This is a genomic window from Rhodococcus sp. 105337, assembly GCF_012844225.1.
In the GTDB taxonomy this organism is placed as follows: Bacteria; Actinomycetota; Actinomycetes; order Mycobacteriales; family Mycobacteriaceae; genus Rhodococcus.
Genome location: NZ_JABAGQ010000005.1, coordinates 57,672 through 113,753, shown reverse-complemented (window position 1 = coordinate 113,753; position 56,082 = coordinate 57,672). Strand labels below are relative to the sequence as shown.

59 protein-coding genes (2 of these 59 running past the window's edge) are annotated in these 56,082 nt (G+C 67.8%); 33 read left to right on the top strand and 26 right to left on the bottom strand.

Annotated features, from left to right (window positions below; all coding sequences use genetic code 11):
• Positions 1–465 carry the 5' portion of a DUF6474 family protein gene (locus HF886_RS10545; RefSeq protein ID WP_169620824.1) on the bottom strand. The gene continues 219 nt to the left of window position 1, outside the view, so 465 of the gene's 684 nt are visible here — the first part of the coding sequence; it begins with the start codon at positions 463–465; the stop codon falls past the left edge of the window.
• A gap of 110 nt (positions 466–575) precedes the next feature.
• Here HF886_RS10545 and HF886_RS10540 point away from each other — a divergent pair, with 110 nt between their 5' ends.
• Positions 576–2,168, top strand: coding sequence for a TM0106 family RecB-like putative nuclease (locus HF886_RS10540; protein ID WP_169652262.1), 1,593 nt, complete (start codon positions 576–578; stop codon positions 2,166–2,168).
• 86 nt (positions 2,169–2,254) lie between these two features.
• On the opposite strand, the gene HF886_RS10535 is transcribed toward HF886_RS10540, so the two are convergent.
• The 6 genes from HF886_RS10535 to HF886_RS10510 form a co-directional block, all read right to left on the bottom strand.
• The gene (locus HF886_RS10535; protein ID WP_169621067.1) at positions 2,255–3,022 is read right to left on the bottom strand and encodes an SDR family NAD(P)-dependent oxidoreductase; all 768 of its coding nucleotides are present in this window, start codon (positions 3,020–3,022) and stop codon (positions 2,255–2,257) included.
• 56 nt (positions 3,023–3,078) lie between these two features.
• Positions 3,079–4,317, bottom strand: a complete 1,239-nt coding sequence (locus HF886_RS10530) for an MFS transporter (RefSeq protein ID WP_169652261.1) — start codon at positions 4,315–4,317, stop codon at positions 3,079–3,081.
• Positions 4,314–4,772 (bottom strand): MarR family transcriptional regulator, encoded by a 459-nt coding sequence (locus HF886_RS10525; protein ID WP_206036871.1) that lies wholly within the window; start codon positions 4,770–4,772, stop codon positions 4,314–4,316. The genes HF886_RS10530 and HF886_RS10525 overlap by 4 nt, the downstream gene beginning before the upstream one ends.
• 124 nt (positions 4,773–4,896) lie before the next feature.
• Positions 4,897–5,595, bottom strand: a complete 699-nt coding sequence (locus HF886_RS10520; protein ID WP_169621065.1) for a TMEM165/GDT1 family protein — start codon at positions 5,593–5,595, stop codon at positions 4,897–4,899.
• A 261-nt stretch (positions 5,596–5,856) separates the two neighbouring features.
• On the bottom strand, positions 5,857–6,387 hold the full coding sequence (locus HF886_RS10515) for a peptidase (RefSeq protein ID WP_169652260.1): 531 nt from the start codon (positions 6,385–6,387) through the stop codon (positions 5,857–5,859).
• Positions 6,388–6,615: 228 nt separating this feature from the next.
• The gene (locus HF886_RS10510) at positions 6,616–7,239 is read right to left on the bottom strand and encodes a superoxide dismutase (RefSeq protein ID WP_169620820.1); all 624 of its coding nucleotides are present in this window, start codon (positions 7,237–7,239) and stop codon (positions 6,616–6,618) included.
• Between the two features lie 337 nt (positions 7,240–7,576).
• Here HF886_RS10510 and HF886_RS10505 point away from each other — a divergent pair, with 337 nt between their 5' ends.
• From HF886_RS10505 to HF886_RS10495, 3 genes are all read left to right on the top strand, one after another.
• The gene (locus HF886_RS10505) at positions 7,577–8,671 is read left to right on the top strand and encodes an acyltransferase (RefSeq protein WP_169652351.1); all 1,095 of its coding nucleotides are present in this window, start codon (positions 7,577–7,579) and stop codon (positions 8,669–8,671) included.
• A 9-nt stretch (positions 8,672–8,680) separates the two neighbouring features.
• Positions 8,681–9,349 (top strand): peptide-methionine (S)-S-oxide reductase MsrA, encoded by a 669-nt coding sequence (gene msrA, locus HF886_RS10500; protein WP_169652259.1) that lies wholly within the window; start codon positions 8,681–8,683, stop codon positions 9,347–9,349.
• A gap of 125 nt (positions 9,350–9,474) precedes the next feature.
• Complete coding sequence (locus HF886_RS10495) at positions 9,475–10,080, top strand: hypothetical protein (protein WP_346765347.1); 606 nt, start codon at positions 9,475–9,477, stop codon at positions 10,078–10,080.
• Between the two features lie 24 nt (positions 10,081–10,104).
• Here the strand turns inward: HF886_RS10495 and HF886_RS10490 are convergent, their stop codons facing one another.
• A complete protein-coding gene (locus HF886_RS10490) occupies positions 10,105–11,040 on the bottom strand; it encodes an LLM class F420-dependent oxidoreductase (protein WP_169652258.1) in 936 nt (311 codons plus the stop codon).
• Between the two features lie 220 nt (positions 11,041–11,260).
• On the opposite strand from HF886_RS10490, the gene HF886_RS10485 reads away from it, so the two are divergent.
• From HF886_RS10485 to HF886_RS10470, 4 genes are read left to right on the top strand one after another with little or no spacing between them, the layout of a single operon-like run.
• Entirely contained in the window at positions 11,261–11,602 is a 342-nt protein-coding gene (locus tag HF886_RS10485; RefSeq protein ID WP_169652257.1) for a rhodanese-like domain-containing protein, read from the top strand.
• Positions 11,602–12,657, top strand: a complete 1,056-nt coding sequence (locus HF886_RS10480; protein WP_169652256.1) for a DUF4328 domain-containing protein — start codon at positions 11,602–11,604, stop codon at positions 12,655–12,657. The genes HF886_RS10485 and HF886_RS10480 overlap by 1 nt, the downstream gene beginning before the upstream one ends.
• On the top strand, positions 12,654–13,427 hold the full coding sequence (locus HF886_RS10475; protein WP_169620815.1) for a glycerophosphodiester phosphodiesterase family protein: 774 nt from the start codon (positions 12,654–12,656) through the stop codon (positions 13,425–13,427). The genes HF886_RS10480 and HF886_RS10475 overlap by 4 nt, the downstream gene beginning before the upstream one ends.
• A 35-nt stretch (positions 13,428–13,462) precedes the next feature.
• Positions 13,463–14,380 carry a DUF5926 family protein gene (locus tag HF886_RS10470; RefSeq protein ID WP_169620814.1) on the top strand — a complete coding sequence of 306 codons (918 nt, stop codon included), beginning with the start codon at positions 13,463–13,465 and terminating at the stop codon, positions 14,378–14,380.
• A gap of 100 nt (positions 14,381–14,480) precedes the next feature.
• Here the strand turns inward: HF886_RS10470 and HF886_RS10465 are convergent, their stop codons facing one another.
• The 8 genes from HF886_RS10465 to HF886_RS10430 form a co-directional block, all read right to left on the bottom strand.
• Positions 14,481–15,035: a ferritin gene (locus HF886_RS10465; protein WP_169652255.1), complete on the bottom strand. Its 555-nt coding sequence runs from the start codon at positions 15,033–15,035 to the stop codon at positions 14,481–14,483.
• 156 nt (positions 15,036–15,191) lie between these two features.
• Positions 15,192–16,433: an LCP family protein gene (locus tag HF886_RS10460; RefSeq protein WP_346765346.1), complete on the bottom strand. Its 1,242-nt coding sequence runs from the start codon at positions 16,431–16,433 to the stop codon at positions 15,192–15,194.
• Between the two features lie 145 nt (positions 16,434–16,578).
• Positions 16,579–17,394, bottom strand: a complete 816-nt coding sequence (locus HF886_RS10455; RefSeq protein ID WP_169620812.1) for a CPBP family intramembrane glutamic endopeptidase — start codon at positions 17,392–17,394, stop codon at positions 16,579–16,581.
• Positions 17,395–17,476: 82 nt separating this feature from the next.
• Positions 17,477–18,199, bottom strand: a complete 723-nt coding sequence (locus HF886_RS10450; protein WP_169652254.1) for an ABC transporter ATP-binding protein — start codon at positions 18,197–18,199, stop codon at positions 17,477–17,479.
• Positions 18,175–19,065 (bottom strand): ABC transporter permease, encoded by an 891-nt coding sequence (locus HF886_RS10445; RefSeq protein ID WP_169652253.1) that lies wholly within the window; start codon positions 19,063–19,065, stop codon positions 18,175–18,177. Before HF886_RS10445 ends, HF886_RS10450 begins: the two co-directional genes overlap by 25 nt.
• A 27-nt stretch (positions 19,066–19,092) precedes the next feature.
• Positions 19,093–20,445 (bottom strand): LLM class flavin-dependent oxidoreductase, encoded by a 1,353-nt coding sequence (locus HF886_RS10440; protein WP_169620809.1) that lies wholly within the window; start codon positions 20,443–20,445, stop codon positions 19,093–19,095.
• 20 nt (positions 20,446–20,465) lie between these two features.
• Positions 20,466–21,518, bottom strand: a complete 1,053-nt coding sequence (locus HF886_RS10435; RefSeq protein WP_169652252.1) for an ABC transporter substrate-binding protein — start codon at positions 21,516–21,518, stop codon at positions 20,466–20,468.
• A 103-nt stretch (positions 21,519–21,621) separates the two neighbouring features.
• Positions 21,622–22,416, bottom strand: a complete 795-nt coding sequence (locus HF886_RS10430) for a DUF2470 domain-containing protein (protein WP_169620807.1) — start codon at positions 22,414–22,416, stop codon at positions 21,622–21,624.
• Between the two features lie 110 nt (positions 22,417–22,526).
• On the opposite strand from HF886_RS10430, the gene HF886_RS10425 reads away from it, so the two are divergent.
• From HF886_RS10425 to HF886_RS10410, 4 genes are all read left to right on the top strand, one after another.
• A complete protein-coding gene (locus HF886_RS10425; RefSeq protein ID WP_169621061.1) occupies positions 22,527–23,189 on the top strand; it encodes a hypothetical protein in 663 nt (220 codons plus the stop codon).
• 55 nt (positions 23,190–23,244) lie between these two features.
• Positions 23,245–24,159 carry a prephenate dehydratase gene (pheA, locus tag HF886_RS10420; RefSeq protein ID WP_169652251.1) on the top strand — a complete coding sequence of 305 codons (915 nt, stop codon included), beginning with the start codon at positions 23,245–23,247 and terminating at the stop codon, positions 24,157–24,159.
• Positions 24,156–24,818, top strand: a complete 663-nt coding sequence (locus HF886_RS10415) for a histidine phosphatase family protein (RefSeq protein WP_169620805.1) — start codon at positions 24,156–24,158, stop codon at positions 24,816–24,818. Before pheA ends, HF886_RS10415 begins: the two co-directional genes overlap by 4 nt.
• Before the next feature lie 182 nt (positions 24,819–25,000).
• On the top strand, positions 25,001–25,672 hold the full coding sequence (locus HF886_RS10410; protein ID WP_169652250.1) for a TetR/AcrR family transcriptional regulator: 672 nt from the start codon (positions 25,001–25,003) through the stop codon (positions 25,670–25,672).
• A 2-nt stretch (positions 25,673–25,674) separates the two neighbouring features.
• On the opposite strand, the gene HF886_RS10405 is transcribed toward HF886_RS10410, so the two are convergent.
• Positions 25,675–26,460 carry an enoyl-CoA hydratase gene (locus tag HF886_RS10405; RefSeq protein ID WP_169652249.1) on the bottom strand — a complete coding sequence of 262 codons (786 nt, stop codon included), beginning with the start codon at positions 26,458–26,460 and terminating at the stop codon, positions 25,675–25,677.
• A gap of 229 nt (positions 26,461–26,689) precedes the next feature.
• On the opposite strand from HF886_RS10405, the gene HF886_RS10400 reads away from it, so the two are divergent.
• The 4 genes from HF886_RS10400 (at position 26,690) to HF886_RS10385 (ending at position 29,956) form a co-directional block, all read left to right on the top strand.
• Positions 26,690–27,883 (top strand): thiolase family protein, encoded by a 1,194-nt coding sequence (locus HF886_RS10400; RefSeq protein WP_169620802.1) that lies wholly within the window; start codon positions 26,690–26,692, stop codon positions 27,881–27,883.
• Between the two features lie 53 nt (positions 27,884–27,936).
• Positions 27,937–28,698, top strand: coding sequence for a 3-hydroxyacyl-CoA dehydrogenase (locus HF886_RS10395; protein WP_169652248.1), 762 nt, complete (start codon positions 27,937–27,939; stop codon positions 28,696–28,698).
• Between the two features lie 32 nt (positions 28,699–28,730).
• A complete protein-coding gene (locus HF886_RS10390; RefSeq protein WP_169652247.1) occupies positions 28,731–29,489 on the top strand; it encodes an SDR family oxidoreductase in 759 nt (252 codons plus the stop codon).
• Between the two features lie 65 nt (positions 29,490–29,554).
• Positions 29,555–29,956, top strand: a complete 402-nt coding sequence (locus HF886_RS10385; RefSeq protein ID WP_169652246.1) for a TIGR03668 family PPOX class F420-dependent oxidoreductase — start codon at positions 29,555–29,557, stop codon at positions 29,954–29,956.
• Here the strand turns inward: HF886_RS10385 and HF886_RS10380 are convergent.
• Positions 29,942–30,802, bottom strand: coding sequence for an alpha/beta hydrolase (locus tag HF886_RS10380; protein WP_169652245.1), 861 nt, complete (start codon positions 30,800–30,802; stop codon positions 29,942–29,944). The two genes, HF886_RS10385 and HF886_RS10380, sit on opposite strands and share 15 nt — an antisense overlap.
• A gap of 335 nt (positions 30,803–31,137) precedes the next feature.
• Here HF886_RS10380 and HF886_RS10375 point away from each other — a divergent pair, with 335 nt between their 5' ends.
• Together HF886_RS10375 and HF886_RS10370 are read left to right on the top strand one after the other, a co-directional pair.
• Positions 31,138–31,548 (top strand): NUDIX domain-containing protein, encoded by a 411-nt coding sequence (locus tag HF886_RS10375; protein ID WP_296550634.1) that lies wholly within the window; start codon positions 31,138–31,140, stop codon positions 31,546–31,548.
• A 120-nt stretch (positions 31,549–31,668) separates the two neighbouring features.
• Positions 31,669–31,956, top strand: coding sequence for an antibiotic biosynthesis monooxygenase (locus HF886_RS10370; RefSeq protein ID WP_169652244.1), 288 nt, complete (start codon positions 31,669–31,671; stop codon positions 31,954–31,956).
• A gap of 81 nt (positions 31,957–32,037) precedes the next feature.
• Here HF886_RS10370 and HF886_RS10365 read toward each other — a convergent pair whose 3' ends face one another.
• Entirely contained in the window at positions 32,038–33,009 is a 972-nt protein-coding gene (locus HF886_RS10365; protein WP_169620797.1) for a nitronate monooxygenase family protein, read from the bottom strand.
• A gap of 26 nt (positions 33,010–33,035) precedes the next feature.
• Positions 33,036–33,437, bottom strand: coding sequence for a nuclear transport factor 2 family protein (locus HF886_RS10360; protein WP_169620796.1), 402 nt, complete (start codon positions 33,435–33,437; stop codon positions 33,036–33,038).
• A gap of 198 nt (positions 33,438–33,635) precedes the next feature.
• Here HF886_RS10360 and HF886_RS10355 point away from each other — a divergent pair, with 198 nt between their 5' ends.
• Complete coding sequence (locus HF886_RS10355; RefSeq protein WP_169620795.1) at positions 33,636–33,797, top strand: hypothetical protein; 162 nt, start codon at positions 33,636–33,638, stop codon at positions 33,795–33,797.
• Between the two features lie 28 nt (positions 33,798–33,825).
• Here HF886_RS10355 and HF886_RS10350 read toward each other — a convergent pair whose 3' ends face one another.
• Entirely contained in the window at positions 33,826–34,164 is a 339-nt protein-coding gene (locus tag HF886_RS10350) for a metallopeptidase family protein (protein ID WP_169620794.1), read from the bottom strand.
• A gap of 11 nt (positions 34,165–34,175) precedes the next feature.
• Positions 34,176–35,225: a septum formation family protein gene (locus tag HF886_RS10345; RefSeq protein ID WP_169620793.1), complete on the bottom strand. Its 1,050-nt coding sequence runs from the start codon at positions 35,223–35,225 to the stop codon at positions 34,176–34,178.
• A gap of 46 nt (positions 35,226–35,271) precedes the next feature.
• Between HF886_RS10345 and HF886_RS10340 the strand changes: the two genes are divergently transcribed.
• Together HF886_RS10340 and serS are read left to right on the top strand one after the other, a co-directional pair.
• Entirely contained in the window at positions 35,272–35,664 is a 393-nt protein-coding gene (locus HF886_RS10340) for an ankyrin repeat domain-containing protein (protein ID WP_169652243.1), read from the top strand.
• A 10-nt stretch (positions 35,665–35,674) separates the two neighbouring features.
• Positions 35,675–36,934: a serine--tRNA ligase gene (serS, locus tag HF886_RS10335; protein ID WP_169620791.1), complete on the top strand. Its 1,260-nt coding sequence runs from the start codon at positions 35,675–35,677 to the stop codon at positions 36,932–36,934.
• 40 nt (positions 36,935–36,974) lie between these two features.
• Here the strand turns inward: serS and HF886_RS10330 are convergent, their stop codons facing one another.
• Positions 36,975–37,328: a VOC family protein gene (locus HF886_RS10330; protein ID WP_169620790.1), complete on the bottom strand. Its 354-nt coding sequence runs from the start codon at positions 37,326–37,328 to the stop codon at positions 36,975–36,977.
• 112 nt (positions 37,329–37,440) lie between these two features.
• A complete protein-coding gene (locus HF886_RS10325) occupies positions 37,441–37,860 on the bottom strand; it encodes a PaaI family thioesterase (protein ID WP_169652349.1) in 420 nt (139 codons plus the stop codon).
• A 215-nt stretch (positions 37,861–38,075) separates the two neighbouring features.
• Here HF886_RS10325 and HF886_RS10320 point away from each other — a divergent pair, with 215 nt between their 5' ends.
• Both HF886_RS10320 and HF886_RS10315 read left to right on the top strand, forming a co-directional pair.
• A complete protein-coding gene (locus HF886_RS10320) occupies positions 38,076–39,269 on the top strand; it encodes an MFS transporter (RefSeq protein WP_346765345.1) in 1,194 nt (397 codons plus the stop codon).
• A gap of 23 nt (positions 39,270–39,292) precedes the next feature.
• On the top strand, positions 39,293–40,306 hold the full coding sequence (locus HF886_RS10315) for a hypothetical protein (protein ID WP_169620789.1): 1,014 nt from the start codon (positions 39,293–39,295) through the stop codon (positions 40,304–40,306).
• Between the two features lie 19 nt (positions 40,307–40,325).
• Here HF886_RS10315 and HF886_RS10310 read toward each other — a convergent pair whose 3' ends face one another.
• The gene (locus HF886_RS10310; protein ID WP_169652242.1) at positions 40,326–41,909 is read right to left on the bottom strand and encodes a Rieske 2Fe-2S domain-containing protein; all 1,584 of its coding nucleotides are present in this window, start codon (positions 41,907–41,909) and stop codon (positions 40,326–40,328) included.
• Between the two features lie 125 nt (positions 41,910–42,034).
• Between HF886_RS10310 and HF886_RS10305 the strand changes: the two genes are divergently transcribed.
• Positions 42,035–42,829 carry a lysophospholipid acyltransferase family protein gene (locus HF886_RS10305; RefSeq protein ID WP_169652241.1) on the top strand — a complete coding sequence of 265 codons (795 nt, stop codon included), beginning with the start codon at positions 42,035–42,037 and terminating at the stop codon, positions 42,827–42,829.
• A gap of 4 nt (positions 42,830–42,833) precedes the next feature.
• Complete coding sequence (locus tag HF886_RS10300; protein ID WP_169620786.1) at positions 42,834–43,655, top strand: HAD family hydrolase; 822 nt, start codon at positions 42,834–42,836, stop codon at positions 43,653–43,655.
• Between the two features lie 27 nt (positions 43,656–43,682).
• On the opposite strand, the gene HF886_RS10295 is transcribed toward HF886_RS10300, so the two are convergent.
• Positions 43,683–45,716 carry an N-acetylmuramoyl-L-alanine amidase gene (locus HF886_RS10295; protein ID WP_169652240.1) on the bottom strand — a complete coding sequence of 678 codons (2,034 nt, stop codon included), beginning with the start codon at positions 45,714–45,716 and terminating at the stop codon, positions 43,683–43,685.
• 292 nt (positions 45,717–46,008) lie between these two features.
• Here HF886_RS10295 and HF886_RS10290 point away from each other — a divergent pair, with 292 nt between their 5' ends.
• From HF886_RS10290 to HF886_RS10255, 8 genes are all read left to right on the top strand, one after another.
• On the top strand, positions 46,009–47,568 hold the full coding sequence (locus HF886_RS10290; RefSeq protein WP_169652239.1) for a SpoIID/LytB domain-containing protein: 1,560 nt from the start codon (positions 46,009–46,011) through the stop codon (positions 47,566–47,568).
• Positions 47,569–47,721: 153 nt separating this feature from the next.
• Positions 47,722–48,477, top strand: a complete 756-nt coding sequence (locus HF886_RS10285; RefSeq protein WP_169620783.1) for a MerR family transcriptional regulator — start codon at positions 47,722–47,724, stop codon at positions 48,475–48,477.
• Between the two features lie 73 nt (positions 48,478–48,550).
• Positions 48,551–49,774: a UDP-galactopyranose mutase gene (gene glf, locus HF886_RS10280; protein WP_169652238.1), complete on the top strand. Its 1,224-nt coding sequence runs from the start codon at positions 48,551–48,553 to the stop codon at positions 49,772–49,774.
• Entirely contained in the window at positions 49,771–51,660 is a 1,890-nt protein-coding gene (locus tag HF886_RS10275) for a glycosyltransferase (protein WP_169620781.1), read from the top strand. The genes glf and HF886_RS10275 overlap by 4 nt, the downstream gene beginning before the upstream one ends.
• A 58-nt stretch (positions 51,661–51,718) precedes the next feature.
• Entirely contained in the window at positions 51,719–52,216 is a 498-nt protein-coding gene (locus HF886_RS10270; protein WP_169621057.1) for a phosphatase PAP2 family protein, read from the top strand.
• Positions 52,213–53,118 carry a decaprenyl-phosphate phosphoribosyltransferase gene (locus HF886_RS10265; RefSeq protein ID WP_169652237.1) on the top strand — a complete coding sequence of 302 codons (906 nt, stop codon included), beginning with the start codon at positions 52,213–52,215 and terminating at the stop codon, positions 53,116–53,118. Before HF886_RS10270 ends, HF886_RS10265 begins: the two co-directional genes overlap by 4 nt.
• Before the next feature lie 58 nt (positions 53,119–53,176).
• Positions 53,177–55,075 (top strand): flagellar motor control protein ZomB, encoded by a 1,899-nt coding sequence (gene zomB / locus HF886_RS10260; protein WP_277350462.1) that lies wholly within the window; start codon positions 53,177–53,179, stop codon positions 55,073–55,075.
• Positions 55,076–55,330: 255 nt separating this feature from the next.
• Positions 55,331–56,082 carry the 5' portion of an alpha/beta hydrolase family protein gene (locus HF886_RS10255; protein ID WP_169620778.1) on the top strand. Its footprint extends 259 nt past the window's final position, so the window shows 752 of its 1,011 coding nt (coding positions 1–752); the start codon lies at positions 55,331–55,333; its stop codon lies off the right edge, out of view.

Below are 56,082 nucleotides of genomic sequence, written 5' to 3'. Positions count from 1 at the left end.
GCCGGCGATCCGGGCACTGAGTCGTGCACCGCGGCCCGTGTACGAGCCGAGCTCGTCGATGGGGACACCGAGTTGCTGTGCCCGTCGCGCGTCGAGCTGACCGCGCAGCGCCGTGACCACCTGGTAGACGATCGGAACGAGCACCGGCGCGAGCAGACGGGCGACACCGAGGTACCGGCGCACCTTCGCTGCGGTCAGGCCCTGGCTCTCTGCGGCCTTCTTCTGTGCCTTGAGCGTTGCGATCTGTTCCTTCTCGATCTTCGCCTGCGAACTGAGCAGTTCCTGATCGAGCTTGACCTGCGACTTCGCCAGCTTCTTGCTCAGCTTCTGCTGCGCTTTCGCTGCTCGCCGGTCGTTCTTGAGCTGGTTCTTCGCCACCAGCTTCGCTTCGAGCTTCGCCCTGTGCTTGAGAGCTTTGGCTTCCGCCTTGCGAGTGGCGCGACGTTTCCGTGTGAACAACCCCATCGAACAGCACCCTCCATTCGGTACGACACGACGCTCCGGCGCCCCGCGTCAGCCTAACGTGACGGTGCTGGTGCGAGGCGATCCGTGCGCAGCGAATACCCTGGACAGTTGTGGAGCCAACCCGTGATGTGCGGCGAACACCCGTTTCCCTCGAGGCGAGTGCGCTGACGCGGTGCCGCCACCGGGTGTATCTGGACGCTTCGTTCCCCCACGAACTTGCAGGTGCGGCCGAGAACGCGGGTGCGCGGCAGCGCCAGGAGGCGGCCGCCGCCCACCGTGAGGCGATCCGTCAGCACTTGTTCGAGGCGGACCCCGAGGGCTGGGTGCTCATCGGCCCAGACGGCTCGATGTCGCAGCGCGCAGAACAGACTCTCGAGGCGTGTCGCGCCGGAGCCGACCGGATCTGGGGTGCGGTGCTGCCCGTCGAGGTCGACACCGGACGCCGGGGCAGGTCGGAGATTCTGCTGCGCGACACCGTGCGCGGGGGCTACATCCCGGTGATCGTCGTGAACCACAAGGTCACCGATCCCGGTCAGGGCGCCACGACCACCGGGCTGTTCGAGTGGAAGCCGGTGGTGGACCAGACACGCAAAGTGCGCAGCCAGGTCCGCGACCAGATGCGCCTCGCGCACCTGTACCGGATGCTCGAGCGTCACGGTCTCGCAAGTCCCGGGCAGATCGGCGGCGCGATCGGGTACGGCGGCGACTGCATTCTGGTGCACGACCTGAGCGCGGTCCTCGACGAGTACGACGCCCGGTTGACCGATCGCGTCGAGATCGCCCGCGGCCGGACGCCGACGAAACCGTCGCAGATCGGGGAGTGCAGGACGTGCCCGTGGTGGGATCGGTGCCGGGCCGAACTCACCCGCGAACGCGATGTGTCGCTGGTGGCGTCGGGTCAGCGCGCCGAGGTCCTCAGGGAACTCGGAGTTCACACCATCGACGGTCTCGCGGGCTGGGAAGGCGAACCACCCGAGATCTGGCCGCAGGGCCCCTTCGAGGATGCGGTGGTGATCGCGAAGGCGTGGCTCGCGGGCGCCCCCCTCGTCCGCCGGTACCGCCATGTGCACGTCCACCGCGCCGACATCGAGGTCGATGTCGACATGGAGAGCTTTCACGAGCACGGCGCCTATCTGTGGGGGACGCTCCTCAACTCCGGATCGCAGTCGGAGTACCGGCCGTTCGCGACCTGGGTGCCGGTACCCACCGACGACGAGGCGCGGTCGTTCGCCGAGTTCTGGGCGTGGTTGTCGGACCAGCGGCGTACCGCCGAGCGCCGTGGGAAAACGTTTGCGGCCTATTGCTATTCGAGGTCGGCGGAAGACAAGTGGTTGTTGTCGTCGGCGCGGCGGTTCCGCGGTTTTCCGGGTGTGCCGCCCGAAGCGGAGATCAAGGCGTTCATCGGATCATCCGAATGGGTGGACATCTACCAGGCCGTCACCGACCAGTTCGTGTGCCCGAACGGGAGGGGGCTCAAGAAGGTCGCCCCGATCGCCGGTCACCACTGGCGCGACGACGAAGCCGGGGGAGAGGCGTCGATGAGCTGGTACCGCGAGGCCGTCGGGCTGGACGGCGAGCCGGATCCGAGTCAGCGCGCGCGGCTGCTCGAGTACAACGAGGACGACGTGGTCGCGACCAAGATCCTGCGGGAGTGGATGTCCGATCGTGCGGTCCTCGAGATTCCGCACATCGACGATCTCTGACCGCACGCGGCCGCCGCACGCGGCGACGGTGGGCACGCAGTACGTGACTCCACCGCGCCGACGTGGGAAGCGTTGTGCGTCGCGGATCAGCGCGGCGCCATGCGCAGCGCACCGTCCATGCGGATGGTCTCGCCGTTGAGGTAGTCGTGCTCGACGATCATCTGCACGAGCTGTGCGTACTCGGCGGGCTGTGCGAGGCGCGACGGGAACGGCACGCCCGCCTCGAGGCCTTTGCGGTACTCCTCGGTGACGCCGGCGAGCATCGGGGTGTCGACGATGCCCGGCGCGATGGTGTTGACGCGAATCCCGTACTGCGCGAGGTCGCGCGCTGCGGGAACGGTCATGCCGTGCACGCCGCCCTTCGACGCGGAGTAGGCGATCTGCCCGACCTGGCCCTCGAACGCGGCGACGGACGCGGTGTTGACGACGACGCCGCGCTGGCCGGACTCGTCGACCGGCTCGGTCTTGGCGATCGCATCGGCGGCGAGGCGCATGACGTTGAAGGTGCCGAGCAGGTTGACGGTGATGACCGTGCGGAACAGTTCGAGGTCGTGCGGCCCGTTCTTCGACAGGATCCGGCCGGCCCAGCCGACGCCGGCGCAGTTGACGACGGTGCGCAGCGGCAGTCCCGACTCGACGATGCGGTCGATCGCGGACTGGACGCCCTCGGCGCTGGTCACGTCGGTGGGGATGAGCGTGACGCCCTCGGGTGCCGCGTCGCCGACGCGCTCGATCGACTGTTCGAGGTCGAGACCGAAGACGGTGGCCCCCGCGTCGGTGAGGCGACGGGCGGTGGCGGCACCGAGGCCGGATGCGGCGCCGGTCACCAGTGCGGCAGATCCCTGAATTTCCACTGTTCGTAACTCCTCGTCCGGGCCTTGCGGCACGCGTGTGTGGTCCGTCACGAACCCTAGCGTGCAGGTGTCAGTTCGATCGCAGCCCGTCGGCGCATCACCGCGGCACCCATCGCGGCGGCGACGAGGCACGCGCCCGCGCCCAGCAACAGCCCGGCTCGCCCGCCGCCCTGCTCGCAGACCCAGCCGGCGATGGGACCGCCGATCGCGGTGGAGCCGAGGAAGGCGACGGACCAGAGGGCCATCACCCGGCCACGCATGGTCGGCGCGGCGGTGAGCTGGAGCGTGCTGTTGGTGGTGGACGTGAAGGTCACGCTCAGAGCGCCGACGACGACCATCGTCGCCACCAGGATGGGCATGGTCGGGGACGCTGCGGCTACGGCCATTGCGACACCGAATGCGAGCGCCGTCAGGACGAGAGGCTTGGTGCCCGTGTGCCCCCAGGTCGCGACCACGAGACCGCCGACTACCGATCCCGCACCCATCGCCGCGGTGAGCAAGCCGTACGCCTCGGCACCCGCGTCGAACGTCTGGTCGGCAAGCACCGGAAGCACGACCTGGAACTCGAAGGCGAGGCATCCCACCAGCGCCATCATCAGCAGAGGCACCGCGAGATCGGATGTGCGCCGCACGTAGGCGAGTCCCTCGCGTAGCTGGCCGCGCGCGCGGGCTGTGGGCGGTGAGGGCACGAGTTTCGACACGTCGAGTGTCAGCAACGACGTGACGACGGCGACGAAGCTTGCCGCGTTGAGCAGGAAGCACAGTCCGATACCACCTGCGGCGATCACGATGCCCGCGACAGCCGGGCCGATCATGCGGGAACACGAGGCGAGCACCGATTGGAGACTCACCGCGTTGCGGAGATCGTCGGGCCCGACCATTTCGAGCATGAAGGACTGCCGTGCGGGGTTCTCGAAGCACTGATTGAGGCCGAGCAGTACGGCGAGCACGTAGACGTGCCACAACTCGACGGTGCCGGTCACGACGAGCAGACCCAGCACGAGTGCCTGCACACCCATGAGGCTCTGCAGCCCGATCATGAGCCGGCGCTTGTCGGTGCGGTCCGCGATCACCCCGCCGTACGGCCCGAGGAGCAGCATCGGCACGGTCTGCAGGGCGAGGACGATGCCGATGGCGGTGGCCGAGCCGGTCAGCTGGAGGACGAGCCACGACTGGGCGATGGTCTGCATCCATGTGCCGACGAGTGAAATCGCCTGACCGCCGATGTAGCGGCGGAAGTTGGGCCCGCGGAGGGCCGCGAACGTCTGTCCGCGGATGTCGTCGATGACGGTCACTCACGCACCTCCCGTCCCCGGCACATGCGCTCACCGAGTGCTTCGAGGGCGGGCAGGGCGTCGTGGAGTGCGTCGAGTCGGTCGTCGTCCAGTTCCGCCAGGTGCCGGGCGAACATCGCCGTCCGGCGAGCGCGTAGCTCATCCGACTGCCGCGCCCCCGCCGGGGTGATGTGGATCCGCACGACGCGCTTGTCGCCGGCGTCGGAGGAACGCGTGACGAGTTGGGCTTCTTCGAGCTTGCCGACCATCCGCGAGCACATTGTGGGGTTGAGTCCCTCGTGCTCCGCGAGTTCGCGCACCCCGATCGTCCCGTGCTTCGCCACGGTCGTCAGCAGCAACGACTGGGACCGGGTGAGCCCCTCGTCGGTTGCGGACCGGCCGACGCTCCGGGCGATCCGGCCGAGGGCGATGCGCAGGCGGTGGATGTCGTCGTCGTCGAAGTGTGTGCTTCCCATCGGTGGTGTCATTCAACTCCCAAAGTATTTGCCTATCGGCAAGCATACTCTTCTGGAGCGAGAGGAGCCCGGATGTTCGGCGCTCACGCGGTGGCGTTGGTCACGCCGGGAAGCCGGGTGGACATCAGGGCTCGACGGGAGCCGGAACCTCCGCAGTCGTCCGGCGTGCCGCCCGCCTCCCGACGACGACCGCCCCCGCAGCGGCGAGGACGAGGGTGATCCCTCCGGCGACCGGACCGACCACGGCCGAGTCCGGCGCGAGTCCGTCGCCGAGCATCCACGCGCCGAACCCGAAGAACAAGGCGGACGCGCCGAGCCGGATGGCGTTCTCCGGCATGTGACGGCCGAGCACCGCACCGGCGATGATCGCGAGTGCGTCGGCGGCAACCATGCCGACGGTTGATCCGATCCACACGCCCACCCAGTCGTTGTCGGCGGCGAGGGTGATGGTCGCGAGCATCGTCTTGTCGCCGAGTTCCGCGAGGAAGAAGGCCGAGACCACGGCCAGGAACGCGGAACGCGCCACGCGTCCGGCCTTCGATTGTTCGGCGTCGTCGAGCGAATCTCCTCGCAACGTCCACAGACCGAAGAACAGGAACGCGAGGCCGCCGACGATGGACATCGCGACGGGGGGAATGGCGACGCCGAGATAGTGCCCGACGGCCACCGATACGAGATGCACGGCCGTCGTGGCGAACAGGATGCCGGTCAGGACGACCCACCAGCGGTACCGCAACGCGAACGTCATGGCCATCAACTGGGATTTGTCGCCCAGTTCGGCCACGAAGATGACTGCGAAGCTCAGTACGACGGCGGACCACATCGGCATTCCTCCTCACCCGCTGGAGGAAAATTGGGCTTCCTCCGGACGTCGGGCACGGTGCGCCGACGGCCGAAGGTCTCGCCCACCGGACTACCGTCCGGTTCGCCGTGCCGGGCGGTCCGCCTGCGCGGCGCCGCCAGTATGTCGACTCGGCGATTGGGGGCTACTCCCCTTCGCGAAGCAAACGATACCGGCCCGACAGCGCATCGGTAAAGGGCATGCTCAGTTTCGGAGAACCGAACTCTCTTGTGCGGGTGCGGGTCACGCGGCCAGCAGCATCGCCAGAATTGCGGTGTCGGGATCACTGCTCGGATTCACTCCGACCCTGCTCACCAGGGACGTCACGGTACCGTCCGGCTCCCCTTCCACCCAGGCTGCCCGGTGGTCGAGGCCCAGGTGGGGGAGGCCCGGCAACAACACACACCCCGACGCGGCACCCGCATTCTCGGGCAGCGTCGGAGTCGTCTCCGACGGAGGATGCAACATGAGCGCCGACGGCCGGCAGTCCGCGAATCGCTCCGGCGTCACGGCTTCGGCGCCGATGACGGGCCCCTCGGCGATCAGCAATCCGACCGTTCCGGGCTCCGGATCGTCGGGCAACTCCTCCTTGACCCCGAACACGGTCGAGGTGGGCAGCAGTCCGGGCAACGATGCCACGCGCACCGTCAGCGCGAGCAGTTGCGTCCACTCCCGGGTCGTGTCGGGCCACCTGCCCGACACGACGAAACCGCGCAGCGCTCCTGCCGCGTGAAATGCGGCGAGTTCGATCCGTCCGTGTGCGTAGTCCGTCATCGAACCCACCCCGATCCACTCGAGCCGGTCCGGTCGCGCCGTTGCAAGCCGGTTCCCGGCCCTATGGCCGGTAGACGAAGAATGCCCACTTCTCGTGCTTGCACACAAGAGGTGCCGAGTGCCAGTCCGGGTGGGGGCCGGATACGGCAAGAGGGACGCCGCGCTGCGGCGTCCCTCCGTTCGTATCCGGCGCAGCCGATTCGGCTCAGCCGATCGGAGCCTCGGGCTCTAGACGATCAGACCTGCCGTCTGGGTGCGTGCCCGGTCGAAGCGAGCCTGCACGTCCGCCCAGTTCACGATGTTCCAGAACGCCTTGACGTAATCGGCCTTCACGTTCTGGTACTGCAGGTAGAAGGCGTGCTCCCACATGTCGAGCATGAGCAGCGGGGTCAGGCCGATCGGGATGTTGCCCTGCTGGTCGTACAGCTGCACGATGAGCAGACGCTGCCCGATGGAATCCCAGGCCAGGATCGACCAGCCGGAGCCCTGGATGGAGTTCGCGTTCGCGGAGAAGTGATCGCGGAACTTGTCGAACGAACCGAACGCGTCGTCGATCGCCGCGGCCAGCTCGCCTTCGGGCTTGTCGCCACCCTCGGGGGAGAGGTTCTGCCAGAACACCGTGTGGTTGGTGTGGCCACCGAGGTGGAAGGCGAGATCCTTCTCGAGCTTGGTTGCCTGAGCGGCCAGCGTGCCGTTCTCGCGCGCCTCGGCCAGCTTCTCGAGAGCGGTGTTCGCACCTGCGACGTAGGTCGCGTGATGCTTGTCGTGGTGCAGCTCCATGATCTTCGCCGAGATATGCGGCTCGAGCGCTGCATAGTCGTAGGGCAGTTCCGGAAGTGTGTACTCAGCCACGAGGGTCCCTTCTTTGCGAGCCCGGTAGGGCCCGTGCGGTTGTTTCCGTGCCTTGCGGGTTTCACCACAACACTTGTGTGGATTACCCACACCGTGTGGTTTCCACCCCAACTCATAAGTACACCCCGCGCAACCACAGCTGTCACTCGGACGTACGCCCACGAGGCTCGGGGCGGCAGCGACGAGAATCGCCGTTTCCCGCGAGGACATCTCCCGCGACCAGCAGAAACCCCGGTCGAGCTGGACCAATTGGTGACGCTCGAGAGCGGAACCTTAACATTGGGCGGTGTATCGGCCCTTCCTGAACGAACCCGCGAACGGGGTCGACGCACCTCGCGTGGATCTTCCGGGCGTCAATCTGCTGCGGTTCGCAGCAGTGCTCGCGGTCGTCTATTCCCACATCTCGTTCTATCTGATCGACGACCTCGGGACCGGATGGTGGGGCATCGACCTCGTGTACCGCGTCTTCGTCGACGGGGCCGGGCTGAACCAGCATCTGTCGTTCGTCGGGGTCGCGGCGTTCATGATGCTCACCGGGCTCCTCATCACCCGGTCCGCCATGCGGCAATCACCCCGGCGTTTCCTCATCGCCCGCGCCGCGCGCCTGGTTCCCGCGTTCTGGGTCTGCATCCTCGCCGCGATCGTGCTGGTCCGGCTCGGTATCAACGGCATGTTCAGTGGTCACACGGGTGTCTCGAACTCCGAGGCCGCGTTGAGTTTCATCCTCGGCGCCTTCTTCCTGAAGCCGCAGGTGGCCGTGCTCGGAGTCGCGTGGACGCTCGCCGTGCAGATCGTCTTCTACCTGTACTGCGTCGCCGGCCGCTCGCTCCTGCGCGCCAACCCGCTCATCATTCCCGTCCTCGGGGCCGTGTTGTGCATGCTGGTGCTCATCTACAACCTGTACATCCCGGAGCCGTACAGCGTGCCCTTCCTCTCCCGGATCGCGGCGACGCTGCCCACGGTGTTCCTCGGGCAGATCGCCTACCTCGGATGGGCCGGACTGATCTCCGGCCGCGGGCTCGTCCTGGCGTTGCTGGCGCAGGTCCACGTGATCGTGCTCGCCACCGACACCCAGGTGTACTGGGCGGGGACGCGCTACCTGTGGACCATCACCGTGGTGTTCGCATGCGTCGTGCTGGTCTCCCGCTACAACGGCCGCTTCGCGCATCTCCGGGTCGTCGACTGGGTCGCGACCCGCAGCTACGCCATCTACCTCACGCACACCCTGGTGATGTACCGGATCTACGAGAACACGGTCGGGGTGGTGGGGCAGACCGGTGCGATCGTGTGCGTGCTGCTCGGCTGCGCCCTCGTGTCGGAAGTGGTCTACCGCGGTGTCGAGGTACCCGCCGCGCGCTGGATCAGCACCCGGTGGCTCACCCCGGCCCGCACGGTGGCCGCGGAACCGGCCACCACCGGGCCCCGCGCGTAGCATCGGGACATGTCCTGGTTCGACGAGATTCTGGCCCGTGCAGGTTCCAAGTCGCAGATGGTGGCCCGCGAGGACGCACTACCCGGGCGTTCCGAGCTCGTAGTCGTTCCCGAGACCCACTACGTCAACGGCAATCGCATCGTTCCCCCCTTCCCCGAGGGGCTGCAGACCGCCGTGGTCGGGATGGGGTGCTTCTGGGGTGCGGAGAAGGAGTTCTGGCAACTCGACGGCGTGTACTCGACCGCCGCCGGGTACGCCGGTGGTTACACCCCCAATCCCACGTACGAAGAGGTGTGCTCGGGCCGGACCGGTCACACCGAGGTCGTGCTCGTCGTCTTCGATCCCAAGGTGATCGGTTACGCGCGCATCCTGCAGGAGTTCTGGGAGAACCACGATCCGACGCAGGGGATGCGGCAGGGTAACGATCAGGGAACCCAGTACCGCTCGGCGATCTACACGCACGACGAGACGCAGATCGAGATGGCCGAGGCGACGGCCGAAGCGTACGGCGAGCGGCTCGCGGCAGCCGGCTACGGCGCTGTCACCACCGAGATCGCACCTCTGACGCACTTCTACTACGCCGAGGACTACCACCAGCAGTACCTCGCGAAGAATCCCCACGGTTACTGCCCGGTGCACGCAACCGGCGTGAGCTGCCCGGTGGGGCTCGGCGCCTGATCCCGTTCCCGGCACCTCCCGGAGCGTGAGTCCGGGGTGCGCGAATCGGTCGTCGCGTCTTGAAATCCGCCGACGACCGTCGCATCCTCGGAGAACACGACTGCCGACGGGGAGGACCGGTCACCGTGAAAACCTCGACGTGCGCGGGCGACTACCTCGACCGCATGCGCCGCAGCCGGCGCGGCGGGAATCCGCTCGTACGCCGGGCCGACCGCATCGAAGCGTGGTTGTTCTTCGTGCTGTTCACCACGCTCGCGCTGACGATTCCGGTCGCCGGGGTCGTCGGCGCCGGATCGTGGCAGTCCTGGGTAGCGCTCGCCGAGAAGCAGAGCACCGAACGCACCCCGGTCTCCGCGACCCTCGAGTCCGCGCCCGACCCTGCCGCGCCGGGAGGGGGAGAGGTCGCGTCGTCGGTTACCGCCCCCGCGTCGGCCACCTGGCAGTGGGGGGACGAGCAGCGCCGGGCCGTGGTTCCGGTGGACAGCTGGTCCGTTACCGGGGGCGACGTGACGGTGTGGGTCGACGCCCGTTCGGGTGAACTCGCCGACCCTCCGCTCACGGTGGCCGCCGCCAAGGTCTCTGCCGTCTGCGCCGGTGTGTTCCTGTGGGCGCTGTCGGTCGCGCTGGCGATCACGATGTTCGAGTCGGCGCGGTGGGGACTCGAGCGCACCCGTCGCCGCCGGTGGAACCGGGAGATCGAGGCGTTCCTCGGCTCCACCAGCAGCTACTGAGCCACCGTTTTCCAGCTGTGAGGGCTACAGGTCGCGCACGGCCGGCATGACCTCCGCCGCGACCAGCTCGAGGTGTTCGAGGTCGCTGAGATCGAGCATCTGCAGGTAGATGCGCTGCGAGCCGACCGCCGCGTAGCTCTTGATCTTCTCGACGACCTCCGCGGGGGTGCCCGCGAGACCGTTCTCGCGCAGCTCGCCGACCTCCCGGCCGATCCGTTCGGCGCGGCGGGCGATCTCGGCTTCGTCGCGCCCGCAGCACAGCACGAGGGCATTGGAGTACGTGAGCGTGGCCGGGTCGCGGTCGGCGTCGCGGCATGCCCCTGCCACACGGTCGAACAACACCTCGGTGTCCTCGGCCGACATGAACGGCACGTTGAACTCGTCGGCGTACCGTGCGGCGAGGGCGGGTGTGCGCTTCTTGCCGGCGCCGCCCATCACGATGGGCGGATGGGGCTGCTGCTGCGGCTTCGGAAGCGCCGGTGAGTTCTGGATCCGCACGTGCGTGCCCTCGTACGAGAACGTCTCGCCGACGGGTGTGTCCCACAGTCCGGTGATGACGGCCAGCGACTCCTCGAGCCGGTCGAAACGGTCCTTCAGGGACGGGAACGGGATGCCGTAGGCGAGATGCTCCTCCTCGAACCATCCTGCGCCGAAACCGAAGTCGACACGGCCGCCGCTCATCGCATCGACCTGTGCGACGGAGATGGCGAGCGGACCGGGATAGCGGAACGTGGCCGACGTGACGAGGGTGCCGAGCCGGATCGTCGAGGTGTCGCGCGCGAGTCCGGCCAGCGTGATCCACGCGTCCGTGGGGCCGGGCAGGCCGTCGGCGTTCATGGCGAGATAGTGGTCGGAACGGAAGAATGCGCCGTAACCGAGCCGCTCGGCTGTCTGTGCGACGGCGAGAAGATCGTCGTACGTGGCGCCCTGCTGGGGTTCGGTGAAGATTCGTAGTTCCATGAATGCATCATTTCAGGTGCCCCCCTCTCCCGGGTTTCGTACCGAACGACCGACGATGTGACGTGTCTCGAGCCGGGCATCCCCACCTCCGGTAGAGCCTGGGGATGAACCTGTGGAAACTGTGGATAACTCCAGGACCTGCGGTGTGTGGAGGTGACACGAGCGCGTAGTGAAGCGTCCTCGGCTGCATCGCCCCGCAGCACGTGCCACTATTGGAATCGTGAGTTTTTCCGACGTCCCCACCGTGTCTGTGGACGAGGTGCCAGAGACGAGCGCCGCCGCTGTACTCCTCGACGTACGCGAAGACGACGAATGGGCGCTCGGACACGCACCCGGCGCGGTCCACATTCCGCTGGCCGACGTCCCAGCACGACTCGAGGAAATCGACATCGATGCCGAGGTCTACGTGGTCTGCCGCCAGGGCGGACGCTCGCTCGGCGCAGTCCAGTACCTCAACCGCATCGGGTACGACGCCATCCAGGTGAACGGTGGCATGGTGGCGTGGCAGAAGAGCGGTCTTCCCCTGGTTTCCGACGGTGATGAACCCGCGAAGATCTATTGATGGCCGCCTACCAGATCTGTGTTCGGTGCGAGAACCGCTGGCCGGTGACCTATCAGCCCCGGCAGTGGTGCCCATCCTGCCGTGGCGTCCTGCTCTCGCCCGTCTCCACCGACGTTCCGGTTCCCCCGTCGCGCCGCAACTTTCGCTGGGTCGCGCGCCCGGCGGTACCGATCGGTCCCGTTGAGCCCACGCGCACGCGCGGGACGGCTCCGACGCCGCGATACCGGGAGATACCGCGCTGGGGACTGACAGATCCGCGGCCGGTCGACACCGAGTACGAACCGAGCCGTAGCGAGACGATCTCCGATCTCGCGCCGACACTCCTCGTGGGCGCCGCCGTCGTGTTCGGCCTCGCGGCTCTCGCCGAGGCGTTCCGGTACGGACTGCTGGTGTTCAACCGGACCAGACTCGTCGACCCGCTGGCTCTCGCGGTCTCCGACGCCGCCGTGTGGGCGACGCAGGTGGGTGCACCGTTCGTCGCGCTCGCCGCGGCCGTCGCGTGCGCGGTGCGCCTGCTCGAACTACGCCGGCGCGTCTTCGCCGAACGCGGCGAGGTCGATCCCCGGCCGTCGCCGACGGTGCTGCTCGGTGTCGTCGTGCCCGGAGTCAACCTCGCGATGCCGGGAGTGCTCCTCACCGAGATCGCCGGTCGCGACCCCAGGCTTCTCCGGGCGATCCGGATCTGGTGGGTGCTGTGGGTACTCGACGCGGTGATGTTCGTCGTGGTCGTGCTGTGGCGTCAGCGCGACACGATCCAGGCCCGTGCGGACGGCGTGCTGCTCGCGGCGTTCGCTGCGGCGCTGGCCACGGCGGTCGCGCTCACGACGCTGCACGTGGTGCGGTTGTTCGAGGGAACGGACATCTGGGGCAGGCCGATGCGCCACCGGAGATTCACCTACGCCACCGGACCCGCATACGCGCCCATTGCCCCGATCGTGCCGCGCGCCGCGACCGCCGGCAGCCCGGCCGACACGGCGTCCCTGTCGCAGGACGACACTCCGGCCGGTGCCCAGGACGAGCGCGACGACGTACCCCAACCGGTGGCAAGCACGTGAGCGCCGTGGATCGCCCTCGGGTGGTCGCACATCGGGGATCGTCGGCGGCCAAGGCCGAGCACACTCTCGCCGCGTACGAACTGGCCCTCGCGGAAGGCGCCGACGGACTCGAGTGCGATGTGCGGCTCACCAGTGACGGGCACCTCGTGTGCATCCACGACCGCACGATCGACCGCACGTCCGACGGAACGGGTGTCGTCAGCGAAATGACTCTCGCGGAACTGTCCGAGCACGACTACGGCAAGCCCGGTGAACCGGCGGAACTGCTCACCCTGCACCGTTTGCTCGAGCTCGTCATGGACTGGACGAGTGTGCCGGTCAAACTGTTCGTCGAGACCAAGCATCCCGTCCGGTACGGCGCGCTGGTCGAGGCGAAGCTGCTCGACGCGCTGGCGAGCTTCGGGCTCGCGACGCCTGCGTCGGCCGACTTCTCCCGCGTGGTGGTGATGTCGTTCGCGGGCAGCGCGGTATGGCGGATCCGCCGGGCAGCTCCGTTGCTGCCCACCGTGTTGCTCGGCGAAACCTCCCGGTATCTGCGGGGAAGTGCTGCCACTACCGTGGGCGCCACCGCGATCGGCCCGTCGATCATGACGCTCCGGGAGCACCGGGATCTCGTCGACCGTGCCGCTGCGTCGGGCCGTGCGACGTATTGCTGGACCGTCGACGACCCCGCAGACGTCGAGCTGTGCCGCGAACTCGGCGTCGGATGGGTGGCCACCAACCATCCGGGCCGTACCAAGCTGCAACTCGACGCTGCTCACGGCGTATAGATCGGGCGGGCAGGCCGGGCGTGTAGTTTGGCGCCGTGGCCAAGAAGAGCAAGAGAAACAGTGGACCCAAGCCCGGTGCCAACCGCGCCGCCAAGCTCGAGCAGCGGAGACTGGAGCGGGAAGCCGCGGTCGCCGCGTCCACGCGACCGTTCGAGGGCCTCGCATTCGAATGCGACCTCGTCGCGCTGCGCGAGTTCGTTCCGTCCGCACTGGTCGACCTGCCGCTGACCGATGAGGGACGCAAGATCGTCGGTGCGACCATCCTTCCGGGTGGCGTCGCGGCGCTGGTCCGCGAAGAAGACGACGAGACCGTCGCGTACGTCGGCTTGCAGCTCGCGAGCGGGTACGGCCCGGACCCGGCCGGGGAACTCGCCGCCGCGATCGAGTGGGCCCGCACGGCCGAGCCCGGATCGTCGCTGCAGACCGCGACTGTGGACGACGACACCCCGCGGCTGCAGGACCTGCTCGACGCGAATGTTGTTCCCCCGATCACCGTGCACACCGACTTCAACTGGTGGATTCCGGCCGGCGTCGAGCCGAGCCAGGACATTGCGCACACCGTGCAGCACGCCAACAGCGCGGTGTTGCCCTCGGCGCGTCTGAACGGTGACGGGCTGGTCGGTGCGTGGTGGGTGGATCCCGGCGAGAAGGCACACCTGCGTTGGGTTCGGCCCGAGGACGAGGACGCGCTCATGGCCGCGTTGTCGCGCGTGCACGCGGCCGGTGGCCTCCACCTCGGGGAGGGATCACGCTTCGCCGGGTCGTTCCGCACGCACGGACTGCTGGTTCCGGTTTTCGATCTCGACCGGGAGAAGCACGCCGACGAATGGGTGGAACCCGCACTCGAACTCGGCGCGCGCCTCGATGCCGCGCTGGCCGTGGACGAGCCGCTGACCACTGCCGAGCTGCGCTCCCGCGACGGAATCCGCAGTCGTCAGATCACCCTGCGCTGATTTTTCCGGGGCCGAGAGAAGTCCCCCGCAAAGCCGAATGCCACAGTTCGCCGGTGATCCGGGAACTGTGGCATTCGGGCCCTGTGGGCTGCAGGTCGCGTCAGATGCTGCCGCCGGCGACGGTCGGCGCGTTGCCGCGCAGTTCGCGGGCCTTCGAGTTGAGCTCCCGCGCGACGAAATCCTCGAGGTTGAACAGGTTGGAACCGGCGCGGTCGGCGACGGTGAGCAGCGTCGTCATCGTGGCGACCTCTTCGACCTGCTCCTGCAGGAACCACTGCATGAACTGCTCGCCGAGGTAGTCGCCCTCGTCGCGCGCGGTGCGCGCCAGCTCGACGATCTGGTCGGTCACCGACCGCTCCTGGCGGAGAGCCAGCGCGATCGGTTCGCGCGCGTTGTCGAACATCGACTGTGCGGCGTCGACCCCGGTGAGGTCGACGGCCATGTCCCGGTCCAGGAAGTACTGGACGATCATCATGGCGTGGTTGCGTTCTTCCACTGCCTGCGCGTAAAAGTGCTTCGCCAGCTGGGGAAGATCGGTGTTGTCGTAGAAAACCGCGATGGCGATGTACTGGTGCGACGCATTGAATTCGTTGCGGATCTGGTCGTGCAGCAGCGAATGGAATTTGGTCTTGTGCGTTTCGCCCATTGTCGTCATGATCAAGACGTTAATGCAGGTCAGGTGATAATTCATCCAAGCTTTGGCTAGGCTGACTCTTCAAAGCTTCGGCTTGCCTTGGTCAATTCAGGGTTGCCTGGCCGAATATCTCCGCCCCGAATTTCGCGAGAATATCGGGCCGCGGAGACCGCAATGTCAGGGTCCGGGCGTCAGCAATTCAGCCGGGATCTGCTGATCTTTCGCCAACGCATCGAAGAACGGCGCCGCGCGGGAGCGGTCCCACAGCAACACGTTGCCGATGCCGTAGACGTCGTCGAATCCTCCGACGGGCACCGTCGCGGTCAACGTCTCACCGCGCATCGCCCACGCCAGTCGCGCGAGGTCCCAGAGATGATCGTCCTCGTCGACCCGCACGGACCCGGCGGCGCCCGTCGCGAGCGGCACCGCGCGGAACGGGTTGAGGAACGTGGAGGGACTTGTTGCCTTGCCCAGAAGAGCGGACAGGAACAGCCGCTGGTTGTTCATCCGGTCCAGGTCGGCGAGAGGTGTCGCGCGGGTGCGCACGAACCCGAGAGCCTCGGGTCCGCTCAGTTCCTGGCACCCTGCCTCGAGCGACAGACCGGCCAGCGGATCGTCGATCGGGTACGGGACACAGATATCGACTCCGCCGACCGCGTCGACGATCGACGCGAACCCGCCGAAGCCGATCTCCACGTAGTGGTCGATGTGCACGCCGGTCGCGCCTTCGACGGTCTGTACGAGCAACTGGGGTCCGCCGAGTGCGAACGACGCATTGAGCTTGTCCCGCCCGAAGCCCGGCACGTCCACATAGGAATCGCGGGGCAGCGACACCATGGTGGTCGCGCCTCCGCCGCTCGGTACGTGGATGAGCAGGATCGTGTCGGTCCGGTCGGTACCCACGTCGCCGCCGGTGGCGAGTTCCTGTTCTTGTTCCGGGGTGAGGCCGACTCGGCTGTCGGAGCCCACGAGCAGCCAGTTGGTGCCGGGGGTGTCGCCCCCGCGCCCGTCGTACGCGGCGAGCGCGTCGACGCGGTCGAGCGTGCCGTCGAGGTAGATCGTCCCGCCGATCACGGCGACGAGGAGTACGGCCAGGACCGCACCCAGGCGCCGCATCGTGCGTCGTCCGGCGCCGGGGCGTGGTCGTCGTGGTTCGGGTTGCGCGGCGGGCTTGCGCCGCACCGGCGGAACAACAGGCGGCGGAGTCCCGCCGCGAGAGCGTTCGTCGGCGATTCGTTCGGGCCGTTGCGTGGGCGCCCAGTCGCGACTGCGTGACGCCTCCTCCTGCGGCGCGGGCACGCGGGGAGGTGGCTGGCGCCGCGGCGGGGGCGGCGGGGCAGGGGGACGGTACGTCGGCGTGGGGGCCTGCGACCACGCCTGCGGGGGCGGTGCGGGTCGTCGTCCGTCGCGGCGAATCACCTGTGTTCCCTCGGGAGGCGGCGTCGCCCGGGGCGGAGGCACGGGACGGCGGATCGGCGCGGGCCGCTGCGGGGGAGGTCCCTGCGGTGGCCGCGGCCTGTTCCGAGGGTCTCGAGGATCGCCGTTCACTCGCACAACTGTACGGTCACGGCAGCCAGGACACGTGTCCTCGGAGTGCCTGATATCCCACGAATGCCACGGTGTCGATCAAGGCATGGGCGATCACCAGGGGCCACAACCTGCCCGTGCGCTGCCAATACCGGCCGAAGACGAGACCCATCACGACGTTGCCGAACCCGCCACCGAGGCCCTGGTACAGGTGATAACTGCCACGCAGCACTGCGGACGCGAACAGTGAAGAGTTCTCCGACCAGCCCAGTTGCCGCAGGCGGGTGAGGATGTACGCGACGACGAGGATCTCCTCGGCACCGGAGTTCGCCACTGCCCACAGCACCTCGGTGGGCACGCGCCACCAGTAGTCCGCCAGCACACTGGGCGCGACCGTGAGGTTCAGTCCCGCCGCGCGCGCGCCGAGGTAGAGCAGCAGGCCGGGGAAACCGATCAGGGCGGCGAGCCCGACACCGGGCAGTACATCCCGGCGGAGATACGGACGGGCCAGACCCACGGCTTTCGGGCCGAAGCCGCTGCGCCAGAGCAGGTACAGGCCCAGCGCTCCCCAGGCCGACAGCCGGAGGATGCCCAGGAGCTGACGGGCGAGATCGATGAACTGCTGTGACGACTGCGGGCTGTTCAGCGCAACGGTCCGGTCCGACAACGGCTCCGGTGCGAGCGCCGCCTCGAGCAGCGACAGGATCGACGAGAGACCGCTGAGCCCGAACGTGACGAGCAGAACGATCGCGATCTCGATCCACAGCGCGCGGCGTGCGGGGGCATCGAGAGGCGTGGCGGGGTTCTGCGCCGGCGGGCTCAGCCAGGAACGAAGCGTCGTCACCGGTGTCATTGTGCCGGACCCCGGCGGTGTCACTGTGCCGGACCGCGGCGGTGTCACTGTGCCGGACCGCGGCGGTCTCGTTCGGCCTAGCTCACGCCGCGACCTCGACGCCGAGCGCCTCGAGCAGAATCCGCCGATACTCCGCCGTCTGCAGGGGGTGCGCCGCTCGCGGGTGTGGCAGATCGATCGTCAGTTCCACCGCCGGCGAACCGTGATCGAGCACCAGCACGCGGTCGGCAAGCGCGATCGCTTCGTCGACGTCGTGGGTGACCAGCAGCACCGCCGGCCGGTGCACCGCGCACAACTCCTGGAGCAGCGCGTGCATCTTGATCTTCGTCAGCGCGTCGAGTGCACCGAAGGGTTCGTCGGCGAGAAGCAACTCGGGTTCGCGGACGAGCGACCGCGCAAGCGAGACCCGCTGTTGTTCACCGCCGGACAATTCGTTGGGCCACGCCGACTCCCGGCCGGCGAGGCCGACTTCGGCGAGCGCTGTCCGGCCACGTTCCGTCGCGTCGGGGCCGGTGAGTCCGAGGGTGACGTTGGCGAGCACACGGGCCCACGGCAGCAGCCGGGAATCCTGGAAGACGACCGCTCGCTTGCGTGGCACGTCGATCTCCCCCGACCCGGGCACCCCGTGGTCGAGTTCGGCGAGGGCGCGCAGCAGCGTGCTCTTGCCGGACCCGCTCCGGCCGAGCAGTGCGACGAACTCGCCTTCGCGAATCTCGAGGTCGACGTTGCGCAGGACTGCGCGCCCGTCGAATCCCCGGCTCAGGCCCGAGGTGCGGACCGTCAGCTTCCGATCGTCTTGCGCCATGCCAGCGCCTTCCTTTCTGCCGAGCGGACCAGCAGATCGCTGCCGAAGCCGAGGATCGCGTAGACCACGAGGCCGACGATGATGATGTCGGTGAGCCCGTAGGTGCGGGCCTGGAACATGAGGAACCCGATACCGCTCGTCGCGTTGACCTGCTCCACGACGACGAGGGCGAGCCAGGCCACCGTCACCGCCATGCGGAGACCGGTGAAGAACCCCGGGAGCGCGCCGGGCAGGGCCACACGCCGGACGAACTGCGCGCGCGACAGGTCCAGTGTCTCGGCGAGTTCGACGTAGCGGGAGTCGATGCCGCGCAGTGCCGAATAGGTGTTGATGTAGACGGGCACGAACACCGACAGGGCGATGAGCAGGATCTTCATCTCCTCGCCGATGCCGAACCACAGGATCGCGAGCGGCATCAGTGCGAGCGTCGGAATCGACCGCTTGATCTGCACCGGGCCGTCGAGGAGCGCTTCACCGATCCGGGACAGGCCCGAGATCAGAGCGAGCAGCAACCCGAAGAAGACACCGAGAACGCCGCCGATCACCGCACGCTGCACGGAGGTGAGCAGGTTGCTCTGCAGGCGTCCGTCGGCGATCAGATCCCAGGCGGTGGTCACCACCGTCCACGGTGCCGACAGTGTCTTCGGGTCGAGTTGCCCGGTCGCCGACGCCACGATCCAGACGGCCAGCAGGATCGTCGGTCCGATGGCGAGGCCGAACTTGATCGGCCGTCCGGGTGCGAGGCGGCTACGGCCGCGCCGAGGAGGCAGGCCCGGCTCGTTGTCCGGGTCCGGTTTCTGGTCGGTGGCGCCGTCCCCGGCGAGGCCGCTCCCGAATCGCCGGAGGTCGACAGTGGGCACGCTCATGTGGCTTGTCCTTTCGTCGGGGGAGAGTCAGGCCGTCCCGGAACTCGCGAAAGTGCGTGCGTACTGGCTTTCCGGCCGGGTCAGGCCGTAGTGGTCGCGCAAGGTGGTACCGGTGTACTCGGTGCGGAACAGTCCGCGCTCCTGGAGGATCGGGACGACGGTGCTGGTGAACGCCTCGAGTCCCTGGGGGTACTGGGGCGGCATGATGTTGAACCCGTCGGCCGCACCGCGGGTGAACCACTCTTCGATGATGTCCGCGATCTGCACCGGGGTTCCGGCGACGACGTTGTGCCCGCGCGCTCCGGCAAGCTTGTGGAGCAGTTGACGCAGCGTCGGCTGTTCACGCTCGACGATCTTGGCGAAGACGAGACGCCGGCTGTTGTCGTTGTCGGTGATGTCGCCGGCTCCCGCGAAGAGTTCGGCCGGCACGACGGCGTCGAGGTCCAGTCCGGAGACGTCGATCCGCCCCATCTTCTGTAGTTGCCCGAGTCCGTACTCGACGATGGTGAGTTCGTTGAATTCGCGGTGCAGTTCTTGTGCTTCGGCCTCGGTTGCGCCGAGGAACGGGCTCAGGCCGGGGAGGATCTTGACGTGGTCGGGATTGCGTCCGGCGTCCGCCGCGCGGAGCTTGATGTCTCGGTAGAACGCCTGCGCATCCGAGATCCGCTGGTGTGCGGTGAAAATCGCCTCGGCATAGTTCGCGGCGAAATCGCGTCCGTCGTTCGACGATCCGGCCTGGACCAGGACCGGCCGGCCCTGCGGGGATCGGGCCGAGTTGAACGGGCCGCGAACGCTGATGTACTCACCTTCCACGTCGACGCGGTGGATCTTGTCCGGGTCGGCGTACACCCCCGCGGCCTTGTCGGCGACCACGGCGTCGTCCTCCCACGAATCCCACAGTTTCACTGTGGCGTCGACGAATTCGCGTGCACGTGCGTATCGCTGACGCACGTCGGGATGGTCGGTGAGGCCGAAATTCGCCGCTGCCGCATCGGACGCGGTGGTGACGATGTTCCATCCTGCGCGGCCACCGGAGATGTGGTCGAGCGACGAGAACAGCCGGGCGAGATTGTAGGGCTCGTAATAGGTGGTCGACGCGGTGGCGATCAGGCCGAGATGCGTGGTGACCGTGGCCATCGCGACGAGCGTGGTGATCGGTTCGAGGCCGTAGTCGGGCCGGTACCGCACTTCGGTGCGCAGCGCGGGCCCGTCGGCGAAGAACACCGCATCGAGTTTGGCGGCTTCGGCTGCACGTGCCAGTTCCTGGAAGTAGTGCACGTCGTAGATGCGCTCGGGTGCGCTCCCGGGGTGACGCCACGATGCTTCGTGGTGGCCGGTCGGGTAGATGAAGGCATTGAGGCTGAGCTGGCGGTGCGTCATGAGAAAGGTCCCCTCGGAGATCAGTTGCGAACGTGTCCGGCGCCGGCGTCGGCTACCGCGGCCTGGACTACTTCGTCGAAGCGCAGGTCGAATGCTTCGGCTGCCTCGACGGGTCGTGGCAGTTCGCCGGCCGCGTCGATCACGTCGACGGTGTGCTGCTGGGTGGCGACGAGGTTCTCGTCGAGTCTCGGGAAGGTCGTCGGACCGTTGGCGTCGAGAATGCGGCGCCCGTCCTCGACGGTCAGGCCCTGGCTCTTGACGAAGTACTCGTCGATCCACGCGTCGCGGTTGTCGTTCGCCCAGTCCACGGACGCGATGTACGCACCGACGTAGGCGCGGATCGCGGCCGCTGTCGCGGGATCGGACAGTGCCTTCGCGCTCGAGTACAGGTAGGAGATCCCGTCACTGAGATCGGCGATCTCGTCGCGGGGGAGGGCGGTGGCGCCCGGGGTCTGCATGTACCGGGAGAACACCGGTTCGCTCATCGGTGCGGCGTCGATCTGGTCGGATCGCAGCGCGTCCGGGAAGTCGGCGAGTGCCATCGGCGTGAGTGTCACATCGTCGACGTCGAGACCGGCCTTGTCGAGCGCGCGGAGGACGAACGCCTGCTGGGAGGTGCCCTCGGCGTAGCCGATGCGCTTGCCCGACAGTGCGGCCAGCGAGTCGATGTCGGAGCCCGGCGCGACGCCCAAGTTGAGGCTGTTGTCGGTCTGGACAGCGGTGATCACCCGCACGTCGTCGCCCGCGACGAGCGATTGCACAGCCATGATCTCGCCTGCCCACGCCACGTCGACGGCGTCGGCGCGAAATGCCTCGAGGATCGACGGTGCGCCCTGGAACGTGGCGAACTCGTATTCGAACGGCAGCGAGTCGAGGTTGCCGGACGCCGCCAGCGCGACCTGCTGTCGTTCGCCCTGGTCGGCGATGACGATCTTCGTCCCGGCGGGGATGTCGGTCGGAAGCGGACTGTCGGGCGAGAGACCGCCGCCCGCGGGTCCCGAACCACACGCGACGACCGCGGTCAGGACGAATGCGGCTGCGGTGGTGAATCCGGCGTGACGTAGGCGGAACATGTACTTCCCTCGGGCTCGAACGATCGACGGTGAGTCCGCCCGGACGGTGCCGGGGGCTGATGATCATCATCGAGTTCGAGCGCGGGGGTCACCACAGTTAGCGTCAGCGTGATCCGAAGTCCTCCCGGCGCAGGCGAGGGTGCAGGCCGTTCCGGAACGGGCATCCGACCAGCAGGCGCAACGCCCGGCTCAGCCCGGAGGGGTCGTCGACCGGTTCGTCGAACGGGATGCGGACGTCGTGGTCGCCGCGGCCCGATTCGATCCGCAGCCGCACGCCGTACCGGTCGATGCCGAGCGGACGGATTCGTCCCCCTCTCTGGGCTTCCGGAATCCGGCGGGCGATGCGCATCACCAGGTCCGCGTGCTGTTCTTCGAGGTGCTCGAGCCACGCGGTCTCGAGTGCGGCGAACGGGTCGGGCGCGGCGTCGAGCACATCCACGACGTTCACGGCCTCCGCGCCGGTCGTATCCGCCGCGACGACGGAATCGAGGCTCAGCCGCAGCAGTTCGGACCCGTGGCCCACGTCGAGAAGTTCCGGATGAGGCAGGGTTTCCGCGATTTCCGCGGCGAGCAGGCGAGGGTCCCGGACCGGGTGCAGGGTGCCGCTGAACCAGATGAGCGAGCGCACCGGGTTGCGGAGGGCCAGCGGTGAGTGGTCGGCGAGTTCGAGGACCGCGGATAGTCCCGCGCTGCCCGCATGCCGGGTGAGTGCGGCGGCGGGGCTGTGCGCGGGCACGACGATGGCGAGGTCGTCGTCGGTATGGAGGTGGTGGATCGTGGTGGGGACGGGATCGCAGCCGTCGACAGCGAGGCGGGAGGTGTCGGCGCGGATGAGGGCGGTGCGCACGCGTTCGGCCGTGGTGGGTGCGGGGACGGCGGTGGACGTGGTGGTGTGCATGACAACCCCTCCTGGCTATGTAGGTGAGGCAAACCTAAGTCATCGTCCTCGGGGAGGCAAGAGGTCCCGGGTCTAATCTGGGATGCGTGCCGATCCCCCTTCCCCTCGGAATGCCGCCGTCCCGCGAGGAGCCGCGCGGGTTGCTGGACGGGCTGCTGACCGGACGGTACGACTCGCCGGACGATGACCGCGAGGTCACCGGACCGCTGTTCGCGCCTCCGATCGTCCCGGCCCGCGCGATCACCGTCCCTCCGGGCCGCGACCTCGTCGTCGAACTCGATACGTCGGGTCCGCCCCCCGCGCCGGCGGGCTGGCGACCGGTGCGTTACCAGATCGGGTGCACTCCCGACGTCCTCGACGATGTCCTCGCAGTCACGGCACCCGCACCGCTGGCCGTATACGTGGACGGACCCGACGACACGCTCGCCGACACCGCACGCGCACTCACCGAAGCCGGACATGTACCGGGTCTTCCCGCAGGTCACGGCCTCGGCGCGGTCTCCGACTTCCTCGCGGTCCTCGCCCACGCCGACACGGGCTACGTCGCCCGCGCGACCAGCACGCAGGACGTGGTGGCGCTGCTGTCCGGGACCGCGGCGGCCCTGAGCGGTTTCGACATCCGGGAGGCCCTCGCGTCACCCGACGTGTCCTGGTTGCGACGGCTGATCCCCGAAGCGGCGTCCGCACTGCGGGAGATTCTTCTGGCCGTCGAAGTCGACGACCCCGGCCGGGTCGCGCGCGAACTCGGCGAACTGGGGCTGTCGGCCGGCTGAACGGCACCGGCCCGACACCGCAATCCGCAGACTCGGGGTGCGTAACCTCGTAGGCGTGCCACGTATCGCCTATTTCGGCCCGTCGGGAACCTTCACCGAGATGGCCCTCGCCCGTTTCGAGGAACTCGGTGCCTTCGATGCGCCGGTCGAGCGGGTCTCCGCCGCCAGCCCTCCCGCGGCCTTGCAGATGCTGCGTGACGGCGAGGTCGACGGAGCGGTCGTGCCGATCGAGAGTTCGGTCGAAGGCTCGGTGCCGCCGACGATGGACGGACTCGCCCTCGGCTCTCGGCTGCAGATCGTCGCCGAAACCGAACTCGACATCGCCTTCACGGTGGTCGCGCGGCCCGGAGTCGCTCGCGAGGATGTCGCGACCATCGGTGCGTATCCCGTCGCAGCGGCCCAGGTGCGGGAGTGGATCGCCGACAATCTGCCGGGCGCCGCGATCGTCGCCGCGGACTCGAACGCGGGGGCGGCAGAGGATGTCGCATCCGGGAAGGTCGACGCGGGGGTTGCCACGGCGCTGGCCGGTGAACGGCTCGGTCTGGCGGTGCTGGCCGACGGCGTCGCGGACTTCGCGGGTGCCCGCACCCGGTTCGTGCTCGTCTCGCGGCCCGGGCCGGTACCGAAGCGCACCGGCTGCGATCGCACGTCGGTGGTCCTGCAACTGCCGAATGTTCCGGGTTCGCTGGTGCGGGCCATGACGGAACTGGCGACCCGCGGAATCGATCTCACCCGCATCGAATCACGCCCCACCCGTATGGATTACGGGACCTACTTCTTCCATCTGGACTGGGTGGGCCATATCGACGACGCGCTCGTCGCGGAGGCACTCAAGGCCCTGCACCGTTTCGCGCAGGTACGGTTCCTCGGTTCGTGGCCGGCAGTGTCCGAGCACGGGGTGCCTCCCGTCTCCGACGACGACGATGCGCAGTGGCTCGAGCGACTGCGCCGCGGAGAGGAACAGCGGTGAGCGGAAAGTTGATATTGGCCCGGCACGGCCAGACGGTGGCGAACGTCGCACGGCGTCTCGACACCAAATTGCCCGGTGCGGAACTGACCGAACTGGGAATCGAGCAGGCACGGAGCCTCGGCCGCAATCTCGTCGAGCGCGGCCCGTCGCTTCTCGTGGCGTCGCGGGCGATCCGGGCGCGGCAGACCGCGGAGCAGGTCTCTCCGGCCGTCGGGCTCGACACCTCGGTCCTCGACGGCCTGCACGAGGTGCAGGTCGGTGATCTCGAGGATCGCAGCGACGAGGAGTCGCACACCCTGTTCATGAAGGTCTACGAGGAGTGGCACAGCGGCGACCTGCGCACGCGGGTGCCGGGCGGCGAATCGGCGATCGACGTTCTCGACCGGTTCGTGCCGGTGATCGACGCATTGCGCGCCGACCATCTCGAGGAAGGGTCGGGGGAGGTCGTCGTCGTCAGCCACGGCGCAGCCATCCGTCTCGTCGCGGCGTACCTCGGCAAAGTGCCGGGCGGGTTCGCCACGAGCAATCATCTGGCCAACACCGAGACCGTCGAACTCGTGCCGGTGCGGGGCGGGGGCTGGGAGTGTGTGCGGTGGGGCACGTTCACCGGCCCGTTCCGCGACACCCACCGCGCCGGCGCCGACGACCCGATGGGCTGAGAACGCGCAGTTCACGCGGACTCTCGCAATCGATATCGCTCTCGCCCACTGCTCGTATGCAGGCGCGCATCCCGTCCCTCCGGCGGAGCGACGTGCCGCGGTGTCGATCGTTCGCGGACGAAACCGCCGGGTATCGTCGAGCCGTCCGGATGAAGTAACGATCGGTAGGTTGGGTGCGGTACATGGATGGTTCCACCGACGACGCCGTCGACCCGCTCGAGGGTCGGGTCGTGCCGGATGCGGAGAACGCGCACTCCGATTGGCGGACGTTGCAACCGCTCGACCTCAGCCCGATCCTGTCCGCAGCGCTCGACGCCTTCTACGAGACCGGGTTCCACGGGACATCGGTGCGCGAGATCGCGCGGCGGGTCGGCGTGACCGTGCCCGCGCTGTACTACCACCACGAGAACAAAGAAGGCCTGCTCATCGCCCTGCTCGAGCTGTCGACCAGCGACGTGCTCTCCCGAGCGCACGCCGCCGACGCGGAGGGTGCCGGCGATCCGGTGCGCAGACTGGCAAACGTGATCGAGGCGATCGTGCTGCGGATGACGATGCGGTCGGCGCTCGCCGCGCTCGAAGGTGAAGCTCGCTATCTCAGTCCCGAGAATCGTCAGCGGTACCGCGCGGTGCGCAAGGGCATAGAGGAACTGGTGCGTGAGATCGTCGAGGAAGGTGCTGCGACGGGCGATTTCGACGTCGACGACCCGGCCGAGACCACCCGGGCACTGCTCGGGATGTGCCAATCGATTCCCCGCTGGTACCACGCGGAGGGAACTCTGAGCCCCGAAGCGGTCGCGAAGAAGTATGTGGCGATCGCCCTCAAGACGGTCGGCTCTCGCCGCGATCCGCTCTGAGGTCAGGCGCGACGCCGGAAGTCCGCGGTGCGCTTGTCCTGGAAGGCGGACACTCCTTCGGCGAAGTCCGGGCCCGCGAGCAGATCGAGCTGACCTACACGCTCACGGCCGAACGCGTTGCCGAGTTCGGTGAGCGTCGCGTCGTTGATCGCCCGTTTGGTGGACGCGAGGGCCACAGACGGACCGTCTGCGAGCCGGACGATCAATTCCTCGACCGCCGTGTCGAATTCGTCGTCGGGGTAGACATCGGCGATGAGGCCGGACGCGAGCGCTTCCGGCGCCGGGAGCCGTTCGGCGAGCATCGCCATCCGCAGCGCCCGGGCACGACCGATCGACGCTGCGACGAGTGCCGTCGCACCACCGTCCGGCATCAGGCCGATCTTGGCGAACGCGAGCAGGAAGTAGGTCGATTCCTTCGCGACCGTAAGGTCGCACGCAAGTGCGAGTGACACACCGACGCCGGCGGCGACGCCGTTGACCGCCCCGACAACCGGTCGCGGAAAATCCCGGATCGTCGCGACGACCCGGTTCGCGGCGTCGATGGTGTCGGGCGTGGGAGGAGCGGTCAGGTCACGGCCGGAGATGTCGGCGCCCGAACAGAACGCCCGTCCGCTTCCGGTCAGGATCGCGGCGCGGACGGTGGGGTCGCCGCCGTGCCTGTCGAAAGCCTCCGCGACGGCGACCAGGGTGTCGGTCTCGACCGCGTTCATCCGGGCGGGACGGTCGATCGTGACGCGCAGGATGCCGTTGCCGACGCTCGAGGTGACTCCGGGCGGGTCGGTGCTCATGCGGTTCTCCTCGGTGTGGTGGCCGACTGCCTGCGGTGACGGCGCGCAGCGGCGAAGCCTCTTCTCTCCCTATCAGACCTGCGTGTCGTCCGCTGGGTACCGAGTTCGTTGACCGCGTGCTTACCCCGTGGTAAGTCTTTAGCGATCGATAGGTACACGGTTGGGAGTGGGGCGCTCCACACTCCACGCACTCCGGCCGGCCCTGCTCGAACCCCTCGGAAGGAACGTCATGGCACAGGCCGTCATCGTCGACGTGGTCCGCACTGCCGTCGGCAAAGGCAAGCCCGGTGGTGCGCTGTCGGGTACGCATCCCGTCGAACTTCTGGCCCACGTCCTGCGTTCGCTCGTCGAGCGCAACAACCTCGACCCCGTCCTCGTCGACGACGTCATCGGCGGTTGCGTGCAGCAGGTAGGCGAGCAGGCGCTCAACATCTCGCGCTCGGCACTGCTGTCGGCGGGTTTCCCGGACTCGGTTCCGGCCACCACCATCGACCGTCAGTGCGGATCGAGCCAGCAGGCTGCGCATTTCGCGGCGCAAGGCGTCATCGCGGGTGCGTACGACATCGTCATCGCGTGCGGTGTCGAGTCGATGAGCCGCCTCCCGATGGGCACGTCTTCGATCGGGCAGGACTCGTTCGGCCCCGGCGTCGCCGCCCGGTATCCGGAAGGTCTGGTCAACCAGGGGATCTCGGCGGAACTCATCGCCGCGAAGTGGAGTTTCGACCGCGACGCCGTCGACGCCTACTCCGCGCGTTCGCACCAGCGCGCCGCCGCCGCGATCGCGGCAGGAAACTTCGACCGGGAGATCGCCCCGATCACGGTCACGAACGCAGACGGCGAGCAGGTCGTGCACGGCGTCGACGAAACCGTGCGCGCGTCGACCACCGTCGAGGCACTTGCCGGGCTGCGTCCGTCCTTCCGCACCGACGAGTACGCCGCACGATTCCCCGAAGCGCAGTGGCTCATCACCCCCGGCAACTCGTCGCCGTTCACGGACGGTGCGTCGGCCGTTCTGATCATGAGCGAAGAAGCCGCGACCAAGCTGGGCCTGACTCCGCGCGCGCGATTCCACTCGTTCGCCGTCGCCGGAGACGACCCGCTCTTCATGCTCACGGCGCCCATCCCGGCTACCCACAAAGTGCTCGCCAAGTCGGGCCTGTCCATCGACGACATCGACTCCTACGAGGTGAACGAGGCGTTCGCGCCCGTCCCGATGATGTGGGCCGAGGAGTTCGGCGCGGACGAGGCCAAGCTCAATCCGTGGGGCGGTGCCATCGCACTGGGTCACGCACTCGGCTCGTCGGGTACGCGCCTGCTGAGCACGCTCGTCAGCACCCTCGAGGCGACCGGCGGCCGCTACGGCCTGCAGACCATGTGCGAGGGCGCGGGCATGGCCAACGCGACCGTGATCGAACGTCTCTGACCCACCGCCGTACCGAATCTCTCGTCCGAAATCCCCACAGTGAAAGGCTTTTCATGATCGTCAACGACAGCGTCGCCATCGTCACCGGTGGTGCCTCCGGGCTCGGCCTCGCCACCGTCAAGGCTCTGCTCGCCGACGGCGCCCAGGTCGTCATCATCGACCTGCCGTCCTCCAACGGCGAGACCGTCGCCAAAGAACTCGGCGACCGGGTCCGCTTCGCGGCGGCAGACGTCACCGACGAGGCCGCGGTCACGGAGGCGCTCGACCTCGCCGAATCGCTCGGCCCCCTGCGCGTCGCGGTCAACTGCGCCGGCATCGGCAACGCCATGAAGACGGTGAGCAAGAAGGGTGCGTTCCCGCTCGACGCCTTCAAGAAAGTCGTGGACGTCAACCTCTTCGGCACGTTCAACGTGATCCGCCTCGCCGCCGAGCGCATCGCCAAGACGGAACCGGTCGACGGGGAGCGCGGCGTCATCATCAACACCGCCTCCGTCGCGGCATTCGACGGCCAGATCGGCCAGGCCGCCTACTCGGCATCGAAGGGCGGCGTCGTCGGCATGACCCTGCCGATCGCACGCGACCTCGCCTCGCTCCTCATCCGCGTCGTCACCATCGCACCCGGCCTGTTCAAGACCCCGTTGCTCGGCTCTCTGCCGGAGGAGGCGCAAGCGTCTCTCGGACAGCAGGTTCCGCATCCCGCGCGCCTCGGTGACCCCTCCGAGTACGGCGCTCTCGCAGCGCACATCGTGTCCAACCCGATGCTCAACGGCGAGGTCATCCGTCTCGACGGTGCCATCCGCATGGCGCCGCGCTGAACCTCGCGGAAGAACCCGCCGGGAGGATCTCGATGTTCGACCTGACAGGCACACGGGCGCTGGTGACGGGCGGTTCCGCCGGTCTCGGCCTCGGTATGGCGCGGGGCCTCGCACGTGCCGGCGCAGACATCGCGCTCTGGGGACGAGACACCGCCAGACTCGGACGCGCGGCCGACGAACTGAGCGGCTTCGGTGTCCGCGTGACGACGCGGTCGGTCGACGTGTCCGACGAGCACGCGGTGGTCGACGGTGTCGCATCCGTCGTCGGCGAATTCGGTGGGCTGGACACGGTGGTCGTCAATGCGGGAATCGGTGCGGCACTGCAGAAGTTCCACGAGTCGTCGACGGAGCAGTACCGGAAAGTGATGGGCACCAACGCCGACGGTGCGTACTTCACGTTGCGGGAGACGTCGAAGGTGCTGGTGGATCAAGGTACCGGCGGGTCGGTGATCGTGACGTCGAGCCTGGGAGCGTTGCAGGGCGCAGGACGCAACCAGGCGTACGGCGCGAGCAAGGCCGCGGTGCTCGCGCTCGCCAACGGGTGCGCCGTCGAACTCGCGCGCTACGGCATCCGGGTCAACAGTGTGCTGCCGGGCTGGATCGCGACCGATATGACCGGGCAGCTGCAGGACTCGGACGTGTTCAACCGCAACGTCATCTCCCGCGTGCCGTTGGGTCGCTGGGGGCGGCCGGAGGATTTCGAGGGTATCGCCGTGTACCTCGCGAGCGACGCATCGGCGTTCCAGACCGGAAGCGCGACGGTGATCGACGGCGGCTACAGCATGTTCTGATCCGCAGCCCGGCCGAGTCGATCGAAGGACCGGCATACCGGCTCGGCCGGGCTACGGTGAGGCACATGGACGTCCGCCGCCGCGTCACCGAAGCCCGGGTGGCCCGCCTGGCCACCGCAGACGGGTCCGGCGAACCGCACCTGGTCCCGATCGTGTTCGCCCTCGACGGCGATGCGATTCACACCTGCGTCGACGACAAGCCGAAGACCACCCGGCGGCTACGTCGCCTCGCAGACATCGCAGCGAACCCCCGCGTGAGTGTGCTCGTCGACCATTACAGCGACGACTGGTCACAGCTGTGGTGGATTCGCATCGACGGCATCGCCACGGTCCACGCCGCGGACACCGATGCGGGCGCCGCCGGCCTCGACGCGCTGGTGCGCAAATATCCGCAGTATCAGTCGAAACGACCACCGGGACCGGTGATCACCATCGCTCAGCTGCGCTGGCGATCATGGTCGGCGTGAGTCCGAAGTCAGCGAGAGCATCGCGTCCGCGACCTCCCCGACCGCCGATTCGGGGATCGCCGTGGCAGCTTCGGCGAGCACCAGCAATTGTGCTCCCGGAATCTCGTGCGCGATGGCCTCGCCGTTGCCGAGAGGAAAGAACGGGTCCCGCCGGCCGTGTACGACGAGCGTGGGGACATGGATCCGGGAAAGGCGCTCGCGCCAGCGGGGTGTGCAGTCGAGTGTGGAAAAGACCGTTCCGAGCTGGTTGGCCATCTGGATCGCGGGAGTTGTGCCGGGTGTCCGGTCCCAGATGCGCGCGGCGGTCGCGCGTGCGGTGACGGGGGCGTCGCCGAGGATCTCCGCGCCGGCAGCGGCGAACTCCGCCACCGCGTTTCGGTCGGTCCAGTCGGGCATCGGAAGCGCGAACAGTCGATTCATCGTCGCCTGGTCGTGGTCGGGGAGGTCGGGGTCGCACTTGCCGGGCGCGACCGCGCGGGTACCCACCAAGGTGAGTCCCCGGAACGCGCTGGGGTGCTCGAGCACCGCGAGCTGGGCGACCATCCCACCGACCCCGATTCCCGCAAGGTGCGCAGGCCTGCCGCCGAGCGCGTCGGCGAGGGCCGCCGCGTCGGCGGCGAGGTCACGCAGGGTGTAGGTGGGTGTCTCCGGGTCCGCCGTCGTCGACTCACCGCTGTCGCGCAGGTCGTACCGCACGACGCGACGTCCGCCCGCGGCGAGGTGCTCACACAGTCCATCGGGCCAGGAGAGCATCGTCGTCCCGCCGACGAGCAGGACGAGTGGCGCATCGGAGTCACCGAAGGACTCGACACCCAGATCGACCCCGTTGGCACCGACGGTGGTCATCTGCCGCTCAGCTTTCCGACGCGGCGACTGCCGCCACGGTTTTCGAACAGCCGGCAGCCTCGACAATCTCGGCGTCGACGACCCTCATGACGTTGCTGCGTGTGTCCCATGGTCTCGGCTCCTTCTCGACAAGCTTCGTGCCCGTCCGCTTTCCGGAAGCAAAGCCCGCACAAGCAGGAAGTGGGCCGGGCGTTACTCGGACAGACCGGAGCAACGTCCCGATCTCATCGGCCGAGTCCCTCGGCGGCGCCCGTTCCGTCCTCGCCGCCCGATAGTTCCCACCGCGGTGCGTGTGCCGCGGGCGGCTTCGGTCTCGTGGTTCCTAGGATGGGCGGGTGTCCGATTCCCCCGAAAAACTCATCCGTGTCAGCGCGGTCGTGCTCCGCGACGCCGACGGGCAGGTGCTGACGGTACGCAAGCGCAACACGTCCCGGTTCATGCTTCCCGGTGGAAAGCCCGAACCCGGCGAGTCGGCAGCCGAGGCTGCGGTGCGTGAGTGCGCGGAAGAAGTCGGGGCGGTGCTCGACCTCGGTTCGCTGCGACGGATCGGGGTGTTTCTGGCGGATGCGGCCAACGAACCGGGCTGGAAAATCGAGGGGACGGTGTTCGAGCACCCGTTCGTCGGCATTACGGGCAGCGCGGCGGAGATCGAGGAGATGCGCTGGCTCGACCCGGCGCTCCACCCGTTGCCCGGCGATCTCGCGCCCCTGCTCGAGCATTTCGTCCTCCCGGCGATCGCGCGCTGACAGACTGTGCGCCCCGGAGGGAAGTGTCATTTCCGGAACGGTATTGCGCCGTTCTCGTGAATCGGGAAATGTGAGCGGCACCAGTACGGCACTGCACACGTTTGCACGGAAGGACTCTTCATGGCGCTCACCGCCCTGCTCGAACTCGAATTCAAGGCCGACGCGCTCGACGACGCCAAAGCGGTGATGAGCCGGGTGCTCGGCGAGACCCGCGCGTTCGACGGTTGCGACGGAATCGAGATTCTGGTGGACCGGACGAACGAGGCCCGCTGGGTCGTCGTGGAGAAGTGGCGTTCGGCCGAGCACGACGCCGCCTACCGCAAGTTCCGCGCGGGCGAGGGCGCCATCACCGATCTCGGTCCGCTCCTGGCCGGAGCGCCGAAGCTCACGCAGTACACGACTCTCTGAGTCGCACCCCACAGACGACGACAGCGTGGCATGCCTGGGCATGCCACGCTGTCGTGTGTGCCGGACGAACCCGGAGGGTCGTCAGAGCGACAGCCGCTTGCGGGCCGCGGCGTATTCGTCGGCGAGTCGCTCGACGACGCGAGCGGTGGGAGCGATCCGGTCGATGACGGCGATGCCCTGACCCGCACCCCAGATGTCGCGCCACGCCTTCGCGGTGCCGCCGGGTTCGGTCTTGTCGTCACCCAGGTTCATCGCGGACGGATCCGAGGTGGCGAGGTTGTCGGGGTCCATGCCCGCGCGGCTGATGCTGCCCCGGAGGTAGTTGGCGTGCACGCCGCTGAACAGGTTCGTGTAGACGATGTCGGAGGCCGACGAGTCGACGAGCATCTGCTTGTACTCGTCCTGGGCGTGTGCCTCCGTCGTCGCGATGAACGCCGACCCGATGTACGCGAGATCCGCACCGGCAGCCTGCGCGGCGAGAATGGAATTGCCGTGCGCGATCGCGCCGGACAGCAGCAGCGGACCGTCGAACCAGGTGCGGATCTCCTGGACGAGAGCGAACGGAGACTGCGTGCCCGCATGTCCGCCGGCGCCGGTGGCGACCGCGATCAAGCCGTCGGCGCCCTTCTCGACGGCTTTCTTCGCGTACCGGTTGTCGATGACGTCGTGCAGGACGATGCCGCCGTACGAGTGGATCGCGTCGTTGACGTCGGTGCGTGCCCCGAGCGAGGTGATGACCAGCGGCACCTGGAACTCGACGATCGTCGCGAGGTCTTCTTCGAGGCGGTCGTTGGACCGGTGCACAATGAGGTTCACCGCGTACGGCGCGGACGGTGTCTCGGGATTGTCGGCGTCGTACCGGGCGAGTTCGTCGGTGATCCGGGTCAGCCACTCGCGCAGTTGCGAGTGCGGGCGGGCGTTGAGCGACGGGAACGACCCGACAACACCCGAAATGCATTGTGCGATCACGAGATCGGGGTTGGACACGATGAACATCGGCGATGCCACGACGGGCAGGCGCAGGCGATCCTTCAGAATCGGCGGCAGACTCATATACGTAACTCCTCGAGGGTGAGTGGTCAGGCTTGCTCTAGTTGTGCCGCCATGCGGGGGATCAGCGCCTGCAGGCCCTTGACGGGGCGGATCATGACTTTGAACCCGACGATCCGGTCCCGGTCGTCCCACTCGATCAGATCCACGCCGTTGACGTGTACGTCGTCGAGATCGGCGACGAATTCGAGCACCGCGGAGTTCGGGCCGTACCACTCGCCGACGTAGTGGAACCCGGTGTCGCCACCGAACACGGTGAGCGCCGCCCGGAGGTACGCGACCGTCTTGGCCTTGCCTTCCTGCGGGGTGAACACGGCGGGCGACAGGAACACGGCGTCGTCGGCGACGAGTACGTCCAGCGCGTCGAGGTCGTTCGTCTCGATCAGGTGATGCCATCGGTCGATCACTGCCGGGCGGGCGGGATGCGTCACGTGGGTTCGCCTCTCGGTGGGGTGGGTCCGAGCGTAGAGTCCGCCGACTAAACGGTCAACAGTGACTGTTCGTGATTCCGCTCCGGGTGGGGTGCGCCCGGGTGCCGGTCCCCGGCGGCGCAGCGGCAGAGGCTAAGGTACGACGGGGCGGCGCGTGTCGCGTGCCTCGTCGTGACATCGAAAGTGGAGGTAACCGGGATGTTTGAACTCTTCGGCATGATCGTCGTCGTGCTTTCGATCGCTGTCGTGACCGTCGGCACCCTGATCCTGCTCGTGATCTCGACGATCAACCCGCATTTCATGCAGCGCAAGGCCAAGAACCCGAGCCTGGTCAAGGCCGACGCACACCGCGCCGAGTAACCAGCCCGTCGGACCGGCCGGAGAGCGCCTACCCCCAGCCCAGCTGGTGGAGGCGCTCTTCTTCGATGCCGAAGTAGTGCGCGATCTCGTGGACCACCGTCACCAGCACTTCGTGGACGACGTCGTCGTCCGTCCGGCAGATATCGAGAATGGCGTCCCGGTAGATCGAAATCGTGTCCGGTAACGACCCCGCGTAATGACTGTCGCGCTCGGTGAGCGCGATCCCCTGATACAGACCCAGCAGATCCGGCTCCTCGTCGTGGCGCGGTTCGACGAGCACCACGACGTTGTCGATCGCGCGCGCCAGTTCGGCCGGGATCTCGTCGAGCGCCTCCGAGACGAGCTCCTCGAAATGCTCGTCGCTCATGTGTACGCCCATCACTGACCCGGGAGGGGAACGGCGCCGGGCAGCGGACTCGGCAGCGACCTGCCCTCGGGCAGCGGTTCCGGCGCCACCGGCGGCTGGCCGTCGATGAGGATGTCACCCTTCGCCGATCCCGTGATGGATGCGAATCCGCCGCCTTCGACCTGCTTGCCGATCGAGCAGTTGACCTTACGGCTGCCTGCGAGCCAGCTGTCGTACCCGAGGTTGTCCCAGAACAACGTCAGCGTCTTGTTGCGGAGCGCCTGCGGGTCGCCCAGGTATTCGCCGACCAGTCGCGTGCACGTCTCCTCGAGGTACCTGTCCTGGTCTTCGATGCTGGGGAGACCTTCGGGGAACTGCGACGACAGATCGACGGTGGCGACGACCTCGAACGCGTGCGGTTTCGCGCAGTCGACGGGGTCGGCCGGGATGCCGTTGTTGATGCCGATGCACACTCCGGTGTCCCACGCCCGCGACTGGTCCTGCTCTGCCACCCGTCCCTCGATGGGGAGGAGATTGCCCGTCGTCGACGAGAACTGCAGACCGCACCGCAGCGTTCGTTCTCCGGCGGCCCATCCGGCCTCGCCGGGATTGATCAGACCGACGCTGAACTTGCCGACCGGATCGAATCGGCTCTCGAGATAGTCCATCGCCGCCGGGACACACAGTTCGTCGCGCAGGGCGGTGAACCGCATCACCGACGGGAATCGGGAACCCGGCCCCCACTCGGCACCCGGGAACGTGCTCAGATCGATGTCGGCGACCACCTCGAACAGGTGCCTCTGCTCGCAGTCGACCTTGGTGAGATCGCCGGCATCGAGAGCGGTCCAGGTGAGGCAGTCACCCGTCGAGGCGGTGCCGAACGCTTCGCCCGCCACCGCGCCCGTGGTCGCCACGCTCCGGCCGTTGTCGGTGGTTCCGTCGGTGGAACCCTCGAAACCCGCCACGACGAACGTCGCGACCGCCGCGAGCACAGCGCCCACGGCGACGAATATCAGCGCGCGTCGGGTCAGCCTCGCGGAAGGCGGGCGTCGGTGGGGCTGCTGCTCAGATTCTTCGGCCATCACGTTCCATCATGCCCGTTCGTGCGGCCGGCGGTAGCGTCGGATCATGACCGATGAGCCTATAGATCCGCGAATTCTCGAGATCGCCCAGCTTATGTTCGACGCGGCGCGCGCCGGCGATGCCGCAACCCTTGCCGAGTATGTGGACGCGGGGGTGCCGGCGAACCTCACCAACGGTTCCGGCGACACGCTGGTCATGCTCGCGGCGTACCACGGTCATGCGGATGCGGTACGGGTGCTCGCCGAGCGGGGTGCAGATCTCGATCGCCTCAACGACAAGGGCCAGTCGCCGCTGGCGGGTGCCGTGTTCAAGGGAGCCGACGACGTCGTCCGGGTTCTGTCCGAAGCCGGTGCCGATCCACGGCTCGGGCATCCCACCGCAATCGATACGGCCAAGATGTTCGGGCGCGAGGAGTATCTGGAACTGTGGCAGCGGTAGGCTTCCAGTCGTGATCGACCTCAAGTTCCTCCGCGAGAATCCCGATGTCGTGCGTGAATCGCAGCGCACCCGAGGCGAAGATCCGGGCCTCGTCGATACCCTGCTCGAGGCCGATGCGGCGCGCCGGGCGGCTGTCCTCGCCGGCGACAACGCGCGAGCCGAACAGAAGGCTCTGGGTAAGAAGGTCGGCCAAGCCGCCCCGGAGGAGCGCGCCGCGCTTCTCGAGGGAGCGAAGGAACTGGCCGCCAAGGTCAAGGAACTCGAGGTCGAGCAGAACGCCGCCGAGCAGACCCGGGAGCGCGCACACCTCGCGATCTCCAACGTCGTGGAGGGCGCCCCCGCCGGTGGCGAGGACGATTTCATCACCCTCGAGACCGTCGGTGAGCTGCCCACCTTCGACTTCGAGCCCAAGGATCACCTCGCGCTCGGTGAGTCGCTCGGGCTGATCGACATGGAACGCGGAGCCAAGGTGTCGGGTGCGCGGTTCTACTTCCTCACCGGCTACGGCGCGCTGCTGCAGCTCGGCCTGCTGCAGCTCGCCGCGCAGAAGGCCACCGCGAACGGCTTCACCATGATGATCCCGCCGGTGCTCGTGCGTCCCGAGGTCATGCAGGGCACCGGGTTCCTCGGGCAGCACGCCGACGAGGTGTACCACCTGGAAGAGGACGATCTGTACCTGGTCGGTACGTCCGAGGTTCCGCTCGCGGGCTACCACTCGGGCGAGATCCTGGACCTGGAGAAGGGCCCGAAGCGGTACGCGGGCTGGTCGTCGTGCTTCCGCCGCGAGGCCGGCAGTTACGGCAAGGACACGCGCGGCATCATCCGCGTGCACCAGTTCGACAAGGTCGAGATGTTCGTCTACTGCAAGCCGGAGGACGCCGCTGCCGAGCATCAGCGTCTGCTGTCGTGGGAGCGCGAGATGCTCGCCTCGATCGACGTGCCCTACCGGATCATCGACATCGCCGGTGGCGACCTCGGATCGTCGGCGGCCCGGAAGTTCGACTGCGAAGCCTGGGTGCCCACGCAGGAGCGCTACCGCGAGCTCACGTCGACGTCCAACTGCACGACCTTCCAGGGCCGCCGGCTCAACGTCCGGTATCGCGACGAGAACGGCAAGCCGCAGATCGCGGCGACCCTCAACGGAACGCTCGCGACCACGCGCTGGCTCGTCGCGCTGCTCGAGAACCACCAGCAGGCCGACGGCTCGGTGAAGGTGCCGGCGGCGCTGGTGCCCTTCGTCGGACGCGAGGTGCTCGAGCCCGTCGTCTGAGCTGCTCGGGCTCACTCGTCGAAGGTGTGGTGACGCGCACTCAGTCGCGGTGACGCACGACGTTGATCACGTTGCCATCCGGTGCCCGGACCAGGAATCGGCGCACACCCCACTCCTCGGTGGTGAGAGGGTGGACGATCTCGTAGCCGGCCTGCCGGGCTTCGTCGTATGCGGCATCGACGTCGTCCGTGTGGACGGACATCACCGCATCCTCCGGTGCGGTGGCGTCACCGCTGACGAGCTGGACGTGCGCTCCGCTGTCGGGATCGGTGTAGCGGGCCACCCAGCCCATGTCGAACTCTTCGGTACTCAACCCCAGGTAGTCGCGGTAGAAATCCTTGGCCGATTCGACGTCGGATACATGAAGGTTGGTGGTGATGCGCCTGGCATGCATGTCGTCCTCCTACGCGGCGGGTACACCGATCGTCGGCGCAGGGCGCCTCGATGTCGACCCTTCGAGCTGCGGGCGCGACGAACCGAGGCGCTCCAACCCTGACGCGTCGGGTTCAGCGCAGAACCAGGCAGGTCGAGGACGCGGTGGCGATCAGTCGGCCGTCCGCGTCGCGCGCCTCGCCCCGCGCGGTCGCGGTGCGACGGCCGGTGTGCTCACAGAACCCGTGGACACGCACGGCGGACTGTCCGGGCTGGATCGGCCTTATGTACCGGACCTGCAGGTCCAACGTCGTGTACCCCACTCCGGCCTCGAGCGTGCTCGACACGCTCAGTCCCATGGCGGTGTCGAACATCGCCGCGAGCACGCCGCCGTGCACGCTGCCGACGGCGTTGGCGTGGAACTCCTGAGGTTCGATGCACACCTCGACGAACCCTTCGCGGGCGTCGGTGACGGCGAAACCGAGGGTCCGCGACGTCGGATGCTGCGGGATGGAACCGTCGATCATGCCGCGCAGGAAGTCGAGGCCGTGCATGTCGCGATTGGCGGCGGCGGTGGGTGCCGGATCGTCCCAGGTGTAGGTGCGCGAGCGCTCGGGCGCATTCTCCTCGGTCACCGTCCGACCGTATCCGATGCCGGAAAAGGGGAGTGACAGGCACCGGGGACGAGTGGCACCCTGGGATCATGCGCCGACGACGTTGATCCGAACCGCACGATCCCCCGTCTTGCCGGGCTATATCGGTCCGTGCAGTGTCCGTCCGCGCGGTGGCCTACGCCTCGGTCCGGGAGTTCGTGCCGTTCTACGGCCTGTACGTCCTGCTGTTCGAAGATCACGGACTCGGCGCCGGCAGCATCTCGTCCCTGTTCGTCCTCTGGTCGGTGGTCGCGTTCGTCTCCGAGGTGCCGTCGGGCGCCTGGGCGGACACGGTGTCGCGACGGGCACTCCTCGCCGGAAGCGGCGTCCTGCTCACCGCGGCCTTCACGATGTGGCTCGTGTGGCCGACGTACTGGGGATTCGCCGCCGGTTTCGCGCTGTGGGGCCTCAGTGAGTCGCTGAAATCCGGCACGTTCGAAGCGCTGGTCTACGACGGACTGGCCGCACGCGCCGGCGAACACCGGTACGCAGCCGTGATGGGCTGTGCCGCCGCCGGGGAGATGGTGTGCGTGTTCGCCGCGACGCTGTCTGCGGCCCCGCTGTTCGGCCTGGGCGGTTACGCGCTCGTCGGATGGACGTCGGTGGCGATCACGGTCGCCGGCACGCTGCTGGTGTTCACACTCCCGGCCGCGCCGAAATCGACGGAGGCCGACGAGATCGACGGCCCCGGCGACACCCTCGCGGCGCGGTACCTCGCACGCCTGCGCGACGGCACGAACGAGGTCCGCACCGATTCCGCCGTCCGTCGCGCCGTTGTTCTCACCGCTGCGCTGCTCGCGTGTCTCGCGTTCGACGAGTACTTCGGGTTGCTCGCCCGGGAGGACGGCGCGAGTACGGAATTCGTACCCGTTCTCGTCGCGCTCACTGTCGTCGGGCAGGTCGTCGGCGCGGCAACGGCGGGACGCGGCGCGCAGATGCGCGGCCGGGCGATGGGCGTGATCGTGACGATCGGCGCGCTGGCCCTGGCCCTGGGCGCTCTCGCAGGGGGCGTTGCGGGCTTCGTGGCCATCGGTCTCGGCTACGGCGCCCTGCACCACACCGCGATCGTGGCCGAAGCCCGACTCCAGGAGACGATGTCGGGCCGCGCCCGCGCCACTGTGTCGTCCGTCGTGGGCGTCACGAGCGAGATGCTGTCGGTGGCGATATTCGCCGGGTTCGCCCTCGGCTCGGTGTGGTTGCCCGTCGCGATCCTCGTCGCGGCGGCAACGATGCCACTGTTCACCCTGGGAGCCGTGGCCGGCCGGATGCTTCCTTCCGCCGCGAAGGGGGAGCCCTCAGGAAGCCCTTAACTCGTCCGCCTAGATTACGGAGCATGTATGCCCGTTTTCTCCCTATTTCCCTCATCGCCGCCGGTGCCGTCATGGTCGGCACCGGCTCCGTGTTCGCCTACACCGACGACCCGCAGGTGACGGTCGTCGCCGAGACCGCGGGCAGCGGTGACACGCCGGATGCCGCCGCGGTCGCCGCCGCCCGGGACACCCTGCAACAGGCGAGTCTCCCGCTGGCCCTGCTCAACGGCGGAGTGGGACAACTCGCCGACGGAAGCCGCCAACTCGACGTCGGCGCACAACAACTCGCCGACGGACTCACGCAGGCGCACGAGGGCGGTAAGCAGCTCGCGGACGGACTCGGCCAACTCGAAGGCGGAGTGGGGCAACTCGGAGACGGCGCGTCGCAGATCTCGTCGGGCGTCGACGAGGTGGTCACGCGGCTCAGCGGGTTCGGTGAGATGCAGGGATCGGTGACGGCACGGCTCTCCGTCGTCGCCGACACACTCTCCATGAGCGGCGATCCGGTCTCGGCGGGTACCGCCGACGAACTGCGTTCCCTCGTCGACATGCTGAACAGCCAGGGTCTCGGACCGGACACGCTCGACCAACTCGGGCAACTGCGCGACGGTGCTCGGCAGCTGTCCTACGAATTGACCTCGCCCGACGCACAATTCGTCGCGGGAATGTCTCAGGCCGCCGACGGGTCCCGGCAGCTGCGCGACGGGCTGATGCAGCTCGACGACGGCGGCCGTCAGCTCGTCGACGGCACAGGGCAGCTCGTGGGCGGAGTCGAGCCGGTCGGCAACGTCGTCAAGGGGATTTCGGAGAACGTGAGTGAGGCCACGGGAGTGCTCCCCGCGCGACCGTCCTCGGCAACCTCCGACGGTACGTCGGAACAGGTTGCCGCCGGTGTCGACGAAGCCGGTGTCGCGGCACGGCAATGGTGGCCGTACGCCTTGATCGCCGCGGGAGCTGTCGCGCTCGCCGCGGCGGCCCTGCTGCCGGCCGGTGCACGGCCGGCAGCCCGGGCCGGACAGCGGCGAGCGGCGGAATAATCGGGCGGGGCGGTGCCCGTCAGGCCTTGCTGCTGCGCAGTTCGTGGCCCTTGGAGGTCTTGCACCGCCCCGATTCGAGATCCCACTGCCAGCCGTGCAGGTTGCAGGTGAGCGTGGTGCCGTCCACCACCCCGAACTTCGACAGGTCGGCCTTGAGGTGCGGGCAGCGCCGCTGGATCTCGTAACCGCCCAGCTCGATCGACGCCGAGTCGTCGTGCGCCTCCGCGAACCAGCCGTCCGCATACGCGATGCGCTCGTCGGTGAGGCACTTGAAGAACGTGTACAGGAACTCGTTGTACCCGCCGACCCGCCACGTGGTGAAGCGTGTCGAGAGGAAGATCGTGTTGACCCAGTCCGGCTCGTCGTCGCGTAGCACCGTACGGACGATCTCCGGCGCGATGCGGAATCCGTAGCGGTACTTGCCTTCTCCCTCGACGGGCTCGCGGACGATGCGCTTGGGGAAGTCGAGCACCACGGTCTCGTCGCCCATCACGAGGCCGACGGGGTAGCCGATGCCGTCACAGATGAGATCGGACTGCGCCATGATCGGCTCGAACTTCGCCCTGAGTGCGGGCAACAGCGGCTCGCCGTCGGCCGGCGCCCACGTGGCCTTCTCCGCGGCGATGACCGGCGCGAAGCGCTGAGCCATGTCCTCGATGTAGGCGGCCTTGTTCGTGAAGATCGCCTCGACCTCGTCCTCGGGGATCGGATGGGCCAGTGTCATCTTCTCGCTCCCGGCGAGGTCCACGACCGAGCCCGGGATCATCAGCAGGCCACCGTCGCGGCCGTTGATGCGCAACTGTTCGAGGAACACCTTCTGGTCGGGGAAGATGTTGCCCTCGTCGCCGTGGTCGTCGTTGAGGTAGCGCAGTTCGTCGTCGAGGAAGACCGGCGGACCGGCGGACGGGACGATCCAGGTCGCGCCGACCTGCTCGATGTAGCTGCGGCAGCGGTCCATGCCGCGCTGGCGCTTCTGCTTGCCGAAGTTGGCCTTCGTCTTCTTCGGGATGTCGTAGACCATCGGATACCAGATGGCGCCCGAGTACTGCAGCAGATGGATGTCGATGTGACCGAACGCGTCGTGCATCGGGTCCATGTCGATCGGCCGCGCGTCGTTCATGTTGAACACGGTGGTCTCGCCGTCAGAGACGACGAGCCCGGAGTCGCCGATCGGGCCGTCCGCGGGTGCTCGCATCGCAATGATCATGATGTCGAGCTCGCCGGGTGCGAGGGGAGCGTCGGGCGCGTCCCGGATGCCTTCCTTGCTGATCCGGTGCTTGACCGAATCGGTGGTCTCGTAGAACTTCGTGAAACCGAGCGCCTCGAGTTCGCGGCGCAGATCCGGCACCGGGTAATCGGGCAGCAGCACGGTGGCGTCCTTGCGGACGTGCTCACCGAGCGTCCCGGGATCGAAATGGTCCTTGTGGAGATGCGAGACGTAGAGGTAGTCGACGTCGCCGAGGGCATCCCAGTCGAGGCTCGTGTTGTCGGGGAACGGTACCCACGACGCGAAGTAAGCGGGATTGACCCACGGATCGCAGAGAATGGAGCCTGCCTCGGTCCGGATGTGGAACCCGGCGTGGCCCACGCTGGTGATCTGCACTCGTTGCCTCCTGACGTGCTGACCTATGTACCTCCAGGGTATGTGGAGAGGCCGTGGAGACACGCGGCAGCCCGCCGGGGCCACGGGTGCGGCACCGTATCGGCCGCCCGGCTACGCTGGCCGACGTGGAACCCTTCTACCGGACGATCATCGGCGTCGCGCGCACTCTGTTCGCAGGCCAGGGACTGAAATTCTCCGTCACCGGGGAGGAGCACATCCCCGCGACCGGAGGTGCGGTCATCGCGATCAACCACACCGGCTACATGGACTTCACCTACGCGGGTCTGCCCGCCCGTCCCGCGAAGCGCTACGTGCGTTTCATGGCGAAGAAAGAGGTCTTCGACAACAAGATCTCCGGGCCGATGATGCGCGCGATGAAGCACATCCCTGTCGACCGTGGTGACGCCGGCGACTCCTACCGCCTCGCAGTCGAAGCGCTGCGCGCGGGAGAACTGGTGGGAGTGTTTCCCGAGGAGACGATCAGCCGCAGCTTCGAACTGAAGAAGTTCAAGACGGGCGCGGCGCGGATGGCCGAAGAGGCAGGTGTGCCGGTCATCCCCATGATCATCTGGGGGTCGCAGCGGGTGTGGACCAAGGGTCATCCCAAGCGTCTGGGCCGCACCAATACGCCCATCACGATCAAGGTCGGCGCTCCGATTCCCCCCTATCTGCCGGCGTCGGCCATGACCGAGCAGTTGCACGCGACGATGGAGCAGATGCTCCACGAGGTGCAGGACGCCTATCACCACGAGCCCGGCGCCTACTGGGTGCCGCGCCGTCTCGGTGGTTCGGCGCCCACACTCGAGGAAGCAACCGCCGAGGACGAGCGTGTCGCGGCGGAACGCCGGGCCCGCAAGGAACGCGAGCGGACCGAGCGCGAAGGGCCGGACAGCGGCGACCGCGGCGTTTCGGCACAATGACGGAGTGAGTTCACAGCGCCCGAGCCTTGTCGCCACCGATGTCGACGGCACCCTGATCGACAAGTCCGAGCAGGTGTCCGACCGCACTCGGGCTGCCGTGCATGCGGTCGTCGACTCCGGTACGCCCTTCGTTCTGGCCACGGGGCGTCCACCGCGGTGGATCGCGCCCGTCGTCGAGCAGCTCGGGTTTGCTCCCCTCGCGGTGTGTGCGAACGGCGCCGTGCTCTACGACAGTGCGACCGATCGGGTGCTCAGCGCTGCGGTGCTCCGGGCCGACGAGCTCGCGTGGGTCGCCGAGGTGGCCGCTGCGGTGCTTCCAGGCTGCGGTCTTGCCGCCGAGCGTGTGGGGGAGAGCGCGCACGACGCCGCCACTCCGCAGTTCGTCAGTTCCCCGGGTTACGAACATGCCTGGCTCAACCCCGACAACACCGAACTCGCCGAGCACGAAGTGATCGCCGAACCGGCGGTCAAGCTGTTGATCCGGCTCGCCGGAGCGACGAGTCGTGAGATGGCCGAGGCGATCGCGCCGAAGTTGCACGGACTGGTCGACGTCACCTATTCGACGACCAACGGCCTGGTCGAGATCTCCGCAGCCGGCGTGACGAAAGCATCCGGGCTCCGTGAGCTCGCCCGTCACCTCGACATCTCGGACGACCGCATCGTGGCATTCGGGGACATGCCCAACGACATACCGATGCTGTCGATGGCCCGCCATGGCGTCGCCATGGAGAACGCTCATCCCGACGCGAAGTCGGTGGCAGACGAAATCACTGCCACCAACGACGAGGATGGTGTTGCGCGGATCCTCGAACGCTGGTGGCAGTGATTCGTAGCTACCGGTGAACCGCGGGACTCAGCCCACAGGCACCGGTTCGGGTGCCGGTTCCGGCGCGGGCGCACCCTCGGGTGCGGGTACCGCGATGTCGGCCGGCTGATCCTGCATCGACTGCTCGTAGGCGTCGTTGTAGGCGCGCAGCACCTTGGTGACGACCCCGGTGGCCTCGTTGAAGATCAGCGAACCGAACTCGAAGTCCGAACGCCAGCCGTCCGGCACCCGGTACTCGTCACTGGTGGGCAACCCCAGCTCACCAGTGTCGAGTCCGTATTCCTGCCACGCCTTGTAGATCTCGCCGAGCACCGCCCACACGTCTCCACCGGGGGACGAGTAGAGGGCGCCGTTGACGAACCGGGCGTGCTCGAAGCCGCCCTTGGCGGGTGCGATCGGCGACACGGCCGTGCCGAGACGGCCGGTTTCGCCGCCTTCCGCGATCCATTTCCGGGCGAGCGGGTTGTTTTCGGCAAGTCGCATCAGTTCTGCGACCAGATCCTGCACGTTCGTGGCGGTCTCGGCCGAGCCGGGCGGCAGCGCGCCGGTGCCCGGTGCGGGACCCGCATCCCGCGGAGGATTGTTCACCACGATCGGCGGCGCGCTCGGCGCGCCCTTGGCGGCGGCCGCGGCGATGTCGCGGATCTTGTTCATCTGTGCGTAGCCGCCGTCGCCCGGGCAACTGGTGTTGCCGACGTCGCGGTGCGCGAAGATGATCGGCAGATCCACCGCTGCACCCCGCGGGTACGGCGTGAACGACGTGCCCTCCGAGTACATGGTGGTGCGGCCCTTGGGGTCCAGACCGGCCGCGGCGAGCCGCCAGCCGAGGTAGTTGCCCACGTTCTGCACGGTGACCTCCGGCGGTGCGGCCGTGGAGAAGTCGCCCATCATCGCGATGCCGACGGTGTTCTCGTTGAAGCCGCCCGCGTGGGCGCCCTGCACATTGCGTTCCAGACCGCCCGCACGACCTTCGAAGATCTGTCCGTACTTGTCGACGAGCACGTTGTACCCGATGTCGCACCAGCCGAGTGTCTGCGCGTGGTACGCGTAGATGGCGCGGACGATGCCCGCGGACTCCGCCTTCGAGTAGTTGTTGCTGCCCGCGGTGTGGTGCACGGTGGCGCCACCGAGGGAGTCGTCGTACGTCGCACTCTGGCAGCGCAGCGACTCGTCGGCACCCCATTGCGACCTGCCGATGACTTTCAGGCCCGAGGTGCCGAGCGGCGCCGCGATGTCGTCGAGCCGGCCGTCGGCCTCGCCGGTACCCGGATCGATCAGGACCGCGCTGACGCCTTCCGCAGCCGCGAGCACGGGTTCCTGGCTGCGCAACGGCTTCGACGAGGAAGCGGGTACGTAGCCGAGTTCCGGTGCCGCGCCGCCTGTTTCGGCGACCGGGACCGGCCCTTCGTCGACCGGGGCAGGCGCGTCGGGTGCCGGAGCGTCGGGTGCCGGTGCGGCGGGTGTCTCGGCCGGCGGTGCTTCCGCGCCGGCGAGCGCGGGTTCGGGGCCGGGACGCGGGGTGAGGAGAACCTGCACCGCGCGTGTCGCGCCGACGAAGATCGGCTCGGTGCCGCGTCGCGCGTCGTCGGACGTGTCGTTGCGGCTCGACTCGAGGGGTTCGGTGACCGACCACGGGCCCCACGAACCGTCGCCGTTCTGCGCGCGAATCAGCGCGTCGGTGTCGGCGATGTCGTCGGCGGCCAGTGCGACCAGGCTGAACGGAGTCTCCCGGGTGAGTTCCTTGACCGTGGCGCCGACACGGGCGATGGGACCGCCGTCGGGATCCGGGGTGGTGGTGATCTGCGGCAATCCGTCGATGATCTCCGCAAGACCGATGTCGGGCAGGTTGAGCCCGGTCAGTTCCTCGAGCGGGATGATCAGGTCCGGTACGGACGCGAGCACCACTTCCGCAATGTCTGGGCTGACGGATTCGACGGAGTCGCTGGTGGTGCGAACTTCCGTCGGTCCTGCGGTGAGTCCGGACACGGCAAAGGGCGTGGCGACGGCCAGGGCGGCGACGGCACCCAGGACGATCGACGGCTTAGGGCGGCGATGCGGCACTGTTTGCAACTCCCTGTTCGTGTAGATCTGCGGTCGGAGGAGGGGTTCCGAGAGGTCGAAAACCTCCATCGCGGACCGCTTCGAGAGAGCGAAATGGCCGCGATCGGGTGCAACTTGTGGTGCTGTTGTTTCTGCTGTGACTTGTGTTGCGTTGGTCCGTCACTCTTGTCACACTAGACCCAGGCAACCTTAAGCCTCAACCTGAGCTTGAGGATCGGTCGTAAATGTCCGATCCGGCGATCTACGAGTCCGTGCATCGTCCCGGAATGCGAGAACGAGGGAGCGGAACGCCATGGCACCACAATCCATCGGCCGCAGAGGAAAGATCCGTCGGAGACGATTCGTCATCGGACGACCACTGCGGAACGGGTGGCAGCCCTCCGTTGCTCGTCTCGCGGTGATCGGACTCGCGCCGGCTCTGGTGGTCGGTACGGGCGTCGGCGTGCTCGTGCAGAACCGTTCCGATTCGGTCGGCGTCGTCGAAGCGGTGTCGGCCGACACGCCGTACACCTTCTCCGGTTTCGGCCACGGCCACGGGCGGGGCATGGGGCAATGGGGGGCCTACGGCTACGCCCAGGAGGGCTGGACGGCCGAGCGCATCATCGCGCACTACTACGGCGGAACCACGCTCGGTTCGATCGACGACTCGATGATCGCTGTGCGCCTGACGGGACAGGACGACCGCTCACTCGATGTGTATTCCGAGACCGGTCTCCGAGTTGCAGGACAACAACTGGCGCCCGGTGAGGCTGCCCATCTGACCCCCACGCCCGGCGGCGGCGCGAACGTCGTCGTCACGACCGGGTGCAGCGGCGAAGTGCTCTGGCAGGCGGCGACCGATGTGCCCTGGGCAGATCCCGTCGACCTCGGCGAGGACCGCCCGGCGGAGGAACACCTCCGGTTGTGCGGGAGCGACACGCCGTATCGCGGAGCCCTCGGAGTGGTGCTCGACGGCGCGGCGCCCCGGACGGTGAACCGACTGCACGTCGAGGACTATCTCCGCAGTGTCGTCCCGGCCGAGGCGCTTCCGGGCTGGGCCGACACCGGTGGCGCGGAAGCCCTCCGTGCGCAGGCCGTCGCGGCACGTTCCTACGCACTTGCCGAAAAGCGGAACGAACTCTGGCAGACCTGCGACTCCACCGACTGCCAGGTGTACACCGGATCGAACGCCGAGGACCCCCGTACCGACGACGGTGTCCGCAGCACGCGCGGCACCGTTCTGATGAAGGACGGCGCCGTCGTCCGAAGCGAGTTCTCGGCGTCGACCGGTGGATACAGTGCCGGAGGCGTCTTCCCGCCCGTCGAAGACGCGGGGGACAAGGTGGCACCGAACCGGGCCTGGGCCAAGACCCTGTCGGCCGGGGAGATCGGCTCCGCGTTCGGCGTGGGCGAACTCCAGGCGTTCGAAGTGCTTGCCCGCAACAACCTCGGCGCGGACGGTGGACGTGTCACCCGCGTGCGCGTCGTCGGCAGCGACCGCACCATCGAGACGACCGGCGCCGAAGCCCGCGCCAAACTGGGTCTGCGTTCGGACTGGTTCACGATCGCCGAAGGCGCAAATCTGCCGGCCCCGCCGACCACCCCGGCCGCGGAGCCCGGACCCGAAGTCGGTATCGATCCGTTCGGCAGCGGGAACGGCGCGTCGCCCATCGAAGCGAAGTTCTTCGAACTCGGTGGTGTCGACGGTGTACTCGGCACCCCGGTCGGTCCGGAACTGATGCTGCCCGACGAACTGGGCAAGTTCCGCATCTTCACCGGTGGCGCCATCGTCTGGACGCCGGATCTCGGCACGCAGGTGATCGACGCCAGCTTCCTCGACGAGTGGCTGCCGGGTACGGGTAGTACCGAGTAGCCGGACGCGAGTAGCCGGTACCGAGTAGCCGCCCGCGAAACGCCGGAAGGGGACGGACCTGATCAGGTCCGTCCCCTTCTTGCGTGTCCGAGGAAGGGTTGACATTGACGCAACGTCAAGACGCACCCTGAAAAGTGCCGAAAGGAGGGCGAGATGCCACGCGAATGGTCGATCCAGGAACTGGCCCGGAGCGCGGGTGTCACCAGCCGCACGTTGCGGCACTACGGCGACGTCGGAGTGCTCGTCCCCTGTCGTACCGGCAGCAACGGGATGCGGTTCTACGATGCCGACGCGCTCGTCCGGTTGCAGCGCATCCTCCTGCTGCGTGACCTCGGTCTGGGTCTCCCGGCGATCCGGGAGGTCCTCGACGGGCACGACGACACGACGGCAGCGCTGCGGACGCACCTCGAACTGCTCGAGCACGAGCGGCGGCAACTCGAGAGGCGCATCGAAGCGGTGCGCAGCACCCTCGCGAAGACCGAAAAGGGAGAAGAGCTCATGGCAGACGAAGTGTTCGACGGTTTCGATCACACGCAGTACCGCGACGAGGTGATCGACCGATGGGGCAAGGACGCGTACGACAACAGTGACCGCTGGTGGCGCGGAATGGGCGAGGGCGAACGCGGCGACTGGAAGAGCCGCGCCGCGCAACTGTCCGCGGACTGGACCGCAGCGGCCGAGGCAGGGGTGGACCCGGCCGGCCCGGAAGCCCGGGAACTCGCTCGCCGTCACGTCGAGTGGCTGTCCTCGATTCCCGGCACTCCCGGATACGGCACCCCGGACGGCATCAGCCGGGAGTACGTGCTCGGCCTCGCCGACATGTACGTGGCCGACGAACGGTTCGCCGCGAACTACGGCGGACCCGCCGGTGCCGCGTTCGTGCGCGACACGCTGCACCGATACGTGTGAACGGAGCGTCCGGTCGGTCCGATGACGGACCGAACCGGCGCGTTCGTACCCCGGTCGCTTACCCTGGTTCTCCGTGACTGCTGCATCAGCGCCCCAGCCCTCCACCGGTGAGTACGACCTGATCGTCGTCGGCTCCGGATTCTTCGGACTGACGATCGCAGAGCGGGCCGCCACGCAGCTCGGCAAGCGAGTTCTCGTCGTCGAGCGCCGCTACCATCTCGGCGGCAATGCGTACTCCGAACCCGAGCCCGAGACCGGCATCGAAATCCACAAGTACGGTGCCCATCTGTTCCACACGTCGAACAAGCGCGTGTGGGACTACGTCAACCAGTTCACCGACTTCACGGGCTACCAGCACCGCGTGTACGCGATGCACAAGGGCCAGGCCTACCAGTTCCCGATGGGGCTCGGCCTCGTCTCCCAGTTCTTCGGCCGCTACTTCACGCCGGACGAGGCGCGCGCCCTGATCAAGGAGCAGGCATCCGAGATCGATTCCTCCGAGGCGAAGAACCTCGAGGAGAAGGCGATCTCCCTGATCGGCCGTCCGCTGTACGAGGCGTTCGTGCGCGACTACACCGCCAAGCAGTGGCAGACCGACCCGAAGGAACTGCCGGCAGGCAACATCGCCCGGCTCCCGGTCCGGTACACCTTCGACAACCGCTACTTCAACGACACGTACGAAGGTCTGCCGGTCGACGGCTACACCGCGTGGCTCGAGAACATGGCGAAGGACGACCGCATCGAGGTGCGGCTCGACACCGACTGGTTCGAGGTTCGCGACGAGATCCGGGCCGCGAGCCCCGATGCGCCCGTCGTCTACACCGGCCCGCTGGACCGCTACTTCGACGACGTCGAAGGCAAGCTCGGGTGGCGCACCCTCGACTTCGAAACCGAGGTCCTGCGCGACTGCGGCGACTTCCAAGGCACCCCGGTGATGAACTACAACGACGCCGACGTGCCGTACACCCGCATCCACGAGTTCCGGCACTTCCATCCCGAGCGCGAGACGTACCCGGCCGACAAGACGGTCATCATGCGTGAGTTCTCGCGCTTCGCGGGTGACGACGACGAGCCGTACTACCCGATCAACACCTCCGAGGACCGCGCGAAGCTCACCGCCTACCGCGAACTCGCAAAGAAGGAAGCAGCCGAGAACAACGTGCTGTTCGGCGGCCGCCTGGGGACCTACCAGTACCTCGACATGCACATGGCGATCGCCAGCGCGCTGTCGATGTTCGACAATGTCCTCGCGCCGCACTTCGAGTCGGGTGCCCCGATCGCGGGTGACGCGTCGTGAGCATCAGCGAACCGGGCCTGCTCGGTAAGACCCTTCTCCAGCGGATCATCCTGCCCCGGCCGGGTGAACCCCTCGACGTGCGCACCCTGTACCTCGAGGAGTCGCCGACGAATGCCCGTCGTGCCCACGCCACGACCCGCACGGCCCTGACCGTCGGCGCCGAGTCGGAGGTGTCGCTGTGCACCTATTTCAACGCGTTCCCGGCAAGCTACTGGCGGCGCTGGAGCACACTGCCGGCGGTGGTGCTGCGCCTCGAGCTGACCGGCCACGGCCGCATCGACATCTACCGCAGCAAGGCCGACGCGAGTCGCATCCACGTCACCGGCAGTGAGTTCTCCGGCGACAAGGTCGTCGTCGAACTCGAGACCGATCTCGGTCCGTTCGAGGACGGCGGCTGGATCTGGTTCGACATCACGACCGACACCGAGGTCACGCTGCACTCCGCGGGCTGGTACTCGCCGGTGGAGGCCGAAGGCCGCGCGTCCGTCGCTGTCGGTATCCCGACGTTCAACCGGCCCGCCGACTGTGTGAAGGCACTGCGGGCGCTCGCGTCCGACCCGCTGGTCATGGATGTCGTCGACGCCGTGATCATTCCGGACCAGGGCACCCGCAAGGTTCGTGACGAACCGGATTTCGCCGAGGCAGCCGCACCGTTCGGCGACCGGCTCGTCATCCACGACCAGGGCAACCTCGGTGGTTCCGGTGGTTACAGCCGCATCATGTACGAGGCGCTGAAGACCACCGACTCGCCGTTCATCCTGTTCATGGACGACGACATCGAGATCGAACCCGACTCGGTGCTGCGCGCGCTGGCATTGTCGCGCTTCGCGAAGAAGCCGATGCTCGTCGGCGGCCAGATGCTCAACCTGCAGGAACGTAGCCACCTGCACACCATGGGCGAGGTCATCAACCGGGCGAACTTCATGTGGAGTGCCGCTCCGAACGTGGAATACGACCACGACTTCGCGACCAAGCCGTTGCACGACCGCGAGAACTCGAAGCTGCTGCACCGGCGCATCGATGTCGACTTCAACGGCTGGTGGATGTGCATGATCCCGCGGGTCGTCGCGGAGGACATCGGGCAGCCACTGCCGTTGTTCATCAAGTGGGACGACGCCGAGTACGGGCTGCGCGCCCGCGCCGCCGGCTATCCGACGGTCACCATGCCCGGTGCCGCGATCTGGCACATGGCATGGAGCGACAAGGACGACGCCATCGACTGGCAGGCGTACTTCCACCTGCGCAACCGACTGGTCGTCGCCGCAATGCACATGGACGGCGACTCCAAGGCCCTGGTGCTGGACACGGTCAAGGCCACGGTCAAGCACCTGGTGTGCCTCGAGTACTCCACGGTCGCGATCCAGAACAAGGCGATCGAAGACTTCCTGGCCGGCCCGGAGCAGCTCTTCGACCTGTTGCCCCGCGCCCTCGGTGAGGTGCACGCGCTGCGGAAGAACTTCTCCGACGCAGTGGTGCTGCCGTCGTCGACAGAGTTGCCGATGGCGTCGGGAGCCGAGGTCGGCGCGGTCGGAATCCCCGAAGGCGCGGCCGCGAAGGTCAAGCGTCTCGCCAAGGGTGTGCTGCACAATTTCCGTCCGGAGAACGCCGAGCACCACAGCCGTCCCCAGCTCAACGTGCCCACGATCGATGCGCGCTGGTTCCTGCTGTCCCAGGTCGACGGTGTGACCGTCACCACCGCGGACGGCCGGGGCGTCGTCTACCGTAAGCGCGACCGAGCACAGGCTCAGGCCCTGCTGACCGAGGCGCTTCGCCTGCGCCGTGAACTTGCGCGCCGGTTCCCCGAAATGAAGAAGCGGTACCGGGACGCGGTTCCCGCCCTGACCAGCAAGGAGGAGTGGGAGCGTGTCTTCGGCGCCGGTAACTAGCGAGACGAATCCGGCCGAGTGCGCTCGCACAGGTCGTTGGAAGAGCACCGACACCGAGATACGGATCCTGCAGACCGTGCAGGCTGCCGTCGGCAGCACTCCGGGCGCCATCTCCGCTGCGCGCGGTCTGTCGCACTTCGGTGAGCACGCGCTCGGCTGGGTCGCCGTCGGCGGACTCGGAGCCGTGGTCGACCGCAAGCGCCGCCGTCAGTGGGCCGGCGTCGCCGTCGGTGCCGTCGGTGCGCACGCCGCTTCGATCGTCATCAAGCGGGTGGTGCGCCGTCGTCGGCCGTCCGACCCGTCGGTGCAGGTCAACGTGTCGACGCCGAGCAGGCTGAGTTTCCCGTCGTCGCACGCGACCTCCACGACCGCGGCTGCCGTGCTGCTCGCCCGAGTCACCGGGCTACCCTTTCCCGCGGTGCTCGTGCCGCCCATGCTGCTGTCGCGCCTCGTTCTCGGCGTGCACTATCCGACGGACGTCCTGGCCGGCGCGGCACTGGGTGCGGCGTCCGCCGCCGTCGTGGTGCGGGCAGAGAAGAAGTTTGGAGAGCGATGAGCGAGGAACCGGCCGCCGTCAAGGAGGCCCCGAAGACCCTGCCCGCGGGGATCGTCAAGGCGATGCGCCCGCGGCAGTGGGTGAAGAACGTCCTGGTGCTCGCGGCACCGATGGCTGCGGGATCGGTCACCCAGCTCGACGTGCTGTTGCCGGTCGCGCTCGCGTTCGTCGTGTTCTGCATGGCAGCGTCCGGCATCTACCTGGTCAACGACGCGCTCGACGTCGAAGCCGACCGTGCGCACCCCACGAAGCGTTTCCGGCCGATCGCCGCCGGCATCCTGCCGATACGACTCGCCTACATGATCGCGGTGGGCCTCCTGGTCGCTTCGATCCTGCTGTCGTTCCTCGCGAACTGGCAGCTCGCGGTGGTCATGGCCGTCTACATCGGCATCCAGCTCGCGTACTGCTTCGGGCTGAAGCATCAGGCCGTGCTCGACATCTGCATCGTCTCGTCGGGATTCCTGATCCGGGCGATCGCGGGCGGTGTCGCGGCGGAGATCCCGCTGTCGCAGTGGTTCCTGCTGATCATGGCGTTCGGATCGCTGTTCATGGCGGCAGGTAAGCGCTACGCCGAACTCCGTCTCGCGACCCGCACCGGAGCCAAGATCCGCAAGTCGCTCGAGTACTACACCGAGACCTACCTGCGGTTCGTGTGGACCGTGGCCGCGACCGCCGTCGTGATCTGCTACGGCCTGTGGGCGTTCGAGCAGGACAACCGCGCGGACTCGAACTGGTACGCCATCTCGATGGTGCCGTTCGTCGTCGCGATCCTCCGGTACGCGGTGGACGTGGACGGTGGCGAAGCCGGGGAGCCGGAAGAGATCGCTTTGAAGGACCGTGTGCTGCAGTTCCTCGCGGTTGCCTGGATCCTGGTGGTCGGCGGTGCTGTCTACCTCTTCTGACGTCGTGAACGACGTCGACGACAACGCGGCAGGCCGAGCGGGCACCAACCGACCCGGCCTGCCTCGCGGTGTCGCACGCGGAGTGTTCGCCGGGGGAGTGGCCCTCTCGGCACTCCTGATGTTCTGGGGCGCGTGGGACCGCCGCTGGATCGCCGACGACGGCCTGATCGTCCTGCGTACGGTGCGCAACCTGCTGGCCGGATACGGACCGGTGTTCAACGCCGGGGAACGCGTCGAGGCGAACACCTCCACGGCATGGACGTACATCGTCTACGGCGCCGGATGGCTCACCGGCATCCGCCTCGAGTACGTCGTACTCGGCCTCGCGCTGGTGCTCTCGACGACCGCGGTGGTCCTGGCGATGCTCGGCGCGGCGCGGTTGTACCGGTGGCGCATGCGTGCCGCGACCGGCACGGTTCTGCTGTTGCCCGCCGGTGTGCTCGTCTACATCGCGGTGCCGCCGGCCCGGGACTTCGCGACATCCGGACTCGAGACCTGCCTGGTGATCTGCTGGCTCGCGCTGGTGTGGCTGCTCATGGTCCGGTGGGCAACGCCCGATCCCGCCGGGAAGCGGCCTCTCCCGGGGACCGTGGGGATCCTGGGCACGGCGTTCGTCGCCGGGCTCGGTCCGCTGGTGCGCCCCGAATTGGCGATCGTCGCGGGTCTGACCCTCGCTCTGCTCTTCCTCGCGGACGGCCTGACCTGGCGGATCCGCGCTGCGATGGTCGCGGTCGCGGGTCTGGTGCCGGTGGTCTACCAGATCTGGCGAATGGGCTACTACGGCCTGCCGTACCCGAACACCGCGGTCTCCAAGGACGCGGGCGGCGCGAAGTGGACACAGGGCTTCGACTACCTCGGCAACCTGGTCGTGCCGTATCTGCTGTGGCTGCCGCTGTTGTTCCTCGTCACGGTGACCGTCGCGGTGATGCTGTCCAGCGGTCGCGGTACCGGTGTTGCCGGCAACCGTGAAAGGTTCCTGTCGAAGGGAACCGACGTGCGCACCCTGCTGACGGCGGGACAACGAGTACTGCGCACGCCCACCGCCGTGGTCGTGCTGATGGTCCTGTCCGGTGTCCTGCTCCTGCTGTATTCACTGCGCGTAGGCGGCGACTTCATGCACGGCCGCGTGCTGCTCCCGCCCCTGTTCTGCCTGCTGCTGCCGGTAGCGGTGATCCCGCTCCGGGTCCCCGACCGGTCCGAACTCGGAAACAATCCCCGGACCCGCGTGGCCGGCGCGGTCGCGGTGCTCTGGGTCGGCACGGTGGTGTGGGCGCTGTTCGCGTCGAACACGACCGGCATGCCGGAGGGTGCGGTAGTCGGCCGATCGGGCATCGTCGACGAGCGGGCGTTCTACTCGCTCAACACCGGGCACCTCCACCCGATCCGCGCCGAGGACTACCTCGACTACCCGCGGATGCGCGCGATGGTCTCCACGATCGCCGAGACGCCGAACGGGGGCCTGCTGCTGCCCACGCCGTCGTACGACGCCTGGGACGTCGTCCCGCCCCCGGAACCCATTCCGCCGGGCGGAGCGGGGCACACGGTCTTTTTTCTGAACCTGGGCATGACGAGCATGAATGTCGGGCTGGATGTTCGGGTGGTCGATCAGATGGGCCTGGCCTATCCGCTCGCGGCACACACCGAACGGCTCGAAGACGGCCGGATCGGGCACGACAAGATCCTGTATCCGGACTGGGTGGTGGCCGAGTCGGGAGTGGTCGACGTCTATCCCTGGCTGCCGGGCTACCTCGACGAAGAGTGGGTGGCGATGGCCAAGCTCGCGCTCACGTGCCCCGAGACGCGCGAGTTGCTGGATTCGTCCGGTGCCGAGCTGACCTGGCCGCTGTTCAAGCGGAATCTGCGGAACGCATTCGAGTACGCGGGATACCGGATCGACCGGGTACCGGAGTACGAGATCCAGCGGTGCGACCTGCCGATGCCGTCCGCGGGTGGATGACCGAGTTGGCTTGAACTTCAGGTCTCGCTAGTATCACGGCATATTACGGTCGGATAACGGCGAGAACGGTCGCCGCGGCACGTCGGTCTGCGCAAGCCCACGACCTCAGAAATCGGGGTTTGTCAGAGATCACGCCATCCTTTACAGTCTTGACCGCAGTGTGACTTGTGGCGACCGCCCGCCGGTCGTCGAACGCCGGGTATTCACGGGGGACGCGAACGCGGACGCCGCTGATCGAGAAAGTGAGCATTGTTCATGCGTTTTGTCCCCAGGTTGTCGCAGGGCCTTCGTCGGCGCCTGCTCGGCACCGCCGCCGTGGCGCTGGTATTGCCCGTTGCCGCCGGTGTTGCCGGAACCTCCGCGGCTGTCGCCGCACCGGCCCAGAGTGCACCGGTCTCGCACCGCGCACCGGCCGGAGGATTCGAAGAGGTCTTCGTCGATTCCGACATGGGCCCGATCAAGGTTCAGATCCAGTGGGCAGCCCGTGGCGGTGATGCGGCTCTCTACATGCTCGACGGATTGCGCGCCCGCGACGACGCCAACGCGTGGACCTTCGAGACGAATGCTCTCCAGCAGTTCGGCAACGACAACGTCAGCTTGGTCATGCCGGTCGGCGGCCAGGCGAGCTTCTACACCGACTGGTACTCGCCCAGCAATCTCAACAGCCAGGAGATCACCTACAAGTGGGAGACGTTCCTGACCCAGCAGCTGCCCGACTACCTCGCCACCCGTGGCGTGTCGCGCAGCAACAACGGCATCCTCGGCCTGTCGATGGGTGGCTCGGCCGCTCTGACGCTGGCTGCCTACCACCGCGACCAGTTCAAGTTCGCGTCGTCGCTGTCGGGCTACCTGAACCTGTCGGCTCCCGGCATGCGTGAGGCCATCCGTATCGCGATGCTCGACGCCGGCCGCTTCAACGTCGACGCGATGTGGGGCCCGCCGTGGAGCCCGTCGTGGCTGCGTAACGACCCGTTCGTGTTCGCTCCGAAGCTCGAGGGCCTGTCCCT

Excerpts from the sequence above, each read along its gene's own strand:
- HF886_RS10525 (WP_206036871.1), bottom strand. The coding sequence starts at position 4,772 with ATGGGAAGCACACACTTCGACGACGACGACATCCACCGCCTGCGCATC.
- HF886_RS10520 (WP_169621065.1), bottom strand. The coding sequence starts at position 5,595 with ATGTGGTCCGCCGTCGTACTGAGCTTCGCAGTCATCTTCGTGGCCGAA.
- HF886_RS10515 (WP_169652260.1), bottom strand. The coding sequence starts at position 6,387 with ATGACGGACTACGCACACGGACGGATCGAACTCGCCGCATTTCACGCG.
- msrA (WP_169652259.1), top strand. The coding sequence starts at position 8,681 with ATGTCCTGGTTCGACGAGATTCTGGCCCGTGCAGGTTCCAAGTCGCAG.
- HF886_RS10490 (WP_169652258.1), bottom strand. The coding sequence starts at position 11,040 with ATGGAACTACGAATCTTCACCGAACCCCAGCAGGGCGCCACGTACGAC.
- HF886_RS10480 (WP_169652256.1), top strand. The coding sequence starts at position 11,602 with ATGGCCGCCTACCAGATCTGTGTTCGGTGCGAGAACCGCTGGCCGGTG.
- HF886_RS10465 (WP_169652255.1), bottom strand. The coding sequence starts at position 15,035 with ATGACGACAATGGGCGAAACGCACAAGACCAAATTCCATTCGCTGCTG.
- HF886_RS10455 (WP_169620812.1), bottom strand. The coding sequence starts at position 17,394 with ATGACACCGGTGACGACGCTTCGTTCCTGGCTGAGCCCGCCGGCGCAG.
- HF886_RS10450 (WP_169652254.1), bottom strand. The coding sequence starts at position 18,199 with ATGGCGCAAGACGATCGGAAGCTGACGGTCCGCACCTCGGGCCTGAGC.
- HF886_RS10445 (WP_169652253.1), bottom strand. The coding sequence starts at position 19,065 with ATGAGCGTGCCCACTGTCGACCTCCGGCGATTCGGGAGCGGCCTCGCC.
- HF886_RS10440 (WP_169620809.1), bottom strand. The coding sequence starts at position 20,445 with ATGACGCACCGCCAGCTCAGCCTCAATGCCTTCATCTACCCGACCGGC.
- HF886_RS10435 (WP_169652252.1), bottom strand. The coding sequence starts at position 21,518 with ATGTTCCGCCTACGTCACGCCGGATTCACCACCGCAGCCGCATTCGTC.
- HF886_RS10430 (WP_169620807.1), bottom strand. The coding sequence starts at position 22,416 with ATGCACACCACCACGTCCACCGCCGTCCCCGCACCCACCACGGCCGAA.
- HF886_RS10425 (WP_169621061.1), top strand. The coding sequence starts at position 22,527 with ATGCCGCCGTCCCGCGAGGAGCCGCGCGGGTTGCTGGACGGGCTGCTG.
- HF886_RS10410 (WP_169652250.1), top strand. The coding sequence starts at position 25,001 with ATGGATGGTTCCACCGACGACGCCGTCGACCCGCTCGAGGGTCGGGTC.
- HF886_RS10405 (WP_169652249.1), bottom strand. The coding sequence starts at position 26,460 with ATGAGCACCGACCCGCCCGGAGTCACCTCGAGCGTCGGCAACGGCATC.
- HF886_RS10400 (WP_169620802.1), top strand. The coding sequence starts at position 26,690 with ATGGCACAGGCCGTCATCGTCGACGTGGTCCGCACTGCCGTCGGCAAA.
- HF886_RS10395 (WP_169652248.1), top strand. The coding sequence starts at position 27,937 with ATGATCGTCAACGACAGCGTCGCCATCGTCACCGGTGGTGCCTCCGGG.
- HF886_RS10390 (WP_169652247.1), top strand. The coding sequence starts at position 28,731 with ATGTTCGACCTGACAGGCACACGGGCGCTGGTGACGGGCGGTTCCGCC.
- HF886_RS10385 (WP_169652246.1), top strand. The coding sequence starts at position 29,555 with ATGGACGTCCGCCGCCGCGTCACCGAAGCCCGGGTGGCCCGCCTGGCC.
- HF886_RS10380 (WP_169652245.1), bottom strand. The coding sequence starts at position 30,802 with ATGACCACCGTCGGTGCCAACGGGGTCGATCTGGGTGTCGAGTCCTTC.
- HF886_RS10370 (WP_169652244.1), top strand. The coding sequence starts at position 31,669 with ATGGCGCTCACCGCCCTGCTCGAACTCGAATTCAAGGCCGACGCGCTC.
- HF886_RS10365 (WP_169620797.1), bottom strand. The coding sequence starts at position 33,009 with ATGAGTCTGCCGCCGATTCTGAAGGATCGCCTGCGCCTGCCCGTCGTG.
- HF886_RS10355 (WP_169620795.1), top strand. The coding sequence starts at position 33,636 with ATGTTTGAACTCTTCGGCATGATCGTCGTCGTGCTTTCGATCGCTGTC.
- HF886_RS10350 (WP_169620794.1), bottom strand. The coding sequence starts at position 34,164 with ATGAGCGACGAGCATTTCGAGGAGCTCGTCTCGGAGGCGCTCGACGAG.
- HF886_RS10345 (WP_169620793.1), bottom strand. The coding sequence starts at position 35,225 with ATGGCCGAAGAATCTGAGCAGCAGCCCCACCGACGCCCGCCTTCCGCG.
- HF886_RS10340 (WP_169652243.1), top strand. The coding sequence starts at position 35,272 with ATGACCGATGAGCCTATAGATCCGCGAATTCTCGAGATCGCCCAGCTT.
- HF886_RS10330 (WP_169620790.1), bottom strand. The coding sequence starts at position 37,328 with ATGCATGCCAGGCGCATCACCACCAACCTTCATGTATCCGACGTCGAA.
- HF886_RS10325 (WP_169652349.1), bottom strand. The coding sequence starts at position 37,860 with ATGCACGGCCTCGACTTCCTGCGCGGCATGATCGACGGTTCCATCCCG.
- HF886_RS10315 (WP_169620789.1), top strand. The coding sequence starts at position 39,293 with ATGTATGCCCGTTTTCTCCCTATTTCCCTCATCGCCGCCGGTGCCGTC.
- HF886_RS10290 (WP_169652239.1), top strand. The coding sequence starts at position 46,009 with ATGGCACCACAATCCATCGGCCGCAGAGGAAAGATCCGTCGGAGACGA.
- HF886_RS10285 (WP_169620783.1), top strand. The coding sequence starts at position 47,722 with ATGCCACGCGAATGGTCGATCCAGGAACTGGCCCGGAGCGCGGGTGTC.
- HF886_RS10265 (WP_169652237.1), top strand. The coding sequence starts at position 52,213 with ATGAGCGAGGAACCGGCCGCCGTCAAGGAGGCCCCGAAGACCCTGCCC.